Below are 48,760 nucleotides of genomic sequence, written 5' to 3' on the forward strand. Positions count from 1 at the left end.
CGATCCAGACATAGAGTGCGGTCAGGAGGGTGTTTAGGTCGGTCCTCACAACCCCGAGCCTGAACACCCTCCGCCCGTCTCTACAGCGGCCTTCGGCCCTCCGGGGCGTTAGGACTTATTCGTCTAGGGCCGTCGGACGGCGTAGCGCAGCAGGACGACACCGTTGCCGAAGCGTCGGTTCTCCACCAGCTCCAGGTCGGTCGGGCTGTCGGCGGTCTCGAACAGCCGTCGACCGCGGCCGATGACGACCGGGTTGACGTAGAGCCGGTACTCGTCGACCAGGTCCAGTCGGCGGAAGGTCTCGACCAGGTCGACCCCGCCGAGCGTCATGTCCCCGCCCGGCTGCTGCTTCAGGGCGCGGATCTCGTCGGGGTCCACCTCCGCCCGCAGCGAGGCGTTGGGGCCGACCTCCTGCAGCGTGCGCGAGAAGACGATCTTCGGCACCGCGCGCCAGATGCCGGCGAACTCCCGCATGGTCGGCGGGTAGTCCGGGTTCTGGTCAGCGGTCGGCCAGACCGCTTCCATGAGCTCGTAGCTGACCCGGCCCTCCACGAAGGCGCTCATGGTCGCGAGCTGCTCGTTGAAGTGCGCGTGCAGCTCCTCGTCGACGAGGTGCCAGCTCAGGTCGTGGTCCGGCCCCTCGAAGTAGCCGTCCAGCGACAGCATCATGTGCACGACGATCTTCCGCATGCGTCCTCCTGGTCCACGACTCGGTCCGGGAGCTCGGACCGGCGGACGCGGACGATCTCATCGGTCCCGACTTCGCTCGGCACGGCCGGTCGGGGATGCGCCTGCCGTCAGGCGGCGGGAACCGGATCGCCTGCGTCCCGATGACCTCCCCGCGTCCGAGCAGCGGTGGGCCTGGGTCAGGCACGCGGCCTGGGTGGTAACGAGCGCACGGCGAGTTCGGCGAGGTCCGGCGGGTTGGCGAGGGAGTCGTTGGCCAGCACGACGACCAGCGCGTCGCGCGAGGGCACGTACCACAGCACCGAGCGGAACCCGGGCAGGAAGCCTCCGTGGCCATAGGAGACGGTCCGGTAGTCCGGGCGCGCGATCTCGATGCCGAGCCCGTAGTTGGACATCCTCGGGTGGAAAGGCTGGTCGGCGACCATGAGCTCCAGCGTGGAGCGGGACACCAGATCACCGCGGAACAGCGCCTCGCCGAAGGTCACCAGGTCGGCGGCGGTGGACACGATGGCCCCCGCGGGGCCCTCCGAGGTCTCCAGGGCCATCCACGGACGGTCCGTCTCGATGTTCTCCTGATCTCCGTCGTTGTCGGCGTCGAAGTAGCCCGCGATCACCGACTCGGAGGCCGGCTCGGCACCCGCGATGTAGGTGTCGCGCAGGCCGAGGGGATCCAGGATGCGCGCACGCACCTGCGCGGCCCACGTGGAACCGGTCACCGCATTGATCACCGATCCGAGCAGGAGGTAGTTCGTGTTCGAGTACGCATACGCCGTGCCCGGCCGGAAGTCCCGGCGCAGGTCGTCGATGAGGGCGAGGAGGTCGTCGGTGTCCCACCGCCGCTCCCGGTCGTCCAGCAACCGCTGGCCGAAGCCGTCGACCGTCGAGTAGTCCGGGATGCCACTGGTGTGCGTCAGCAGGTGCCGCACGGTGACGCCGTCGATCGACAGGTCCGAGCTGTAACCCGACACGGGATCGTCGAGCCGCAGCCGCTCCTCCTCCACGAGTTGCAGTACCACCACGGCCACGAAGGTCTTCGTGATGCTGGCGATGCGGAACCGCGCGTCAACCGTCGCCGGAACGGACCCGTCCCGCTCGGTCGTGCCGCTGACGCCGATCCACGGAGCCGCCCCGGACTGCTGGACCGCCATGACGACGGCCGGCACGTCCGCGTGGTCGCGCCACCGGTCCAGCAGGCCCTGCAACGGCCCTTCCGACGCCGCCGGAGCGGGAGCGCACGCGGCCACGGCGCAGGCCATCGCGGCGGACAACAGCGCTCGCCTCGTCCTCATGTGACGTCCCTCCGCAGGAAGACGACCGCGCCGCCGATCAGCAGCGCCGCCACGAAGCCGCAGAGCACGCCGGCACCCAGCCACATCGGCAGACGGGGCCACACGCTCCCGGCGTTCTGCAGCGCGGCCGTCGCTCCCTCCACCGTCCAGGCACGGGCGTGGCGCGGCAGGGAGGAGAACGCGAGCCCCTCCAGCCCGGCCACCCAGGCCAGCGGCAGCAGTACGGCGAGCGATGGCACGGTGCCCAGCAGGGCGCCGACGCCCGTCCCGAGCAGCGCGTACAGCGGATACGTCAGGAACAGGCCCAGACCGTGGAGCACGATGTCGGTGTTCAGCGGACCCGCGGTCAGGGCGCCGCTGATCAACCCGGTGACCACGACGACACCGAGGCTCGCCAGTCCCAGCAGCACACCGACGACGGCGGCCGTCATCGCCTTGGCCAGCACGACCTGCCCGCGGTGGGGCACCATCAGCAGCGTCGTCGCCACCGTCCGGTAGCGGTACTCGGTGGTCACCACGAGGACGCCCAGCACGAGGGCCACCAGGGACCCGCGCAGCATGGCGTCCAGCTGGGCCAGCGTGGCACCCGCCGTCCCGATGGACGGTGCACCGCTGCGACCGGCCTCGAGCGTCGCCTGCAGACAGAAGATCAGCGTCAGCGCGACGGAGAGCCCGGCCACCAGCCACGGTGTCCTCGTGGTGACGAGCTTCAGCAGCTCGGTGCGCAGCAGAGCAGGCATCGCCCCTCCAGCGGTCAGGTGACGTCCGACCGGACCAGCCGACGAGTGCCCGGCACGGCGAACGCCAGGCAGTACGCGACCAGCAGCAGGAACGCTGCCCAGATCGGCAGCCCGCCGGAGAGATGAGCGCCGGTCAGGGCACTCGTCGCGCCTCCCGGCGTCCATGGCATGACCGCGGCCAGCCCGAAGGAGGGCAGCAGGGTCTCCACCCCCACGATCCAGACCGCGGGCACCAACAGGGCGGCGATCTGGTTGCGCACCAACGTTCCCACCGCGACTCCCAGCCAGCCCCACAGCGCGGCACCGACCACACCACCGACCACCAGTTGGACGACGCCACCGTCGCCGAACCGCACCGCGCCGGACAGCAGCCCGCGGACTCCTGCGTAGGCGAAGAGGACGACACAGACGGCCGCCGCCGTCAGGGAGGCAGCGATCGCTTTCGCCATCACCAGCCGGCCCCGGTCCGGGCTGACGATCAGTGTCGAGGTGAGCGTCCGGTGCCGCAGCTCCCCCGTCATCATCACGACGCCCAGCAGGAGCAGCAGGATGGTCCCGGTCCCGCTCGCGCCGAGCACCTGCTGCGTCAGCTCGAGGCTGCCCCGTCTCGACGCCCCCGCTCGATCGATACCGGCGATCACCAGCTCCACCCGCAGGACGGCCAGCAGGAACGCCCCCGCGACGAAGCCCCAGGTGGCGCGGGTGAACAGCAGTTTGAGCAGCTCGGTGCGGACCAGCGCGGTCATGACGCCTTCCCTTCCGGCTCGGTGAGCTCGAGGAAGACCTCTTCGAGGTTCTGGTGTTCCGCGCGCATCTCGTAGACGACGAGCCCCGCGCTCGCCACGGCTTCCCCGACCTGCCGCGTGCTGACCCCGGTGGCCACCACCTCGTCGGGTGGTCGCAACGTCGCCGCGATGCCGAGCGAGGTCAACGCGGCGAGGAGGGCGGCGGCCTGCGGCGTCCTCACCCGGATCGCGGGCCCCCGCGTGCCCGTCACCTCCTCGACGCCGCCCTCGGTGATCAGCCGGCCGTTCTTGATGATCACGACGTGGTCCGCGGAGAGCGCCAGTTCGGCCAGCAGGTGGCTGGAGACGAGAACGGTTCCACCGCGGTCCGCCCGTGCCCGCAGCAGCGCGCGCAGCCAGTGCACTCCGGCGGGGTCGAGGCCGTTCGCCGGCTCGTCGAGCACGAGCACGGGCGGATCACCGAGGAGAGCCCCGGCGAGCATGAGTCGCTGACGCATGCCCAGCGAGAACCCGCCGATCCGGCGGTGCGCCGCGGCGGTCAGGTCCACCTCCTCGAGCACCTCGTCCACGCGCGCGAAGGGGATCCCGTTGGGATGAGCCAGGATGCGCAGGTGGTTCCTCGCGGTCCGTCCGGGATGGAAGCCATCGGGTTCCAGCGCGGCGCCGATGATGAACGCGGGCCGGTCCAGCTCCTGGTACGCCTTGCCGCCGACGGTCGCGCTGCCCGAGGTCGGCCGCACGAGCCCGAGGACCGCCCGCAGCGTGGTCGTCTTCCCCGCGCCGTTGGGTCCGATGAACCCGGTGATCGTCCCCTCGCGCACCTCGACGCTCAGGTCGTCAACGGCGGTGACCTCGCCGAAGCGCTTGGTGAGGTGGTGCACGGCGATGCCTGCCATGGTGTCCTCCGTCGGAGAAGCAGTGCGCTCCGACGCTAGGGCGGCCCCGCCTGCACCCTCATCGGCCCCTGGTCGAGAACCGGGTCATCCCGCCGGCTGACCGGATGCCTCCCCCGGTCGGACGAGGCCGCTCTCGTATGCCATGACGACGAGCTGCGGGCGGTCCCGCGCCTGCAGCCTCGCCAGCAGCCGCGAGACGTGCGTCTTCGTGGTGGCCTCGCTGACGTGCAGCCGCGCGGAGATCTCTGCGTTGGACAGCCCGTGGCCGACGAGAGACAGCACTTCCCGCTCCCGCTCCGTGAGGCCGTCCAGCCTTCTGGCGGCCCCGGCCGACACCGCTGCGTGCCCGCGGACGTAGGTCTGCACGAGCCGCCGGGTGGCGGCCGGGTCGATGAGCGCGTCGCCGGCCGCGACGACCCGCACCGCGTCGAAGATCCGCTCCGGCGGTGCGTCCTTGAGCAGGAACCCGTGTGCGCCGGCCTGGATCGCCGAGTAGACGTACTCGTCGAGGTCGAACGTGGTGAGGACGAGCACGGCGACGTCCCGGGTTCGGGGGTCCGCCGCCACCCGGCGGGTCGCCTCGATGCCGTCCATCCCGGGCATGCGGATGTCCATCAGGACCACGTCGGGGTGACTCGTGCGCGCCTGCTCGACAGCGGACGTCCCATCAGTGGCCTCCCCGACCACCTCTATGTCGGGGGCGTGCTCGAACATCGCGCGCAGGCCCGCCCGGACCAGGGGCTGGTCGTCGACGACGAGAGCACGGATCACCCGCGCACCCCCGTGTACGGGATTCGTGCCTCCACCCGCCAGCCCCCTCCGGCGAAGGAGCGCTGAGGAGCGTCCCCCCGTACAGCTCCGCCCGCTCCCGCATGCCGATCGTGCCGTGCCCCCCGGGGGCGATGGCCCGCCGGACGGCGGTGATGGGCCGGTCGTTCTCGACGCAGATGCTGACCATCCCGTCCTGTGCGGCGACGGACAGCCTGGCGGTCGTCGGTCCGGCGTGTCGCAGGACGTTGGTCAGGGCCTCCTGGATCACCCGGTAGGCGGAGAGGGAGACGCCGGGCGGCACATCGTCGAGGGCGCCATCCACGTGGACGTCGACGGTCACACCAGCCTCCACGACGCGGGACACCAGCTCGTGCAGCCGGCGGAGGCTCGGCGCGGGATCCAGGGCCCCGGCAGGCTGGCCCTCGGCAGCCGCGTCGTCCTGGTCGCGCAGGAACGTCACGAGGCGACGCATCTCAGCCAGTGCGTTGCGGCTGAGACCTTCGATGCCGGCGAGCAAGCCGCGCTCGGCGTCCGGATCCGTGCCGACCGCGAGGCGAGCGACGCCCGCGTGCATGGCGATCACACTCATGTTGTGCGCGATGACGTCGTGCAGCTCGCGGGCCATCCGCACCCGCTCGGCGGCGACCGCATGACGAGCCAGCTCCAGCCGGGCCTGCTCCAGTTCGGCCGCCCGCTGTGCGTTCTCCCTCGCCAGCGACTGCAGCGTGAAGATCACGGCACCGAGGGACCACGCGCTCGTGATGAGCGCCACGTAGAGGACGACCGAGAGCCAGCCGGGGAACATGGGGCTGAGACGCAGCAGGACGACGGCAGCGACCAGCACCGCGCCGAGATGCACGGCCGCCGCTCTCCGACCGAGTCGGACGGCACTGCCGTAGACGACGAAGAGCACCGCGGGCCCGAGCAGCCAGGCCGGCAGTCCGAGCGGCCACACGAACACCGTGGCCGTGAGCAGGAGCAAGAACAGCGACAGCCGGGGGCTGACCCGTCGCAGGGCCGTGGAGGCACCGTGGACCACGGCGACCAGCCGGGCGGCGGCCAGCAACCCCGGTTCATCGACGAGCTCGACGGCCTCGGTCGACAGCAGGAAACCGGCATACGTCGACACCACGCCCAGCGCGCAGTCCAACGTGACCGACCGGGCGGAGGGTGGCTCTCCGGACCGCCGAGCCGCCTGGCCTGCCACCGCTCCACGGTAGGAGGAACGCATGGGTCAGGGAACCTGCGGCAACCGCCCGCGCCCGACCACGTCGACGGCGATGACCTCGGTGACGAGCGGCGTGGCGTCGTCCGATCGATCCGCGTCGTGACCCTGGAGTCCTCGCGGTGCTCGGCGTGGAGCCCTGGAAGCTGGTGCGCAAGAGGCTGTCCGGATGAGGAGGCGTGACGTTCTGGCCTGACCCTTGATCCCCGGTTGGGCGGTGGGCGACGGACGAGTCGGCCTGTACGCCGGGTTCTGTCCACGGGTGCCTCGCGGCATCCCGATGGGCGGCCATCCATCTAGGCCTGCCGTTGCCGGCAGGCTCCAGCGGTCCACCCGCAGGCATCGGGCGGGCAGCCCTCGAACGCCTGCGCAGGACGGCGGTGCGACCGCCGTCCCTCTCGACCTTGCTCCGGGTGGGGTTTACCGAGCCGCACCGGTCACCCGGTGCGCTGGTGGTCTCTTACACCACCGTTTCACCCTCACCAGCGGCGAGCCGCTGGCGGTCTCATTTCTGTGGCACTGTCCCGCGGGTCACCCCGGGTCGCCGTTAGCGACCACCCTGCCCTGTGGAGCCCGGACGTTCCTCGGCGACGGGGTCTCCCCCGCCGACGCGACCGCCCGGCCGACTCGTCCGTCGTGGTGACCAGTCTAGTCGGCCCGGCCATGGGATCCCGGTCCGCGGGCCAGGGTGGCGTACAGGAGCTCGGCGATCTCCGCGTGGCCGGCCTCGTTCGGGTGCAGGCAGTCCCGGTCACCGACGTACTGGCCGGGGCCGAGTTCCCCGTACAGCTCCGTCACCTGGGCGCCCGTGGCGGCGGCGACCCGGCGGATGACGTCGTTGAGGCCCTCCGACAGCGTCAGGACGCCGGGGAGGCTGCCGCTCTCCAGGCCGACGTCGGCGATCTCCGCGGCCGCGGGGTTGACCTGGCTGAGGACGCAGGAGCCGATCGGGTTGTAGTAGGTGGTCACCACCACCTCGGCGTCCCGCCCGGCGGCAGTGACCAGGGCTCCGAGGATGGTGGCCAGCCGCTCCTCGACGCCGGCGAGCGCGGTCTCCAGGGCGGCCTGGCACCCGGCCGGTGTCTCGGTCGCGATGCAGGCCTCCACCGCAGGCCCGAAGACGTCGTTGCCGCTGACCGTCACGGTGACGACCTCGACGTCGTCGAACGGGTCCCGGTTGCCGTTGCGCTCCTCGATCAGCTCCAGGGCCGGCGTCAGCTGCGCGTCGATGAGGGTGGCCGTCGTCGCCCCCGGTACCGCCAGGTTGACCAGCTGGAAGTCGGCGGAGGCATACGGCGTCGCCTTGTCCGCGGCCGGGTCGTACCCGCCCTCGAGCAGCTCGACGAGCCGCTCGGGATAGCCCGACTGCATGGGGACGGCGCCGATCCCGGCCGGCACGGAGTCGCCGAGGGCCAGGTGGACGGGATCCCGGAAGCGGTCCGGCCCGACGGGTGCGGACGCTGCCGGGGCGGCCGCCCCGAGCGTCAGCAGTGCTCCGACGGCTGCGACGACCAGGCTCCTGCGCACGACGCCCCCCGTTGCCAGGCCGCCGGGCGTCCCTCCCGGCCGCCGCTGTGAGTGTGGTGCGCGTCACTGTGCGCGTTGGAGGCCGGTCGTGTCCAGACCCCGCCTCCCCACCGCACTGCGCACGGTTCTGCGTGCCAGCGGACGTCAGCCCCAGTAGAGGCGGAAACCGACGCGCCGGCGACCGTCCTCGGTCAGCGTCGACATGTCGACGATCTGACGTGCCTGCACGTCGACGGGGTCGGCCGAGATCAGCTCCAGGTACCGGCGGTGCTCGCACAGGGAGGCGACCGCCTTCTCCACCTGGTCGGTGACGTCGACCTCGTGCGGCGGGTCCGCCAGCTCCCCCACCGCGATGTACTGCACACCGCGCCAGGGCTCCTCGGTCAGGTCCGGGAAGATCCACTCGTTCCCCGCGTCGGCGACCGCGTCCAGCGTGCTCTGGCCCAGCGCCCGGTGGTCGGCCGAGTTCACGTACGCCGGCGAGATCCCCGGCGGCGTCCACGTCGCGCCGAAGTAGCCGGTGACGACGAGCTCCGGCCGGTGCCGCCGGATCGCCCCCGCGAGGTCGCGCCGCAGCTCCGGCCCGGCCACCAGCACGCCGTCCCGGTGGTCGAGGAACTCCACCTCGGTGACGCCGACGACGGCGGCCGAGCGCCGCTCCTCGTCCTCGCGCACCGGTCCGGCCTCCGCCGGCGGCATCCCCGCCATCCCGGCCTCGCCGCGGGTGGCCAGCAGGTAGTGGACCTCCTTGCCGGCCGCCGTCCACGCGGCGACCGCCGCGGCGAGGCCGTACTCGATGTCGTCGGGGTGCGCGGCCACGACCAGCGCACGCTGCCAGTCGTCGGGCATCGGGAGCGGTGGCATGGCGGGCAGTCTGCTCCGAGGGGCCGACGTCCGGCCAGGATGGACGGCGTGATCGACGAGACCGACCGGGCCCACCTGCGGCGCTGCATCGCGCTCGCCCGCGCCGCCCTCGACGCCGGGGACGAGCCCTTCGGGTCGGTGCTCGTCGACGCCGAGGGGCGGGTGCGCTTCGAGGACGCCAACCACGTGGCCGGCGGCGACCGGACGCAGCACCCGGAGTTCGCCATCGCCCGCTGGGCCGCCGAGCACCTGACGCCCGGCCAGCGCGCGGCCGCGACCGTCTACACCTCCGGGGAGCACTGCCCCATGTGCGCGGCCGCCCACGGCTGGGTGGGGCTCGGCCGGATCGTCTACGCCAGCTCGTCGGCCCAGCTCGCGTCGTGGCTGGCCGAGCTCGGCGTCCCGCCCGCACCGGTCAGGGCACTCCCGGTGAACGAGGTCGCCCCCGGCGTGCCGGTCGAGGGCCCGGTGCCCGGCCTGGACGAGGAGGTCCGCGGGCTGCACCGGCGTCTGCACGGCCGCGACGGCTGACCACGGGAAACGTCACCGGCCGGAGGCACACTCCTCCTCCCCCGCGGACGACGAGGAGGAGCCCGTGCGCACGACCATCCAGCTGTCCTTCGACGCCGAGGACCCGCAGCGGCTCATCGGCTTCTGGTGCGAGGTGCTCGGCTACGAGCCCGAACCGCTCGGCAACGCCGCCCGCGCCGAACTGGAGGCCATGGGGCTGGACCCGGCCACCGCTGAGCGCTGGTTCGCCGCGGCCGTGGACCCGGACGGCCGCGGTCCCCGGCTGCTCGCCCAGCGGGTGCCCGAGCCCAAGTCGGCCAAGAACCGCCTGCACCTGGACCTGCACGTGGACTCCACCGCCGCGCTCGAGGACGAGGTCCGCCGGCTGGTCGGGCTGGGCGCCTCGCGGCAGGCCGAGCACGAGGAGCACGGCACCCGCTGGACAGTCCTCATCGACCCGGAGGGCAACGAGTTCTGCGTCGGCGCGTCCGGCCAGCGGTGACGCCGGCTCACCGCCCCCGGGCGACGCGCAGCGCGATGCGGATCAGCGGCGCCTGCAGCGGCAACCGGACGGCGGCGACCGTCATCGGCAGCGGCCGCCGCGGCACCACCCGGAGGGTGTGCAGGTGGGCCGGCACGAAGGCGGCCAGCAGCGCCGCGGCGGCCCACCCGCCGGCCCGCCGCGTCGCCGGCACCGCCATCAGCCCCGCCGTCGCGATCTCGGCCACTCCGCTGGCGTGCACCCAGGCACGGGCGTCGCCCAGCTCCGGGGGCACCAGCCACTCGTACGTCCGCGGGCGGACCAGGTGCAGCACCCCCGACCCGCCGAGCGCCGCCGCCAGGACCGTGGCCGTCCGCGTGAGCTCCACGCCGGTCACCGTAGGCTCGCCGTTCGTGTCCGCCCTCGACCTGGCCATCGCGGCGGGCGTCGCCCTCGTCGCCGGCGCGATCAACTCCGTCGCCGGCGGCGGCTCGCTGATCCTCTTCCCGACCCTCGTCGCGCTGGGGCTCGGGACGGTGGCCGCCAACGTCACCAACTCGATCGCCCAGTGGCCGGGCTACATCGGCGGCGTGCTCGGCTTCCGGCCGGAGTACGCCGGCCAGCGCGGCCGCCTGCTCCGCTTCGGCCTCGTCGCGCTGCTCGGCGGCGTCGCGGGCAGCGTCCTGCTGCTCACCACACCCAGCGAGGCCTTCGACGTCGTCGTCCCCGTGCTGGTGCTGATGGCGAGCCTCCTGCTGGCCGTCCAGCCGCTGCTCACCCGGCGACTCAAGCAGGCCGAGGACGGCGGCCCGCGGCGCGACCCGGCCTGGCTCTACGTCGCGCTGTTCCTTGCCACCGTCTACGGGGGTTACTTCGGCGGCGCGCTGGGCGTGATCCTGGTCGGCGTCCTCGGGGTGGGCCTGCACCGGCTGAAGCTGGCCAATGCGCTGAAGTCGGCGATCTCCGCGGTCACGGCGACCGTCACGGTCGTCGTCTTCGGCCTGTTCGGCCCGGTCGACTGGCTGGTCGTCGCCGTCGCCGCCCCGGCCACCCTGCTCGGCGGCTTCCTCGGCGCCCGCATCGCGACGCGCATCCCGACCACGCCGCTGCGGGTGTTCATCGTCGCGTTCGGCATCGCGGTGTCGGTCTACCTGTTCACGCGGGTCTGACTGGCGCGCTGTGGGCTGCGTTACACGTGTGACGGAGGGGTCCACCCTCGTGTGGACACGCCCCGGATCTCCCCGCCCAGCGCAGCGCGCTGCCTAGTTTCGAGCCATGCGCGAGAACCGACTCTCCCCGGTCCGGAACGCGAACGACACCGCCCGGGTCCAGCAACTGCACCTCATCGCCGCGGCCCGCGTGGCGGCCGTCCGGCCGGCGTCCGAGCAGCAGGTCGCCGACATCGTCCGCGTCACCGTGGACGAGGAGGTCGACACCCGCACCTTCCGGGCCATCGTCAGCGACATCTCCGCCGACCAGCTCCGCTGAAGAAGGACCCCGTCCTCCCCACCCTTCGCACGCTCAGGGCGGGGCCCGGGACGGGGCCGACCGGCGTCACTCCCCGCCGCGGCCGGGCTCCCCGATCGCGATCATGGCCTCCACGGCCCGCCGGGCCCGGGCCGCGGTCTCGGCGTCGACGTCCACCGCGCCCTCGCCGGTGCGCAGCGTCCGCAGCAGCTTGGCCGGCGTGATCATCTTCATGTAGCGGCAGGCGGCGCGGTCGTTCATCGGGATGAACTGCGTCCCGGCGTTGAGGCCCCGCAGCTGGTGCAGGATGCCGACCTCGGTGGCCACCAGCACCTGGGGCGCCCGGGTGGTCGCGGCCTGCTCGACCATGCCGCCGGTGGAGAGCACCCGCGTGCGGTCGGCCGGCAGGTCGCCGTGGCTGACCAGGTCCAGCACCGAGGTGGTGCAGCCGCACTCGGGGTGCACGAGGATCTCGGCGTCCGGGTGGGCGGCCACCTGCGCGCGGACGTCGGACGGGCTGATGCCGGCGTGCACGTGGCACTCCCCCGCCCACACGTGGATGTCGTCCCGCCCGGTGACCCGCTTGACGTGCGCGCCGAGGAACTGGTCGGGGCAGAAGAGGATCTCGCGGTCGGCCGGGATCGAGCGCACGACGTCGGCGGCGTTGGACGACGTGCAGCAGATGTCGGTCTCGGCCTTCACCGCCGCGGTGGTGTTCACGTAGCTGACGACGACGGCGCCCGGGTGCTCGGCCTTCCACTCGCGCAGCTGCTCGGCGGTGATCGAGTCGGCCAGCGAGCAGCCGGCGTCGTGGTCGGGCAGCAGCACGGTCTTGTCCGGCGAGAGGATCTTCGCCGTCTCGGCCATGAAGTGGACGCCGCAGAAGACGATCTCGCGGGCGTCGGTCTGCGCCGCGACCCGCGACAGGTACAGCGAGTCGCCGGTGAAGTGGGCGACGTCCTGGATCTCGGGCACCTGGTAGTTGTGCGCCAGGATCACCGCTCCGCGCTCGGCCGCCAGCCGGCGCACCTCCGCCGCCCAGGTCTCGTACTCGGCGGGCGAGAGGGTGCGCTCGTCCCCGGCGACGGAGGGGGTGGCTGGCGCGATGGTGGCGGTCACGGAGCTCCTCGGCTGGGTGGGTGCGGCCACATGATCCCCCGCGCGGGGCGGGAACTGTGGCGCGGGGCACCCCGGTCAACACCTGCCCGGCCGCACCCCTTCCCGCCGCGCTACCGGAGGTGACTCGTGTCGTTGACCAGGCGGACGGCGGAGCGCCCGTCGGAGCTCCACGCGATCGTGCAGTACGACGCGGCCTCGAGGAACACCCGGTGGACGACGTCGTCGGGCACGTCGAGGCCGGCGGCGAGCAGCAGCTTGATCGGCGTCACGTGGGAGACCACGAGCACCGTCTTCCCGGCGTGCCCGCGCAGGATGCGAGCCCGCGCGCGGGCCACCCGGTCGCTGACGGCCGCGACGGACTCCCCGCCGGGTGGAGCGACCGTGATGTCCTCGGCGAACCGGCGGGCGGCCAGCGGGTGGCGCTGCTTGGCCTCCTCGGCGGTGAGCCCCTCGAAGTCGCCGAAGTCCAGCTCCACCAGGTCGTCGTCGTACTGCACCCGCAGCCCGAGGGCGGCGCCCAGCAGCTCGGCGGTCTCCCGGGTGCGGCGCAGCGGGGAGGCCACGACGACCTCGATCCCCAGCTCCTCGGCCCGCTTGGCCGCCGCCTCGGCCTCCGCCCGGCCGGTGGCCGACAGCGGCAGGTCGTTGCGGCCGCTGTACCGGCGTTCCGGGGTGTGCTCGGTGCGACCGTGCCGCAGCAGGTGCATCACCGTGGTGACGGCGGGTGCGCGCCGGGCCACGGGCTGGACGTCGTCCTCCGCGGTCGTGGGCTCGGCGGCGAGGTCCCGGCGCACCGGCCGGCCGTCCATCGCGCTGTTGGCCAGCGCGTCGGCGGCGCTGTTCTGCGCCCGCGGCACCCAGGTGTAGCGGACGCTGCCCAGCTGCCGGGCGATCTGCTGGGCCTGCAGGGCGAGCTTCTGCATGTCGGGGTGCTTGACCTTCCAGCGACCCGACATCTGCTCGACGACGAGCTTGGAGTCCATCCGCACCTCGACGTCCGCGGTCGGGTCGAGGTCGAGCGCCGCCTGCAGCCCGGCGACCAGGCCGCCGTACTCGGCGACGTTGTTGGTGGCCCGCCCGACGGACTCCGCACGCTCGGCGAGCACCCGGCCGGTGCCGGCGTCACGGACCAGGGCGCCGTAGCCGGCCGGGCCGGGGTTGCCCCGCGAGCCGCCGTCGGCCTCGACGACGAACCGGCGCGTCATGCTGCCTCCCGCCAGATCTGCACAGTGGCGACCTTCGCGGCGCTGATGACCGCGACTGTGCAGATCCCGCGGCCGGGGAACAGCGCGCTCACAGGCCGCTCTCCGGCGTGCGCACGAGGATCCGGCCGCAGTTGTCGCACCGCACGACCTCGTGGGGGTCGGCGTTCCGGACCGTGGCCAGCTCCTTCCCGAACAGCTCGATGCGGCAGCCCTGGCACTGGCGGGCCTTGAGCACGGCCGCGCCGGTGCCGCCGGTCTGGGTGCGGATGCGCTCGTAGAGGGCCAGCAGGTCGGCCGGGATGCGGGCGGCGACCTCGGCGCGGGCGGCCTCGTGCTGCGCCGTCCCGTCGGCGATGTCGGCCAGGGCGTCGTCGCGCAGCTGCCGGGCGCGCTCCAGCTCGGCCTGCACCGTCTCGTGGCTCTGCCGGGCCCCGGCCAGCGTGGCCTCGGCGGTCTCGAGCTGCTCCATGAGCTCGAGCTCCTGGTCCTCCAGGTCCGACTGCCGCCGGGCCAGGGACTGCATCTCGTGCTGCAGGTCGGTCATCTGCTTGGCCGAGACGCTGCCGGAGTCCAGCAGCCCCTGGTCCCGCCTGGCCCGGGCGCGCACCGTCTCGACGTCGCCCTCGAACCGCTTGACCTCCCGCTGCAGGTCGCGCACCTCGGTCTCGGCGCGCACCACGGCGGCGGCCAGCTCCCGTTCCTTCTCGGTCGCGGTCTCGACCACGGCGTTCTCGGGGAGGGTGCGTCGGCGGTGGGCCAGCTGGGCCAGCGCGACGTCCTCGGCGGCCAGGGCCAGCAGCTGCTGCTGGTCGAAGTGGTCGGCCTTCACCCGCTCAACCTACCTGCGGGCCGGGCTCTCCCCTGCCGCTCCCGGCGGCCCCGGCCCCGGCGCGTGCCGTCCACGGGTCGGTGCGCCGACGGGAGACCGCGACCTCCACCCGGCCGCCCAGGTCGCGGGCGAGGACGTCGGCCGCGACCGGCAGCCAGGGCCACTCGGAGGCGAAGTGCGCCACGTCGCACACCGCCGGGCCGGGGACCTCCTGCGACTCCGACACGGGGTGGTGCCGCAGGTCGCTGGTGAGCAGGACGTCGGCGCCGGCGTCCGCCGCCGCCGGGAGGAGCGAGCCGCCGCTGCCGCCGCAGACCGCGACGGTCTCGATCCGCCGTCCCGGGTCGCCGGCCGCGCGGACGCCGCCGACGGTCTCGGGCAGCGCCGTCGCGACGAGTTCGGCGAACTCCGCGAGGGTCACCGGGCGTTCGAGCCGGCCGACGCGGCCGAGCCCGGCGCGGGGGTCGGTGGCGGCCGGCAGGAGGGGGGCGGTGCCGGTGAGGCCGAGGGCGGCGGCGAGGGCGTCGTTCACGCCGGAACCGGGCGCGCGGTCGGCGTTGGTGTGCGCGACGAACAGGCCGGCGCGGGCGCGGACGAGCCGGTGCACCAGCCGGCCCTTGGGGTCGTCGGCCGGGACGCCGTGGACGGCGGTGAGGAACAGCGGGTGGTGGGTGACCAGCAGTTGCGCGCCGGTCTGGACCACCTCGTCGACGACGGCGGCCACCGGGTCGACGGCGAACAGCACCCGCTCCACCGGCTCGTCCGGGTCACCGCAGACCAGCCCGACGGCGTCCCAGTCCTCGGCCAGCGCCGGGTCGTAGCGCGCCTCGAGCGCGGCGACGACCTCCCCCAGTGTCACGGTCACCGGCCGGAGACTAGGCCAGCCGACCGGCCCCTCCGGCGCGAGATCGGCGATCAGCGGCTGATGGCCACGAGATCGCCGATCTCGCGCACCGCTCAGGCGGCGACCGGCACCGGACGTCGGACGGCCACCCGGGGCCGGCGCGACGACCGCACGACCCGGGTCAGGACCGACGGCGACAGCAGGCTGGACGGCGGCGCCTCGAGGTTGGCCACCCGCAGGAACGCCGTCCCCACCGCGGGGTCGACGGCGGCCGCGCGGTGCACCCGCGCGACGTAGCCGTTGAGCAGTCGCGTGCGCCGGTCGACCGGCCCGGGGACGCCGGGGAACCGCCGGTCGCCGCCGGCCGCGATCTGCCACGGGACGTCGACGACCGGCGCGCAGGTCTGCCAGAACTCCTGGGCCAGCGACGGCCGGTCCAGCCCCGGACGGAGCAGGTCGCGCAGCGCGAGTGCCTCCAGGGAGGCCACGGTCATCCCCTGGCCGTAGACCGGGTTGAAGCTGCAGACCGCGTCACCGGTGACGAGCAGTCCCCGCGGCGACCGCGCCAGCCGCTCGTACCGCCGGCGCACCGACGCCGGGAACCGGAAGCGCCGCGGCTCCCCGAGGGGCACGGCGGAGCGGATGACCTCGTGCAGCACCGGCGAGGGCAGGCTCGCGGCGTACGCCTCGAAGCCCTCGGGGTCGAGCGGCGGCCGGTCCCCCAGGATCCCGCCGAGCCCGCAGATCCAGCGATCTCCCTCCTGGGCGAGCAGGACACCGCTCCGCGGGTTCTGCGGCGTGCCGGGCATGGCGAGCCCCATGTCGCCGTCGAGGTGGCCGGGCTCGCGGCGGTAGTGCCGCGTGGCGTAGGCGACGTCCACCTCGACCCGCTCCTCCTCCGGCGGCTCGAAACCCAGCGCGGACAGCCACTCCGGTGCCGGCGACTGGCGGCCGGACGCGTCGACGACGAGGTCGGCGTCCCACCGGCGGACGGAGCCGGCCGGACCTTCCCGGTCCACCCCCACGACACCGGTCACCCGGCCCGCCCCGTCATCCGTGAGCGACCGGACCACGACCCGCTGGCAGACGGTGATCCGCGGCTCGGCCAGGACCCGGCGGCGCACCTCCCGCTCCAGCAGCGGCCGGCTCACCAGCAGGCCGCTCAGCCCGGACCTGCCCCTGGCCATCGGCACGCCCTGGTTGATCCAGCGGAAGTCCTCCTGCACGTCCCCCGGCACGGCGCCCAGCGCGACCAGGTCCGCGGTCAGCCCCGGGAACAGCTCCTCCAGTGCCCGCCGGCCGCGTGCGAGCAGCCCGTGGGGGTGCGCGGTCTGCGGGGCGCCGCCGCGCGGGACGGCGTCCTCGGGCAGGGTGTCGCGGTCCAGCACCACGACCCGGTCGACGTGCTCGGCGAGCACGCGGGCCGCCAGCAGCCCGGCCATGCTCGCCCCGACGACGACGGCGGTGCCGTCCCGGCCGCGAGTGCGTTGCGTCATCGGTACCTCCTGGTCGCGCCGCCCGGACGGCGGCGGCTCGGGGGGACGGATCCGGGCCCCGCCCCGCCTGATACACCGGGGGCTCCGGGGAGCCGGTCCGAGGGCGTGGAAGGCTCAGGACCCGTGGCGGAGCGGGGGTTGCGTGCACCGGCCTGGCTCGAGGAGCTGGTGCGCACGACACCTCCGCCGGTGCCGTGGCGGGACGTCGTCCGCTTCGCCGTGACCGTGCCCGCGCCGCTGGCCGTGGCGGTCGCCGTCGAGGGCGGGATCGAGCCCGGCCCGGTGCTCGGCGCCGGCGTCTTCGCCACCACCGGCGCCCTCGCCGGCAGCCTCGCCCCGCAGGGCGGGCCGCTGCGCGACCGGCTGCGCCGCACCGCCGCGGCGACCGTCTTCGGCGGCCTCGGGCTGGTCGTCGGCCAGTTCGCCTCCGGGGGCGGGTGGCTGCCGGTGGTCGTGGTCGCGCTCGCGGCCGCGCTGGCGGCGTTCGTCAGCGCGGTGAACGCGGCCTTCTCGCTCGGCGCGCTGCAGCTGCTCGTCTACACCGCCCTGGCCTCCGGGCTGGCCACCCCCCTCTCCCCCGCCGCCGAGGTGGGCTTCTTCGTCGCCGGGACGGCGTGGGCCACGCTCACCACGCTGGTCCAGTACGCCACCGAGCCCAACGACCCCGACCGGACGGCGGTCGCCACCGTCTTCACCCGCATCGGCGAGCTGCTGGCAGCGGCCGGGACACCCCGGGCCGAGGAGGCCCGCCGCACGCTGACCACCGCCCTCAACGACGCCTACGACCGGGTCATCCGCTCGCGCAGCCGCACCACCGGCCGCAGCCGCGAGCTCGCCGAGCTGGCCGGCGTCCTCAACGCCGCCGCACCGCTGGTCGAGGGGACGGTCGCCGCCGCCCGCGCCGGGGTGCCCGCCGATCCGCAGGACGTGAGCGCGGTCCACGCCCTCGCCTCCGCCGTCACCGGCACGCAGCAGCTCCCCGCGGAACGCCCGCCGCACCTGGAGGGGGGCGAGCCGACCCGGCGCGCGGTGCGGCACGGGTTGCGGCTGGCGTGGAACGTCGTCGGCGACCCCGAGGAACGGGCCGGCGCCGCGGTGACCCAGCCGCGGCCGGACTGGCGCTCCCGGCTGCGCGACGTCGCCGACCGCACGCTGGGCAGCGCCGACACCCGCGCCTTCGCCGTCCGCCTGGCGCTGTGCATGACCATCGCCGAGATCGCCCGGCAGTACCTGCCCATCGAGCGGCCCTACTGGGTGCTGCTGACGGTCGCGATCGTGCTCAAGCCCGACTTCGGCTCGGTGTTCACCCGCGCCGTCCAGCGCGGCGCCGGCACGCTGGTCGGCGTCCTCCTCGGCTCGCTGCTGCTGCTGGCGCTGCCGCGCAACGCGTGGGTGCTCGTCGCGATGGCCGCCGCCGCGGCGCTGCTCCCGTGGGGCCGGGCGGCCAACTTCGGTCTGTTCTCGGTCTTCCAGACGCCGGTGATCATCCTGCTGCTGGACGTGGCGCTGCCCGGCGGTCCGGGGCTGGTCGGCGCGCGGCTGCTCGACACCCTCATCGGCTGCGCGATCGTGCTGGTCTTCGGCTACCTGCTGTGGCCGCAGACCTGGCGGGCACCGCTCGACGAGGCGCTGCGCGACGCCGCCCACGCGCTCGACGAGTTCGTCGAGGCCGCCTTCACCGGCAGCCCCGCCGAGCGCCGCCGCGCCCGCCGCCGCAGCTACCGGGCGCTCACCGAGCTGCACACCCAGCTGCAGCGCCGGCTGGCCGAGCCGCCGCCGGTGAGCACCCGCGCCGCCGCCTTCTGGCCGGTCATCGTGCAACTGGAGCGGACGTCGGACGCCGTCACCGAGGCCGTGATCGCCACCCGCCACGGCGAGCCCGCGCCCGATCTCGCCCAGGTGGCGGTCCTGCGCCGGGCCATCCGCGAGCTAGAGGAGGACATCCGCGCGCACCGGCCGCCGGATGACGCCGAGATCCACGCCGAGGGCGTGCTCGCGCCGGTCGCCCGCGAGGTGGACGCCGCCCGCCGGCTGGTCCGCGACGCCGCCCCCGGCCGCCGTCCGGGCACCGCCGTCGCCGACGAGTAGGCCGGCCGCGCCCGGGCGAGGATGGCCGGGTGACCTCCCGCGAGCTGACCGTCCGCACCGACGACGGCGTCGACCTGCACGTCGAGCTGGACGGGCGAGCCGACGCCCCCCTGACCGTCGTCCTCAGCCACGGCTTCACCGCCCGGCTGGGCGAGTGGGACCTGCAGCGGCAGGCGCTGCGGTCCCGCGCCCGGCTGGTGCTGTGGGACCAGCGCGGCCACGGCCGCTCCGGCTGGACGCCGCTGACCCGGGCGACCATCGACCGCACCGGCCGCGACCTCGGCCAGGTGCTCGACGCCGTCGTCCCGCGGGGGCCGGTGGTGCTGGCCGGCCACTCGATGGGCGGGATGAGCGTCATGGCGCTGGCCCGCCAGCGCCCCGAGCTGTTCGGCCCCCGCGTCGTCGGCGCCTTCCTGCTGGCCACCTCCGCCGGCGGGCTGGTGAGCGACGGGCTGGTCGGGTTCGGCGTCCGGGTGCTGCGGGCGCTCGGCCTGCTGCCGGTCTACCTCTGGCTCCTGCAGCTGTGGGCGCCGCTGCTGGAACGGTTCCGCCGCCGCGGCACCCGGATCGGCCGCTGGTACACCCGCCGCTACCTGTTCGGCCGGGACGACGCCGACCCGGAGCAGGTCCGGATGGTGCAGGACCTGCTGGAGGAGACACCGCTGCCGGTCACGATGGCCTTCTACGCGACCCTGCTCGACCACGACGAGTACGCCGCGCTGCCGGTGCTGGGCCGCGTGCCGGTCACCGTCGTCGCCGCCACCCACGACCGGCTCACGCCGCTGCCCCACGGACGCCGGCTGGCGGAGGAGATCGGCCCGTCGGCCGAGCTCGTCGTCGTCGACGGCGCCGGACACAGCGTGAACCTGACCCGCACCGCGCTCGTCGACGCGGCCTTCCTGCGGCTGCTCGACCGTGTGGAGGAGGCCGCCCGGGCCGCCTGAACCTCCGGTGGACGGAACCGGAGTCACGTGGTCGGGTAGGGGCCACCCGGAAGGGGCGACGGCGTTCCGCGGGCCCCCCAGGAGCTGGGACGATGGCCCGCCGCCGTCCGGCGGGGTGGAGGGAGCTGACCGTGGACCGCATGAGTCCGACCGATGCCGGGTTCTACTACGCGGAGAGCGAGAACACGCCGCTGCACGTGGGCTCGGTCGCGGTGTTCGAGGGGCCTGCACCCTCCTACGGCGACGTCGTGCGGCTGCTGCTCAGCAAGCTCCCGCTGGTGCCCCGCTACCGGCAGCGGGTGCGCACCGTGCCGATGAACCTGGGCCGCCCGCTGTGGGTCGACGACCCGCACTTCCAGATCCTGTACCACGTCCGGCACACCGCGGTCCCGAGCCCGGGCGGCGAGGAACAGCTGCGCAACCTGTCCGGCCGCGTCCTCGGCCAGCGTCTGGACCTGGCCAAGCCCCTGTGGGAGCTGTGGCTGGTCGAGGGCCTGGAGAACGGCCGCTGGGCGCTCATCTCCAAGGTCCACCACTGCATGGTCGACGGCGTCGCCGGCAGCGAGCTCATGCAGCTGGTGTTCGACCTCACGCCCGACGCCACCCACAGCGAGCCGCAGGACTGGACGCCGCAGCGCAGCCCGTCGTCCCTCGAGGTGGTCGCCGGCGCGTTCCAGGACGCCCTCACCCACCCGCTGCGCGAGCTCACCCGGCTGCCGGGCGCGGGCGGGGTCCGCGGTGCCGGCCGCACCGCGGTGAAGGCCGGCCGCTCGCTGGCCGCCACCATGCCGAGGACGGCCCGCCAGCTGGCCACCCCGACCGCCCGCTCGCTCAACGGGCCGATCGGCCCGCACCGGCGCTGGGCCTGGGCCGACGCCGAGTTCCAGGACCTCAAGCGGGTCCGGACGGCGTTCGGCGGCACCGTCAACGACGTCGTCCTCGCCGCCATCACCCGCGGCTTCCGCGACCTGCTGGAGCGGCGCGGGTCCCTGCGCGAGGGGCTGGTCGTGCGCTCGATGGTGCCGGTCTCGGTCCGGCGGCCCGACGAGCGCGGAAAGCTGGACAACCAGATCTCCGCGGTCTTCGTCGACCTGCCCGTCGGCGAGCCCGACCCGGTGGCGCGCCTGACCTCGGTGCGCCGTCAGATGGACGAGCACAAGAGGCGCATGCAGACCGTCGACGCCCGCTCGATCATCGCGATGGGCGACTTCATGGCGCCGACGATGCTCGCCCTCGGCGTGCGGGCCGCACTGGCCGCCGGCCAGATGTGGTGCCAGGCGGTCACCACCAACGTGCCCGGGCCGCGGGTGCCGCTGTACGTGCTCGGCCGCCGGATGTCCTCGGCGCACGCCTACGTGCCGATCGCCGGCGGCACCCGGATCTCCATCGGGATCTTCTCCTACCTGAGCTCGATGACCTTCGGGATCAACGCCGACTTCGACGCCTTCCCCGACGTCGACGTCCTCTCCCGTGGCATCTGCACGGGCGTGAGCGAGCTGCTCGAGGCGGCCTCGGCGGCCACCCCCGCCAGCGCCGCGACCTGAGGCGGTCGGCCGCTGCGATCGACCGGTCCGCTGCCGCGGTCGGCCGGTTCGCCGCCGCGGTCGGCCGGTTCGCCGCCGCGGTCGGCCGGTTCGCCGCCGCGGTCGGCCGGTTCGCTGCCGCGACGGCCGGGTAGCCGGTCGGCGTGGCAGCCCCCGAGACCGACCTCACCGTCGCCGTCACCGGCCCCACGGGGACCTTCGGCGCCGGCCTCGTCCCGCTCCTGCAGGACGACGACCGCGTCACGCGGATCGTCGGCATCGCGCGGCGGCCGTTCGACCCGGCCGAGCGGGGCTGGACGAAGATGGAGTACCGGCGCGGCGACGTCCGGGACCCCGCAGCGCTGCGGGAGGCCTTCGCCGGCGCCGACGTCGTCGTCCACCTGGCCTTCCTCATCACCGGCAACGCCCCGCGGGAGACCACGCGGGCCATCAACGTCGAGGGGACGCTCAACGTCTTCCGCGCCGCCGCGGCCGCCGGTGCCCGCCGCTTCGTGTACGCCTCGTCGGTCGCCGCCTACGGCTGGCACCCGGACAACCCCGAGCGGATCCCCGAGGACTGGCCGGTGCGCCCGGCCGCCCGGCTGTTCTACGCGCAGGAGAAGGCCGAGCTCGAGCAGCTGCTGGAGGCCGAGTCGGCGACCAGGCCCGACCTCGCGCTGTACCTCCTGCGCCCCTCCGCGGTGCTGGGCCCCAACGCGGTCGGCGCCAAGGACGTCCTGCCCGGCCCGCTCGCGCCGATCGGCCGCTGGCTGTTCGGCCGGCCGCGGCGGCTCCCGGTGACCGTCCCGGTGGTCACCCCCGAGCTGCAGCTGCAGTTCGTGCACGAGGAGGACGTCGGCCGGGCGCTGCAGCTGTGTGTCGTCGCCGCCGGCCCGCCCGGCGCCTACAACATCGCCGGGGACGGCGTGCTGACCGCCGCCGACGTCGCCCGCGAGTTCGGCGCGCTGCCCGTCCCCGTGCCCGCGGGTCCCGCCCAGCTGGCCGCCCGCGCGGTGGCCCGGCTGCCGTTCCTGCCGCCGGCGGCCGAGTGGGTGGAGGCGGCCAGCCGCCCGGCGATCATGGACACCGCCAAGGCCAAGGCCGAGCTCGGCTGGCGGCCGCGGTACACCGGGCGGGAGGCGCTGCGGGCCACCCTGGCCTGAGAAAGGACCCCCTCCTCCCCACCCCTCGCGAGCTCGGGGCGGTGCCCTGGAGGGGGGCCTCAGGGCACCCGCACCACCGAGGGGAGCCAGCCCAGGACGTGCTCGGCGAGCAGCTCCGGGCACTGCACCTGCGGCACGTGCCCCACCCCGGGCAGCTCGACGTAGCGCCAGTCGGGGTGCCGCCGGGCGACGTCGCGCGCCACCGAGACCGGCACCAGGCGGTCACGGTCCCCGTGCACCAGCAGGACCGGCACCCGCACGCCGGTCATCGCCCGGCGCACCAGCCGCGGGTCGGCCAGCAGCAGGAGCATCGACCGCACCGCCGTCAGGAAGGCGCGGTCCATGCCGGTGACGTCCCGCCGCTCGTCCAGCAGCGTCACCGAGCGGTCGATGAACTGCGGCGGGACGGCGTCGGGGTCGACGCCGCAGAGTTCGAGCATCTCGCGCACCCTGGCCCGCGCCCCGAGCCTGCGCCGCCGGCCGGCCAGGTAGCGCTCGCCCGCGACGGGCAGTGCGTAGAGCCCGAACGCCGCCGCGACCCGGGGATCGGGACGGCCCCGGGGGCCGGGCAGCGCCGGGTCGACCAGCACCAGGCCGCTCACCTTCGCCGGCGAGCGGTCCGCCTCCAGGACCGAGACCAGCCCGCCCATCGAGTTGCCGACCAGCACGACCGGGCCGCCGGTCACCTCCCGGATGAAGCGATCGAGGACGACGACGTTGTCCCGCACGTTCGCCGTCCGCTCCCCAGGCTCGCTGCGGCCGAAACCGGGCAGGTCGAGGGCGTGCACCCGCGCGTGCGGGGTGAGCAGCGGCGCGAACAGGTCCCAGTTGAGGTGCGAGCCGCCCAGTCCGTGCACCAGGACGACGGTCGGCCCGTCCTCCCGGCCGCCGAAGTCGACGTGGTGCACCGGGCCGTCGATGTCCACGGTGCGGCTGCGCCCGGGGGTGCTCCCGGCGTGGGTGTCGGCGTCCATGCCCGTACGGTGACACGCCCGTCCGATCACCCTCCTCCCGGGTCGAGCGGTGACGTCTGTGTCACAGGTCACGGTCACACTGCCGATGTGTCTCCTGGGTGGCGGCCGGTGTGTCACCGCCGGCACCCGGTGGGTACTGGGGCGTACCAGCCGCCCACGACGGCCGGCTGACGAGGAGGACGACGTGACCCGAGGCGATGGACCGGCGCTGCCGCTGTACTGGACCGAGCCCGGTCGGGCGGTGGCCGACTTCGGGCTGTACCTGGCGGCACGACCGCTGATGCCACGGCTGCCGCAGGGCGACGGGCACCCGGTGCTGGTGCTGCCGGGCTTCCTGGCCGACGACGCCTCGACGCAGGTGCTGCGCGCGACGCTGCGCCGGCTGGGCTACCGGGTCCACGGCTGGCGGCTGGGCCGCAACATCGGCCCCACCGGCGCCTGCGTGGCCGGGATGCGCGACCGGATCGACGACCTCAGCGACCGCTACGGCCGGCCGCTGTCCCTGGTCGGCTGGAGCCTCGGCGGCATCTTCGCCCGCGACCTGGCCCGCCGGACCCCGGACTCGGTCCGCCAGGTGATCACCCTGGGCAGCCCGTTCCGGCTCACCCGGCACAGCCAGAGCCGGGCGTCGCGGGCCTTCGACCGGTACTCCCACCTGCACGTCGAGCACCGGTCGCTGCCGCTGGAGCCCGACTGCACGCCGCTGCCGGTGCCCACCACGTCGATCTACTCGCACTACGACGGCATCGTGCACTGGCGGACCTGCCTGGAGACCCCCGGCGAGCACGCGGAGAACATCGCCGTCATGGCCAGCCACCTGGGGCTGGGCCACCACCCGGCCGCCATCTGGGCGATCGCCGACCGGCTGGCGCAGCCCGAGGGCACCTGGGCGCCGTTCCGGCCGCCGGTCTTCCTGCGCCCGGCCTTCCCGCGCCCCGACGTCCCCACGCCGCTGACCGAGGCAGCCGCGGCGGCCTGAGGGACGACGGCGTCCGGCGGCCGGACGGCCGCCGGGCTGCCGGTCAGGGGCTGAAGTCCGCCAGCACCCGCTCGAAGGGCTCGGGCTGGATGGCGACGCCGCCGGCGATTGGGCGGTCCATCTCGACGGCGACGAAGAGCAGCACGCCGACGAGCGCGGACAGGCTGCCCAGCATCAGGGAGTGCAGCACGGCGCGCTGGAGTCCGAACAGCAGCGCGAAGCCGATGGTCACGATCCCGCCGACGATCAGCGCCATCCACAGGACTCCGGGGATCGTCCGGTCGGCGTAGTCAAGGCGCTGGCTGCGCAGGCTCACCAGCTGGCTGAGCCGATCGACCTCGGCCCCCACGAACTGTTCCTGCACGGGCGTCGTGGCCTCGACCGAGGCGAGCGCGTCCGCCATCTCGTCGAAGATCGCGCCCACCCGGGGGTCGCCCGGTGCGCCCTCGGTCATCGCCGGCCACTCGAGCTCGATGACCTCGTCCGCGTACTGCCGGACCAGGACGTGCAGCTCGTCCTGCGTCCCGACCGGGAAGGCCGCACTCTCCCGGTGGAGACCGCGCAGGGTGCTCGCCTCCTGACCGACGATCCGCTCCGCAGAGGCGTAGTTCTCCCACGCGACGATCACGACGAACGCGAGGAGGACGGCGTAGATGACGCCGACCACCGCGATGATGAAACCGACCACCTCGTTGTGGTCACCCTCGGCCAGACTGGGCCAGCGGCGCCGGATCCCCCACTGCAGGAGCAACACCAGCCCGGGCATGACCACCACGAGCAGGAATGCCACGAGCCAGGTCGGCAGACCGAGGACGGCGTCGGCCACGCGGGCCCTCCCGGAGCAGCGGAGAACTGGGCCCTCGTGCGGATCCGGCGGCGCACGCCCCCGCTGGGCATTATGACGGACGACGCGAGTGTCGCGGGGCCCGGCACGGTCCGTCCAGGCCCCGCGAGGTGGGTGGGCGCGGCCGGGATCGAACCGGCGACCGCTCGCTTGTAAGGCGAGAGCTCTCCCGCTGAGCTACGCGCCCCGCGCGCCCAGGGTATGTGCCCCGGGCGCCCGGCCGGCCGCTAGGCGGCGAGCTTGGCCACGGCGTCCTTCCACCCCGACTGCTCGCGGGGGTCGCCGGGGCCGTTGACCTCGGCGAACGCGATGCGGCCCTCGGCGTCGACGAGGAAGGTGCCGCGCACCGCCATGCCCGCCTTGTCGTTGAACACTTCGTAGGCCTGCGCGACGGCCCCGTGCGGCCAGAAGTCCGACAGGAGCGGGAAGTCGAAGCCCTCCTGGGCCTTCCACGCCTTGAGGCTGAAGACCGGGTCGGTGCTGATGGCCAGCACCCGCACGCCCGCGTCGGTGTATGTCGTCAGCTCGTCGCGGAGCTGGCACAGCTCGCCGGTGCAGATCCCGGAGAAGGCGAAGGGGTAGAAGACCAGCAGGACGGGGGTCCCGCGCAGGTCGGCCAGCGACACCACCTGCTTGTCCTGGTCGGGCAGGCTGAACTCGGGCGCGGTGTCACCGACGGAGAGGCTCATGCGCCCGATCGTGCCCCACGTCGTGACGGGCTGGAACGGCCACCCCTCAGGGGCCCGCGCCGAGCCTGCGAGGCGTGGGGGGGAGGGGTGGTCCTCCGATCAACGGCGGCTGCGCGCCGCCTTGGGGGTCACCAGGCGGATGCCCGACCAGTCCTTGGCCGCCGACACGCTGCTGGTCTGCGACAGGCCCGCGGTGGGCGCCACCTCGGTGACGTCACCGGGCTCGACGTGGCCCGGACGGCCCGACTTGGGCACCAGCAGCCACACGACGCCGTCGTCGGCCAGCGACGTGATGGCGTCGGTGAGCGCGTCGAAGAGGTCGCCGTCGTCCTCCCGCCACCACAGGAGCACGACGTCGGCCACCTCATCGGTGTCCTCGTCGACCATCTCGCTGCCGGACACCTCGACGATGGAGTCCCGCAGGTCCTCGTCGGCGTCCTCGTCCCAGCCGAGCTCCTGCACGACCATGCCCGGCTTGATGCCCAGCCGGGCCGCCATGCTGGCGCTGCCCGAGTCGACGCTCATCCCTGCTGTTCCTCCATGGGTTCCGTTGCTGACCGGGGGACACGGACGCGCCCGCGCCGGTGGGGTGTCGTGGGAGTGGGTCGCGCCGCCGGGTGCGCGGCGTGCGGCGGACGGCCGCGGAGCAGGACACGACCAGCGGGAGACCTCCCCCGCAGCCTGGCCATGTCACCCCTTCCCGTCCGCACCGGTCCTCCCCGCCTCGGGTCGCCCGAGGCCGCGGCCGGCGTAGGCGGAAGCGTAGGGCATGCCTGGTCAGGTGCAAGCGGTCGAAATGCGGACCGGGACCGGCCGCCGTCCCGCCAGGTGGGCGTCCGGCGTGACGCGCACCCCACCCGAGGTGGACGATGGCCCCATGAGCGCTCCGCAGCAGCCGGGCGGCGACCCCGCCCGCGACGCCGGCAACGAGACCGGACGAGCCCGCGCGGTCATCACCGACGGGCTCCCCAGCCAACTGGTCGACACCGACCCCGACGAGACCTCCGAGTGGCTCGAGTCGCTCGACGCCGTCGTCGACCACGCCGGTCGCGGCCGCGCCCGCTACCTCATGCTCCGCATGCTGGAGCGCAGCCGTCAGCAGCAGGTGGGCGTGCCGGGCCTGCGCAGCACCGACTACATCAACACCATCCCGCCGGAGCGGGAGCCGTGGTTCCCGGGCGACGAGGACGTCGAGCGCCGGATCCGGGCCTACATCCGGTGGAACGCCGCGATCATGGTCCACCGGGCGCAGCGGCCGGGGATCGCCGTCGGCGGCCACATCTCCTCCTACGCCTCCTCGGCGTCCCTGTACGAGGTCGGCTTCAACCACTTCTTCCGCGGCAAGGACCACCCCGGAGGCGGCGACCAGATCTGGTTCCAGGGCCACGCCTCCCCCGGCATCTACGCCCGCGCCTTCCTCGAGGGCCGGCTCGGCGAGCACCAGCTGGACGGCTTCCGCCAGGAGGTCAGCCACCCCGGCGGAGGGCTGTCGAGCTACCCGCACCCCCGGCTGATGCCGGAGTTCTGGGAGTTCCCCACCGTCTCGATGGGCCTCGGCCCGATGAACGCCGTCTACCAGGCGCGGTTCAACCGCTACCTGCACGCGCGCGGCATCAAGGACACCTCCGACCAGCACGTGTGGGCCTTCCTGGGCGACGGCGAGATGGACGAGCCCGAGTCGCTGGGCGTGATCGGCCTCGCCGCCCGCGAGGAGCTGGACAACCTCACCTTCGTCATCAACTGCAACCTGCAGCGGCTCGACGGCCCGGTTCGCGGCAACGGCAAGGTCATCCAGGAGCTGGAGTCCTTCTTCCGCGGCGCCGGGTGGAACGTCATCAAGGTGATCTGGGGCCGGGAGTGGGACCCGCTGCTGGCCGCCGACCGCGACGGCGCGCTGGTCAACCTCATGAACCAGACGCCGGACGGCGACTACCAGACCTACAAGGCCGAGGACGGCGCCTTCGTCCGCGAGCACTTCTTCGGCCGCGACCCGCGCACCCGCAAGCTCGTGGAGAACATGAGCGACAAGGAGATCTGGAACCTCTCCCGCGGCGGGCACGACTACCGCAAGGTCTACGCGGCGTTCAAGGCGGCGGTGGAGCACAAGGGGCAGCCCACGGTCATCCTCGCCAAGACCATCAAGGGCTGGACCCTCGGCAGCCACTTCGAGGGCCGCAACTCCACCCACCAGATGAAGAAGCTGACCGCGGAGGACCTCGCCGCGTTCCGGGACCGGCTCTACCTGCCGATCCCCGACGAGCAGCTCGACAAGACCCTGCCGCCCTACTACAAGCCCGACCCGAACTCCGACGAGATGCAGTACATGCTCGAGCGGCGCCGGCAGCTCGGCGGTGCGGTGCCCCGGCGCCGGTCGGAGTTCAAGGCGCTCAAGGCGCCCGAGGACAAGGCCCTCGACGTCCTGCGGCGCGGCTCCGGCAAGCAGGAGGTCGCCACCACGATGGCGTTCGTCCGCCTGCTCAAGGAGCTGCTCAAGGACAAGGAGCTCGGCCCGCGCTTCGTGCCGATCATCCCTGACGAGGCCCGCACGTTCGGGATGGACTCCCTCTTCCCGTCGCAGAAGATCTACAACCCGGCCGGCCAGCGCTACACCTCGGTCGACCGCGAGCTGATGCTGGCCTACAAGGAGTCCGAGCAGGGCCAGATCCTGCACGAGGGCATCAACGAGGCGGGCTCCACGGCGTCGTTCACCGCCGCCGGCACCTCGTACGCCACGCACGGCGAGCCGATGGTCCCGATCTACATCTTCTACTCGATGTTCGGGTTCCAGCGGACCGGCGACTCGTTCTGGGCCGCCGCCGACCAGATGACCCGCGGCTTCGTCCTCGGCGCCACCGCCGGCCGGACGACGCTCAACGGCGAGGGCCTCCAGCACGAGGACGGCCACTCGCTGCTGCTCGCGCACACCAACCCGGCCGTCGTGAGCTACGACCCCGCGTTCTCCTACGAGGTCGGGCACATCACCAAGGACGCGCTGCAGCGCATGTACGGCGACGACCCGGGCGCCCCGCTGGGCGGCTCCCGCTCCCCCGACGTCATGTACTACCTGACCGTCTACAACGAGCCGTACAGCCAGCCGGCCGAGCCGGAGGGCCTCGACGTGCAGGGCCTGCTGGCCGGCATGTACCTGTACGCGCCGGGCCAGGGGGACGGCGCCAAGGCCCAGGTGCTGGCCTCCGGCGTCGCGGTGCCGTGGGCGCTGCGCGCGCAGGAGCTGCTGGCCCAGGACTGGGGCGTGTCGGCTGACGTGTGGTCGGTGACGTCGTGGAACGAGCTGCGGCGGCAGGCCGACGCGGTCGACGAGCACAACCTGCTGTACCCGGAGGACCAGCCGCAGGTCCCGTACGTGACCCAGCGGCTGCAGGACGCCCCCGGGCCGGTCGTGGCGGTGTCGGACTGGATGCGCGCGGTGCCCGACCTCATCGCGCCGTACGTCCCCGGTGGGATGGCGACGCTGGGCACCGACGGGTTCGGCCTCTCCGACACCCGCCCGGCGCTGCGGCGGCACTTCCACGTCGACGCCGAGTCCATCGTCGTCCGGGTGCTCGCCTCGCTGGCGCAGCGCGGCGAGGTCGACCGGGACGTCGTCCGGCAGGCGGTGGAGAAGTACCAGGTCCGCGACGTGCAGGCCGCGCCGGCGGACGAGCGGTCGGACCCCAGCCCGGCGACCTGACGAGGACCCCCCTGCCCCCCGCCACTCGCGAGCTCGCGGCGGGACCCGGCACGGGGGCCACCGTCCTGCCCGCCGGCGGCGGCCGCCGTGAGGTGGCCGTCCTCGGCGGCGGCGTGGTGGGACTGACCTGCGCACTCGAACTCACCCGCGCCGGGCACCGGGTCCGGGTGCACACCGCCGAACCGCCCGCGGCGACCACCTCCGCGGTGGCCGCCGCGCTGTGGTTCCCCTATCGGGGCGCGCCCGCGGACGCCGTCCTGCGCTGGGGCACCACCTCGCTCGCGGTCGTCACCCGGCTGGCCGGCGATCCCGCGACGGGGGTGGCGCTCCGGCCCGGGACCGTCGTGCACCGCACGCCCGATCCCGACCTGTGGTGGAGCCCGGGGATCCCCGGGGTCCGTCCGGCGACCGCGGACGAGCTGCCGGCCGGCGCACCCGCCGGCACCCGCTGCACGCTGCCGGTCGTCGACACGGTCGAAGGACCCCTTCCTCCCCACGCCTCGCAAGCTCGGCGCGGGCCCCTGGAGGGGGCCGGGCCTGCGGTCGGGTGACGTCCCCGGGGACGTCGTCGTGGTGGCCGCGGGGCTGGCCTCCGGGCTCTCCTCGACGACGACACCGGCATCCCCGTGCAGGGACAGGTGGTGCGGCTGGCCGACCCGGGCCTGACCGGCTGGGTGCTGGACGAGGACGGTCCCGAGGGCCTCACCCACGTCGTCCCCCGCGGGCGGGACGTCGTCTGCGGCGGCACCGCGGTGGAGGGGGCCACCGGCACCGAGCCCGACCCCGGTGTCGAGGCCGCGGTGCTGGCCCGCGCCTGCGCCCTCGTCCCGGAGCTGCGCGGCCAACCGGTGCTGTCCCGGGCGGTCGGGCTGCGGCCGGGCCGGCCCACCGTCCGGCTGGAACGGGTCGCCGTGGCCGGGCGGCCGGTGGTGGCCTGCTACGGGCACGGCGGCGCGGGCGTGACGCTCTCCTGGGGCTGCGCGGCCGACGTCGCCGCGCTGGTGTGAGCTCTCACCGGTCGCAGCGGCGGGTGACCCACCCGCCGAACCACCCCGAGAACCGCTGTCAGGTGGCGAGGGCCCCCAGCGCCATCGCGGCGTAGAGCGCGGCCCCGGCCGGCAGCACGTCCTCGTCGAAGACCACCAGGTTGGAGTGGTTGCCCGCAGCGGTCGCCGGGTCGGCGCCCGGCGGGCAGGCGCCCAGGAACGCCATCGCGCCGGACACCCGCTGCAGCACGTAGGCGAAGTCCTCGGCACCCATGAGCGGCTCCCGGGCGGTCACGCTGTTCTCCCGGCCGAGCAGCTCCCCCGCCACCTCCAGGACCCGGGCCGCCACCCCGGGGTCATTGGCGGTGACCGGATAACCCTCCGCGTGCACGACGTCGACCTCCATCTCGTGCGCGGCGGCCACGTGCGTGGCCACCCGCCGCATCGAGGCGACGACGTCGGCCCGCCGCTCCGCCGACAGGGTGCGGATCGTGCCCTGCAGGTAGGCGGTGTCCGGGATGACGTTGTCCGTGGAGCCCGCCGTCAGCTGCGCGACCGTCAGGACCGCCGGGTCGAACACCGGCACGCGGCGGGTGACCATCGCCTGCAGGGCCAGCACGATCTCCGCGGCCACCGGCACCGGGTCGGCCGCGGCGTGCGGCATCGAGGCGTGCCCCCCGCGGCCGCGCACGGTGACCTCCCAGTGGTCGGCGGCGGCCATCATGGGGCCGGGCCGCACGCTGACCACCCCGCTGGGCTGGTTGGCGAAGACGTGCAGCGCGAACGCACCGACCACCGGCGCCTCCGGGACGGCGTCCAGCAGGCCCTCGTCGAGCATGTACCGGGCCCCGTGGAAGCCCTCCTCGCCCGGCTGCAGCATGAACACGACCTGACCGGCGATCGCGTCGCGGCGCTCGGCCAGCAGCCTCGCCGCGCCCAGCAGCATCGCGGTGTGCAGGTCGTGGCCGCAGGCGTGCATCGCGCCGGGCACCTCCGAGGCGAACGGCAGGCCGGTGTCCTCGTGCACCGGCAGCGCGTCCATGTCGGCGCGCAGCAGGTACGTGGGGCCGGGGCGGGCGCCGCGGAGCACCCCCACCACCGAGGTGGTGCTCGACCCGACGGTCACCTCCACCGGCAGGCCGGCGAGCTCCTCGAGCACCGTGGCCTGGGTGCGCGGCAGGTGCAGCCCGATCTCCGGGGTGCGGTGCAGCCGGCGGCGCAGCTCCACGGTGCGGTCGGCGTCGGCACGGGCGGCGGCCAGCAGGTCGGCGGCAGGGATCGGCATGCGGCCACTCTCCCCCAGGACGCCGGGGGGGTTCAGACCGAGGCACAGGCCGGCCGGACCCCGACGATCACGGACCTGCCGCGGCGACACGCCGGGCGGGGTCGGCGTGCCGCCCCCCGGAGTCCGTGATCGTCGCGCTGCAGCGGCTCAGGTCGAGGCCCAGACCGGACGGGTGACGTCGAGCTGCCACACCACCGCGGTCACCGGGCCCTGCACCGGGCCGCCGTCCTGCCGCTCGACGCGGGTGCCGCCGGGCCGGGCCAGCACGAGCAGCCCGGGCGGCACGGTCGCCGAGGTCCCGTCCGCCACCGCCTCGATCCACAGCCGCGCGTCGGGGCGGTCGAGGACCACCCAGCCGTCCGCGTTGCGGTGCACCTGGTGCGCAGCGGGTTCCCCGGGGTGGGCACTGCGCAGGTACGTCTGCAGCACGTGCGCGCCGTCGTCCCCCGCGACCTCGTCGTGCTCGAGGCCCGTCCCGGCGCGCAGGACGGCGACGTCGCCGCCGGCCAGCACCGCGCCGCCGCCCCACGCGTGCCGCAGCGAGCCGGCCAGCACCACCGCGACGACGTCGACCGCCCGGTGCGGGTGCCGCCCGTAGCCGGCGCCGGGCGCCAGGCGGTCGTCGGCCAGCCGCAGCAGCGGGCCGAGCGAGCCGTCGTCCGGCTCGAGCAGGACGACGGACTCCAGGCTCACGAGACCTCCCGGGACGGCAGCGCGCCGCGGCCGCCGGGCAGCGCGTCGAAGGCGGCCGCCACCAGCATCGTCCACGCGACGCCCAGGGCCCAGCCGCCGACGACGTCGGAGAGGAAGTGCACGCCCAGCCACATCCGGGTCAGCCCGACGAGGACGACCAGCCCCACCCCCGCCGCGAGGGCCAGCCGCCGGTGCCGCGCGGTCAGCCGCGGCCAGGCGAGCACGAGCGCGATGGTGACGAGCGTGGCGATGCCCGAGGAGTGCCCGCTGGGGTAGCTCAGGCCGTCGTACGCGGCGCCGCCGTTCTCGAACGCCGGACGCACCCGGCCGAACGCCTCCTTGAGCAGGACGGTGACCGGGGCGACCAGCACGTTGGCCGCGACCACCCAGCCCGCCGTCCGCCACGCCCTGCGGGTGCCCAGCCAGAACAGCACGGGCAGCGAGACGACCACGCGGAACCAGGTGACGCCCGGGGTGGTCAGCACCTCCAGCAGCACGTCCGTGGCGACGGAGCGGTCGTCACCGGCGTAGAGCGCGCGGCTGACCGCCCCGTCGAGCCGGACCTGCGGCGCCCAGCCGACCAGCACCCCGACGCCCAGGGCGAGCAGCAGCGAGATCGCCGCGACGGCCGCCGCCAGCGCCCGCCGGGTGGTCGTCCGTCCGGGGTTGCGCTGCAGCACGTCCACTCCCCCACTCTCCCCGACGGGGCCGTGCGTGCCAGGCTGGCCGGTGTGTCGGACCGGGTCAGCAGGCGCTCGCCCTCCGCCGCCACGCTGCGGCGGCTGGAGCGCGCGTCCGGGTCGCTGTCGACCCGGGCGGTGGCCCGGATGGACGACGAGCTGCCCTGGTTCCGCACCATGCCCGCCGACCAGCGTTCCTGGGTGATGCTCGTGGCCCAGGCGGGCCTGGCCTCCTTCGTCGAGTGGTGCCGCAGCCCCGACCGCCCGCCGCGGCTCACCGGCGAGGTCTTCGGCGCCGCCCCGCGGGAACTGGCCCGCGTCGTGCCGCTCAAGCACACCGTCGACCTGGTCCGGGTGACGGTGGAGGTGATGGACGACTTCGTCGAGACCGTCGCCGAACCCGGGGACGCCGACGTGCTGCGGCTGGCGGTGCTGCAGTACAGCCGCGAGGTCGCCTTCGCCACCGCGCAGGTCTACGCCACCTTCGCCGAGAGCCGCGGCGCCTGGGACGCCCGGCTGGAGGCCCTGCTCGTCGACGCCCTGGTCCGGGGGGAGCGCCCCGAGGAGCTCTCCGGCCGCGCCTCGGCGCTGGGCTGGGCGTCCATGAGCCCGGTGACCGTGTTGGTCGGCACCGCCCCGCCGGACGGCGACGTGCACGGCGCCACCCGCCGCGCGGCGCGGCAGGTGCGCAGCGAGGTCCTCGTCGGGGTGCACGCCGACCAGCTGGTCGTCGTCCTCGGCGGCTCCCCGGACCTGGCGTCGGCCGCCGAGCGGATCGCCGACGAGTTCGGCCCCGGCCCGGTCGTGATGGGCCCGGTGGTCGACAGCCTCGGCCGGGCCGGCGACTCCGCGTCCGCCGCGCTGGCCGGGCTGCGCGCCGCCCGCGCCTGGCCGGGCGCCCCCCGGCCGGTGGCGGCCGACGCGCTGCTGCCCGAACGCGCTCTGGACGGCGACCCGACCGCCCGCGCGACGCTGCAGGAGCGGATCGCGCTTCCGCTGCAGGCCGCCGGCGGCGAGGTGCTGGAGACGGTGCGCGCGGTGCTGGCCAGCGGGGGCAACCTGGAGGCCAGCGCCCGCGCCCTGTTCGTGCACCCCAACACCGTCCGGTACCGGTTGCGGCGGGCCACGGAGATCACCGGGGTGTCGACCACCGACCCGCGCGGCGGCTGGACGGTGCAGGTCGCCCTGGCCCTCGCCGCGCTGGACCAGGACCGCTCCCTCTGGCACTGAAGCAGGACCGCCTCGCGGGGGCGGCACCGGCGCACAGTGCGGTTTCCACCACAAGAACGGGGGTAACACCCCGCACGAACCCGGTCCGATTGTGGGAACCCTCCAAAGAGCAGCGGTGTGCTTTCGTCCCGTTCGCCACGGCGTCACTTCCCGTTGTCTGACACGGTGAGGAGGTGCTGGCCGTCCTCGCCCCCGGACAGGGTGCTCAGAGACCCGGGATGCTGACCGACTGGCTCGAGCTCCCCGGGGCCGAGTCCTTCTTCCGCTGGGCCGGTGCGATCGCCGACGCCGACCTGCTCACCCTCGGCACCACGGGCGACGCCGAGGCCATCAAGGACACCGCGGTGACCCAGCCGCTGGTGGTCGCGATGAGCCTGTTCGTCGCCCGCGAGCTCGGCGGCCTGCCCGGCCCGGTGGCGCACACGCCCCAGGCCGGCCGGGACGTCGTCATCACCGGGCACAGCGTCGGCGAGCTCACCGCGGCCGCCCTCGCCGGGGTGCTCAGCGTCGAGGCCGCGATCGCGCTGACCGCCGTCCGCGGCCGCGCCATGGCCGCCGCGTGCGCGCAGACGCCGACCGGCATGTCCGCCGTCCTCGGCGGCGACCCCGACGACATCGCCGCCGTCCTGGCGAAGCACGGGCTGGTCCCCGCCAACATGAACGGCAGCGGGCAGGTCGTCGCCGCCGGCCCGCTCGAGGGCCTGGCCGGGCTCAAGGCCGACCCGCCGGCCAAGGCCCGGGTGATGCCGCTGTCGGTGGCCGGGGCCTTCCACACCGCCTACATGGCGCCCGCCCGCGCCGAGCTCGAGGGCCTCATCGGCGGCCTGCGCCCCGCCGAGCCGAGCCGGCTGCTGCTCTCCAACGCCGACGGTGCGGCGGTGACCAGCGGCCGCGAGGTGCTGTCCCGGCTGGTCAGCCAGGTGACCAGCCCCGTGCGCTTCGACGCGTGCCTGGCCACCCTGCGCGAGCTCGGCGTCACGGCGGTCATCGAGCTGCCCCCCGCCGGCGCACTCGCCGGCCTGGCCAAGCGCGAGTGGAAGAGCAGCGACATCGAGGTCCTGGCGGTCAGCAGCCCCGCCGACCTCGACCGCGCCCGCGCGCTCATCGAGACCGAGCGCGGTCGCCCCGAACCCACCGACCACCTGCCCGACTGGCGGGTCGTCGTCTCCCCCGTGCGCGGGACGGTCAGCCCCGCCGAGATCGCCGAGGGCACCCGCCTGCCGGCCGGGACGCCGCTGGGCCGCATCCGCAGCCGCCGCCAGGAGGCCGACGTCTCCGCCGGGTACGACGGCGTCCTCGCGGAGTGGCTGGTCCAGGACGGCGACCTCGTCGACGCCGGCGACCCGATCGCACGGCTCTACCCGGAGGAACAGTCATGACCGGACTCCAGCTGACGGCCGGGGCCCCCGGCGCCCGCATCCTCGGCTTCGGCAGCTACCGGCCGCGGCGCCGGGTCACCAACGACGAGCTCGCCCAGACCATGGACACCAACGACGAGTGGATCCAGGCGCGGGTGGGCATCGCCGAGCGCCGCTGGGCCGAACCGGACGAGACGCTGCTGGAGATGAGCGTGGCGGCCGGCGGCAAGGCGCTCGCGGCCAGCGGCCTGGACGCCTCCGAGGTCGACCTCGTGCTGCTCGCCTCGGCCAGCCTGCCGCGGCCGATCCCGGGCCTGGCGCCCGAGGTCGCCCACCGGCTCGGCGCGCAGCGGCCCGGCGCGTTCGACCTCAACGCCGGGTGCGCGGGCTGGTGCTACGCGCTCAGCGCCGCGGCCGACGCCATCCGCAGCGGCTCGGCGCGCAACGCCCTGGTCATCGGCGGGGAGCGGCTGACCGACTACACCGACCTGACCGACCGCACGACCGCCGTGATCTTCGCCGACGGCGCCGGTGCCGCCGTCCTCGGGCCGTCGGACAGCCCCGGCGTCGGGCCGGTCGTCTGGGGCAGCGACGGCGACCAGTCCAGCGCCATCGCCATCCCCGAGGGCGAGAAGGCGATGAGCATGGCCGGGCAGGCCGTGTACCGGTGGGCCACCACCCGGCTCACCGCCACCCTGCTGACGGCGATGGAGCGCGCCGGCGTGCGCCCCGAGGACATCGACGTCTTCGCGCCGCACCAGGCCAACCTGCGCATCGTCGAGCTCATGGCCAAGCGGCTCGGCCTGCCCGAGCGCACGGTCATCGCCCGCGACATCGTGCGGTCGGGCAACACCTCCTCGGCCTCCGTGCCGCTCGCGCTGTCGGCGCTGCTGGAGTCCGGTGAGGCCAAGAGCGGTGACCTCGCGCTGATCCTGGGGTACGGCGCCGGCCTCACCTTCGCCGGCCAGGTCGTCGTCCTGCCCTGACCGGCCCCACAGATCCCCGGGCCACAGGGGCCCGACGGCGGGAGACCCCGCCTCCACCCGAGAGAGAGGACCGCGCGTGAGCGAGGACATCCAGACCGGTCTGGCCGAGATCCTGGAGGAGGTCGCGGGCGTGGCGCCCGCCGACGCCACCCCGGAGAAGTCGTTCACCGAGGACCTCGACGTCGACTCCCTGTCGATGGTCGAGATCGCCACCGCGGTCGAGGACAAGTTCGGCGTCGCCATCCCCGACGACGAGCTGGCCAACATCAAGACCGTCGGCGACGCCATGAGCTACATCCAGAAGAACAAGGCCTGAGCAAGGACCCCGCTGCCCCCACCGCTCGCAGGCTCGCGGCGGGGCCCTGCAGCGGGGCCACGCCTGACCCCTGACCGCACGTCCCAGGAGGAACCCGTCATGAGCACGTCCGTCGGCGACGTCGTCGTCACCGGCCTCGGTGCCACCACGCCGCTCGGGAGCGACGTCGCCAGCACGTGGGACGCGCTGCTGGCCGGGCGGTCGGGGGTCAGCCGGATCACCGACGACTGGGTCAAGGAGTTCCCCGCCCAGCTCGTCGCCCGGCTGGCCGCCGACCCGGCCGGTCAGCTCGACCGCGTCCGCGCCCGCCGGCTGGACCGCAGCCAGCAGGTGGCCGTGGTCGCCGCCGAGGAGGCCTGGCGCGACTCCGGGGCGGCCGACGCCGGCGTCGCCCCCGAGCGGGTCGCCGTCGTGTTCGGCACCGGCATCGGCGGGGCGCTGACCCTGCTCGGCCAGGACGACGTCCTGGAGGAGAAGGGGCCCAAGCGGGTCTCCCCGTTCACCATCCCGATGCTCATGCCCAACGGCCCGGCCGCCGCGGTCGGGCTGGCGGTCGGCGCCAAGGGCGGCGTGCACGCCCCGGTGAGCGCCTGCGCCTCCGGAGCGGAGGCGATCCGCTGGGGGCTGGACCTGATCCGGTTCGACCGGGCCGACGTCGTGCTGGTCGGCGGCGCGGAGGCCTGCGTGCACCCGCTGCCGATGGCCGGCTTCGCCGCGATGCGCGCGATGAGCACCCGCAACGACGAGCCCGAGCGCGCCTCCCGTCCGTTCGACAAGGCCCGCGACGGCTTCGTGCTCGGCGAGGGCGCCGCCGCCCTCGTGCTCGAGCGCGCGGACGCGGCGCGCGCCCGCGGCGCCCGCATCCACGCCCGGCTGGCCGGGGCCGGCGGCACCGCCGACGGCTACGACCTGGTCGCCCCGCACCCCGAGGGCGAGGGCGCCGGGCGGGCGATCGCCGCCGCCATCCGCGACGCCGGGCTCACGGCCGCCGACATCGGCCACGTCAACGCGCACGCCACGTCCACACCGGTGGGCGACACCGCGGAGGCGGCGGCCATCCGGAGCACGGTCGGCGAGCACACCCTCGTGACGGCGACCAAGAGCCAGACCGGCCACCTGCTCGGCGCCGCCGGCGCCCTGGAGTCGGTCTTCACCATCCTCGCGCTGCGCGAGCAGCTCGTGCCGGCCACCGCCAACCTCGACGACCCGGACGACGACGCAGCCGTCCAGGCCCTCGACATCGTCCGGCAGGAGCCGCGGAAGGCGTCCCTCAGCGCCGCGGTCAACGACTCCTTCGGCTTCGGCGGCCACAACATGGCCCTGGTGTTCACCACCGCCTAGGCGCTCCGCCTCACCGCCCGGGTAGGTCCCTGCGCCTGCCCGGGCCCTTCCCGCACGCCCGCGTCCGGCCCGGAGGGGTCCCATGACCACGCTGCACGCCGCTCCCGAGACCACCACCGACCCGCGCGACCCCGAGGACCGCCTGGCGCGCTTCTTCGACACGGGCTCGATGTCGCTGCTGGTGCCCCGCGACACCTCGGGGGTCATGGCGGCCCGGGGCAGGGTGTCCGGCAGCCGCGCGATCGCCTTCTGCACCGACGCCACCGTCATGGGCGGCGCCATGGGCCTCGACGGCTGCCGGCACATCGTCGACGCGATCGACACCGCCCTGCGCGAGCGGTTGCCGGTCGTCGGCATCTGGCACTCCGGCGGCGCGCGGCTGGCCGAGGGCGTCACCGCGCTGCACGCGGTGGGCGAGGTCTTCGAGGCGATGGTCCGCGCCTCCGGGCGCGTCCCGCAGATCTCGGTCGTCCTCGGCCCGGCCGCCGGCGGTGCCGCGTACGGCCCGGCGCTGACCGATCTGGTGATCATGGGCCCGGCCGGCCGGGTGTTCGTCACCGGCCCGGACGTCGTCCGCTCGGTCACCGGCGAGGACGTCGACATGGAGAGCCTCGGCGGGCCGGACACCCACGGCCGGCGCAGCGGGGTCGTCCACGTGGTGACCGACTCCGAGCAGTCGGCGCTGGGGACCGCCCGGCAGGCCGTCGACCTGCTCGCCGGCCAGGGCAGGTTCGCCCCCGCCGGCGACGAGCCCGACCTCGACCTGCGGGCGCTGCTGCCCGAGCAGACCAACCGCGCCTACGACGTGAAGCCGCTGGTGTCCGCCGTCCTCGACGGGCCGCCGCTGGAGCTGCACCCGCGCTGGGCGCCGAACATCGTCACCGCCCTGGGCCGGCTGGCCGGCCGGACCGTCGGCGTGGTCGCCAACAACCCGCTGCGGCTGGGCGGCTGCCTCGACTCCGCCTCCGCGGAGAAGGCGGCCCGCTTCGTGCGGATGTGCGACGCGTTCGGGGTCCCGCTGGTGGTGCTCGTCGACGTCCCCGGCTACCTGCCCGGCGTCGGTCAGGAGTGGGACGGCGTGGTGCGCCGCGGCGCCAAGCTGCTGCACGCCTTCGCCGAGGCGGTGGTGCCCCGGGTGACACTGGTGACCCGCAAGTCCTACGGCGGGGCCTACATCGCGATGAACGCCCGGTCGCTCGGCGCCACGACGGTCTTCGCCTGGCCGGGCGCCGAGGTCGCGGTCATGGGCGCCAAGGCCGCCGTGGGCATCCTGCACCGCAAGAAGCTGGCCGCCGCCCCCCCCGGGGAGCGCGAGGCGCTGCACGCCCGGCTGGCCGCCGAGCACGAGCGGATCGCCGGCGGGGTGAACCGGGCCCTGGAGATCGGGGTGGTCGACGAGGTGGTCGACCCGTCGCAGACCCGGCGGCGGCTGGTCGCGGCCCTCGCGGCGGCGCCGTCCGGGCGCGGGGCGCACGGCAACATCCCGCTGTAGCGCAGGAGCACGACGAGCGGGCCCGGCACCTCGGTGGAGGTGCCGGGCCCGCTCGTGTGGGGAGATGGCTGGTCGCCCGGACGCCGCTTCCCCGACGACGTCCGGACGACCGGTCTGAGCCTACGACGGGAGCGGCGGAGCCGCCCTCCGGTCGTGGTCGGATCGTGATCTGGCGTTCGACCCGGCCGTCCTTCAGACGACCTGGTGCAGCCAGGTGACCGGGCTGCCGTCGCCGGCGTGCCGGTAGACCTCGAGGTCGGCGTCCCAGGCGGCGCCGAGCAGCTCGTCGACCCCGTGCCGGAACGCCTCGATCGACGTGGCGCTGGCCGCGAGGGAGCGCAGCTGCTGCTCGCTCACCACGATGTCGCCGTTGGCGCTCGTGGGTGCGCGGAAGACACCGTGGCCGGGCACGTAGGACATGCGCTCACCGTCGTTGCCGTAGCTGGCCTCTTCGGTGACCTCGAAGCGCAGCATCGGCCACGCCCGCAGCGCAGCGACGAGCTTGGCGCCCGTCCCGGGAGCACCGGTCCAGGCGACCTCGGCACGGTAGGAACCGTGCGCCGCGGGCTGGTCGGCCCACGACAGGGAGACCGGCGCGCCGATGACGCGCTCGAGCGCCCACTCGACGTGCTGGCACAGCGCCTTCGGGCACGCATGCACGAAGACGACACCCTGGGTAGACCGTCGCACGGGGCACCTCCATCGACTCGATCGGTCTCGTCTTCCCCAACGGACGATCGATTCGGTGACAGGCTGTGTTCAGCGATCTCGGACCAGGGGTCCTGAGGACAGTGTGCACGATGGTCACCCCATCGCGCCAGTGCGGGCGTGGCAGTTGGGTCCGATGTGACGAGACTGATCCGCGGCCAGCGCCTACGCGCTGGTCAGCGGGGGTACTCCGCGGTAAGGGTCACAGTGGCCGCATCCACCGCCACCCCACATCCCGTCCACAGGATCTCCCCCGCGGGTCCACAGAGGGTGACCGCGCGAACGGAGCTGTACCGCAACCCGCTCACCGAGCGTAGTCACCGAGCCGGGCGCGGCGACTCTGTCCACAGCCTGCCGGGTCAGCCGGCGAGCGCGGTCACCCGGTTGCCGCCGGCCCCCTTGGCCCGGTACATCGCCTGGTCGGCGCGCCCGAGCACCTCCGACCCCTCGTCGCCGGGCCGGACGGCGGTGACGCCGACGCTCGCGGTCACGCCGGACCCGGCGCCGACGCGGGCCACGGCGTCCCGCAGCCGGGCGGCGAGCGGCTCGCCGTCGTCGGGGGTCGTCCGGGCCAGGACGGCGAACTCGTCGCCGCCCAGCCGGGCCACCGTGTCGGTCTCCCGGACCACGGTGCCCAGCGCCGCCGTGACCGCCCGCAGGACGGCATCCCCGGCGGCGTGGCCGCTGCGGTCGTTGACGCCCTTGAACCCGTCCAGGTCGACCAGGCAGACCACCCAGCCCTCGACGGCGGCCGACGCCGCGCGGTCCAGCCGGTCGAGGAAGGCCCGGCGGTTGAGGCAGCCGGTCAGCGGATCGGTGGCGGCGAGCACCTCGGAGGTGCGCAGCAGCAGCAGCTGCCGGTCGTAGGACTCCCAGTGGTTGGCCGACGCCATCGCGCAGAGCACGGTGTAGGTGCCCATGACGACGCCGATGAAGGACGCCGACGAGTCCAGGCCGGCGCCGGCGACGCACACGAGGTAGGCGCCGGTCATCACGGCGCCCATCGTGACCACGCCCCACGGCGGGTAGGCGACGCCCAGGAAACCCAGGGTGATGAACAGCAGGGCGAAGAGGGGGCTGTCGGCCCCGCCGTCCGCCCGGGCGCCGACGGTCACCAGCCCGGTGACCGCGAGGCTCCAGCCGTAGAAGAGCAGGCTGCCGCGGGGGCCACGGACCATCTGCGCCACCGGGACCACGAGCAGGAGCGGTGCCGCCAGGACCGCGGCGCCGGCCACGGCCAGCAGGACGACCGTGCGCCCCGCGGCGCCCGGTGTCAGGAGGGCGTACCCGATCACGGCCAGGGCGGCGACCTCGGTGAGCCCGACGCCCAGCCGCACGTGGCGCACCCAGTAGGCGGCCCGGTCGTCGTCGTCGGCCAGCTGGCGGTACAGGGCGGCGCGCAGCGCGGTCCAGGGGCCGCGCGGCCCGCGGGAGCGGGTGCGGCGGCGGTCCCGGGCCGGCCTGTCGTCCATGGACCGGGCATCGACGCGGAGCGGCTCCACCTTGACGGTCCTCACCCGTGCGGGGGTCGCGGACGGGGGTGCGGCGAGGTCCACACCACGCCTGCCGCGGTGCGCGCCGGGTAGGAGGCGGGCATGGCGCGAACCGGGGACACCCCACAGCACCGGGGCATGGCCGACGCCGGACGGGAGACGGTCGGGCCGATGGTGCTCGGCGCGTGGGACGCCTTCCTCGAGCAGGCCGACGCCGTGGACCTCGACCGGCCGACCCGGCTGCCGGGCTGGCGGGTGCACGAGGTGTGCGTGCACCTGGGCCTCTGGGACGACCACGCCGCGCTGCCCGACCTGATCGCCTCGGCGCGGGCCGGCGGGGCGGGGGCGCCGCCGGAGGTCGACGCGACCAACGCGCGGGTGACCGCGGCACACCGCGACGCGCCCCGGGCGGAGGTGCTGGCCGCGCTGCGCCGCAACCGGGACGCCACCGCGCACTACCTGGCGGAGGAGCCGGTCGAGCTGGACACCGCGCCCGCGGTCGCCGTCGTCGGCCGGCTGCCGCTGCTCAGCGTCGTCCTCGGCCAGGCGTACGAGCTGGCGGTGCACGGGCTGGACCTGGTGCCGTGCGGGGCGCCGCCTCCTCCCCCGTCGGTGCTGCAGGCGGGGCTGGCCGCGCTGGCCGACGTGACCGGCGCGCTGGCCGCCCGCGAGGGGGTCAGCGGCGGCGCGACGCTCGCGACCCCGGACGGCGGCTGGGCCTTCGCCGCCGACGGCCGGGGATGGACCGTGCACCCGACCCCGGCGGGGGACGTCCACGGCACCGCGGTGGAGGCGCCCGTGGACCTGCTGCTGGAGGCGGCCTCGGGGCGGGTCAACCCGGTGGCCGCGCTGGCCCGGCGGCGGCTGCGGGTGCACGAGCTGGGCGGCCTGCTGGCCCTGGCGCCGATCGTGCACTCGGCGCCCGGCATCCCCGGCGGGCCGATCCTCCAGCTGGCCGCGCAGACGCTCGGCGGCGTGGGCGGGCTGCTGGGCCGGCTGCGCGGACGTCGCTAGACGCGACGCGGCCGCCGGGGGACCACTCCAGGCCCCGTCCAGAGGCTCACCGCGAGCTTGCGAGTGGTGAGGAGGACGGGGTCCTTCTTCAGCAGGCGCCGCCCAGCGAGATGCCGTGCGACTGGAGCCACGGCATCGGGTTGACCCGGCTGGCGTACAGCCCGCCCTGGTGCACCTCGAAGTGCAGGTGCGGCCCGGTGGACTGGCCCTTGTTGCCGACGTCGGCGATGTGGTCCCCGGCCTGGACGACCTGGCCGGCGCTCACGAAGAACTGGTTCACGTGCCCGTAGAGGGTGATCTGGCCGTCGCCGTGCTGGACGTACACGGCCTGGCCGAAGCCGCTGGCCGGGCCGGCCTGCAGGACGACGCCGTCCTCGGGCACGTAGATCGGGGTGCCGATGGGGGCGGCGATGTCGATGCCCTGGTGCATGGTCCCCCAGCGCGGGCCGTAGCAGGAGGTCACCCGCCCGGCCGTCGGCATGCCGGAGGTGCCGGACGCGCTCGCCAGCGCCTGCTGCTGCTGCGCCTGCTGGGCCTGCCACGCGGCAGCCGCGTCAGCGGCACCCTGGGCCGCGAGCAGCCGCTCACCGGCCAGGCGGAGCTCCTCGTCGAGGCGGGCCTTCTCCGCCGCGCGGGCGTCGTAGTCGACCTGTGCCCGGGCGAGGTGCTCGTTGGCGGCCCGCTCGGCCTCGTCGGCCTTGCGGGCGAGCTCGCCGAGCTGCGCGACGGCGGCCTTGGCGGCACGGTCGGCCTCCTCGACCCGCGCCTGGACGGTGAGGAACTCCTGCAGCCGGTCGGCGCGGTGGTCTCCCAGCTGCTCCATGGTCGCGGCCTGCTGCAGCAGCTCGGTCGGGCTCTGCGCGTCGAGCAGCAGCTCGAGGTCGCCGTAGCGGTCCTCGGCGCCCATGTAGGCCTCGCGACCGAGGTCGGCCATGTCCTCCTCGGCCGTGGCGACGTCGGCCTGGGCGGCGGCGAGCTCTGCGGCGGTCCGCTCGGCCTCGGCCTGGCCCTGGGCGAGCTGGGCGCGAGCGACCAGGGCGGCGTCGGCGGCGGCCTCGGCCTCCACGGTCATGCGCTGGAGCTGCTCCTCAGCGGCCTTCACCTGCTCCTCGATGGCAGCGACCTGCTCCTCGAGCGAGGCCTGCTCGGCTTCGGGGGCGGCGCCGGCCACCATCGGCGTGCCGGCCAGGAGCCCGGCCACCGCGGCGGCGACGACGACGGCCCGGCGGGGTGCCCGGAGGCGGCTGCGCGGAGAGGTGGCGCAGGGCAGCACGGTGTTCTGGCGGTGCAGGGTCGCCAAGGCGACTGTTCTCCCATCCTCGCGACCGCCTACCGAGTTAGCTGACGGGTTCGGGCCGGACGGCGCCCTACCTGCCTGCGCAACGCGTGCGCATACAGGACTCACCCCAGGTGTTCGGTGGGTCCCCGGTCCGCCTCGGCCCCGGACGGGGCGTCGACGGTTCGGCGGTGGCCGCGCCGAGGCCCTCGGTTCCCGAGGAGCTGAGCCCGGCTGGGCCGTCGGGAAAGCTACACGGCCTCCGGCCCCGGGTCACGATCGGGTAACGCAGCCGGAGCGTCCCCTTGCCACCGAAACCCGGTCTCCACTACGTCGAGTCAGCGATCCGCTGCGCAGCGGTGGCGGGTGGGACGGCGGGGACGCGCGATGCGACCAGCGCGGACGCCGGATGCACCCGGATTCCCCCGCCGATCGGCCCGCATGCGCAGAACCGGCTGTGATGTCGCTCACGGAGTCACCCGATCGGGCGCTGTGGACGCCCTCCGGCCGTCGTCCACACCGGCCGGGCGACGCGCGCCCGGCCGGTGTAACGGCCCCTCCGGTGCCGATCGGCGCGGTCCGGGTGGGACGCCTAGGGTCGCGCCAGGACGCCCGACGGCAGTGCGCGGGCCGGACGGCGGGAGGACGCGGGTGTCTGGCCGGAGGAAGCTCGCCGCGGCCGTCGGGGTCGCCGCGGTGGCCGGCGCAGCGGTGGCGCTGTCCCAGTACGTGCCCCCCAACGAGCGCGACCAGGGCGCCCTGGCCGCCGGGGACCTGTCCGGCGCCCTCGTGGGCGCCGGGGCGAGCAGCCAGCAGGCGGCGATGCAGGGGTGGACCGCCGGCTACTCGGCCGTACAGCCGGACGTGACCGTGGACTACGACCCGGTCGGCTCCGGCGGTGGTCGCGAGCAGTTCGTCGCCGGCGGCATCGACTTCGCCGGCTCGGACGCGCCACTCGACGAGGAGGAGCTCGTCGCGGCCCGCGAGCGCTGCGGCGGCGAGGTCCTCGAGCTGCCGAACTACATCTCGCCGATCGCCGTCGTGCACAACCTGCCCGAGGTGGAGGAGCTGGACCTCTCCCCCGCCACGCTCGCCGGCATCTTCGCCCGGCGGATCACCAGCTGGGACGACCCGGCGATCGCCGCCGACAACCCCGGTGTCGCGCTGCCCGCCACGTCGATCACCCCGGTCAACCGGTCCGACGAGTCGGGGACGACGGAGAACTTCACCGAGTACCTGGCTGCCGCGGCCCCCGAGGCCTGGCCGTACGAGCCGGACGGCGAGTGGCCGGTGGAGGGCGGCGAGTCAGCGCAGGGCAATTCCGGCGTGGTGGCCGCCGTGGCCGGGGGCGCGGGGACCGTCGGGTACGCCGACCTCTCCCAGGCCGGCGACCTGGGTGTGGCCCGCATCGGCGTGGGTGGGGAGTTCGTCGCGCCGACGCCGGAAGCCGCGGCCGCGGTCGTCGAGGGGTCCGAGCCGCTGCCGGGCCGGGGTCCGTACGACTTCGCCCTGGAGCTGGACCGGACGACGGCCGAGTCCGGCCAGTACCCGATCGTGCTGGTCAGCTACCACCTGGGCTGCACCGCGTACGAGGACCAGCTGACTGCCGAGCTGGTCGCGGACTTCATGACGTACGTGACGAGCGAGGAGGGCCAGGCCGCGGCCGCCGAGGTGGCCGGCTCCGCGCCGATCTCCGACGCGCTGCGGGGGCAGGCCCGGACGGCGATCGACGCCATCGGCACCGCGCCCTGAAGTCGGCCCGCGCGTCTGGCAGGCTGGACACCGCGGGGCGGTAGCTCAGCCGGTCAGAGCATGGGACTCATAATCCCTGGGTCGTGGGTTCGAGCCCCACCCGCCCCACCTCCGCGATGTGCTCGAGGCCGCAATCCATTCAGCTGGACCAGGGACCCCGACACCGTCATCGCGAGGGCCACCCCTCCGCGGAACCGCAAACGCGGAGCATGTCACTGGCGGAGCACCAGGCACCCGCAATGAGCACCAGCGCTATCCGGACATGACACCATCGGAGAAGATGAGATCGTCATCGACCTTCACGGAGAAGCCTCGAATCACCGAGAAATCCGGCATGTATCGAACAGCCAGTTCCATCCACACGGGGGTTCCGTCGTCCTCGAGCCGCAGCATGACCACCTCAACGCGGAAGAGTAAGCCCTTGTGCAAGATCTTGGTCTTCAGCTCTGATCTGGCCCACTTTCTACCATCAACTGAAACGGAATACCCCCCATCTGCCGGGTTCGGAAATCAACTAGGTGCTGCTTGCCCCGAACGAAGATCATTACGGATCGAGTCGACCAGTTGCGGCGCTCCAAGATGACCCTGGCTGGCTGAGCCCCGGTTGATCCTGCTCTGGACAGCTCTGATCCCGGATGCAGGGACTCATGAGAGCTCCGGAAATACTGGGGATCCGCTGCCCACCGTGCCGCTGACTGCCGACGAGGCCGTCCGCTGACCGCCTTGTCCTGTGGGATGGTGTTGGCGGAATCCGGGGAGGATGGAGACCGGAGGGGGGCGGACGCGTCAGGCTGGGCGGCTGAGTGCTCGGAGGAGGCCAGCTGGGTGAGCAGCTCGTCGATGTGTTGGACGTTGCGGTAGGTGACGTCGGGTCTGCGGCGTAGCGCTCGGAGGAGCTCACGGGCGTCTTCCTTGACGCTTTCGTCCTCCTCGGTCTCCAGGCATTCCCGCAACTGGCGGATGAAGTCTCCTTGCTCGTTGGGGGTCAGTTGGGCGCCGGCGATCGCCGAGCCGAGGCGGAACAGGTACGCGAACGGAACCCCAGGGGGCTCAGGCAGCGGGTCGGGAAGAGGTCTCCGGTCCCTAGCTAAGGCCTGGAGCGTGCCGATCAGCGCCAGCCCACTGGCCAGCGTCCGTTCCCGGTAGTCGAGGACCTGGAGGTCGGCGACCGGGGTGGTGCGCAGGTTGCCCACCGAGCCGATCAAGACTGGCAGCATCGGCAGACCCAGTGCCCTGGCGTAGGCAAGCTCGGCCTGGCACGGCTTGGAGGCCAGTGAGTTCTCCGACACGGCCAGCAAGAACACCTCGCACTCGCGGATCCGTCGCAGGATGTCCTGCCACCAGGGATCCCCACCGCGCAGCTCCCGGTCCTGCCACACCGACAGATGCGCCCGTTCCAGATCGCCGATCAACTCGCCGACCGCGGCCTCGTCCCTGCGGGAGTAGCTGACGAAAACCTGCACCGGCACACCTCCGCCGCGCCGAACGGGAACGGCACCGGCACCGGCACCGGCACCGGCACCGGCACCGGCACCGGCACCGGCACCATGAAACATGGATCAGTATTGGGCGGCTGGAGCATTGGCGGGGGCGCCTTCTCCAGCGGGCAGGTCCGGGCAGGTCCGTGCGTAGGGCAGGTCCTGGATGAACTGGTCCCACTCGGCCTGGGACAAGTTGCGGTTCACGATCTTGCACCCGTAGGTCAACCAGGAGTTGAACCGCGGGTTCCACAAGCGGACCGTGGTGTCGTCGCCAGCGGAGGCGAGCAGTTCGCCGTCAGGGCTGAAGGCGACGCTCTGGACCGTGCCGGCGTAACCAGACGTGCCGCTGGCCACTGTCGAGTGCCCACTCAGCGGCTGGCCGTGCGGTCGGCCGGAGGTGGCGTCCCACAGCCGCACGGTGCTGTCGATGCTGGACGAGGCGAGAAGGTCACCGTCGGGGCTGAAGGCCACGCCGGATACCGCACTCCCATGACCGGTGAGCGGTTGGCCGTGCGGTTCACCGGAGGACACGTTCCACAACCGGACCGTGGCATCTCCGCTGCCGGAGGCGAGCAGCTCACCGTCGGGGCTGAATGCGACGGCGTTGATGAAGTCGGTGCCACCACCGAAGGGTTCACGATGGGCCCGGCCGGAGGGCAGGTCCCACAGGTGCACGAGGTCGTCAGCCGACGCAAGCAGGTCGCTGTCCGGGCTGAAGGCCAGAGCGAGGACAGAGCGGTCGTGCTCAAGCGGGGGGCCGTGCGGACTGCCGGTGGGCATGTCCCACAACCGCACGGTCTTGTCGGAGCTGGCGGACGCGAGCAACATGCCGTCCGGGCTGAACGCGACCCTGGTGACCCAGCCCTCGTGGCCGGTGAGCGGCTCACCGTGGGGTCGCCCCGTCGCCACGTCCCACAGCCGTACGGTGCCGTCGGTGCCGGCCGAGGCAAGCGGGACTGCCCCCAGTCCGGTTGACTCGTTCCGGTAGGGGTTAGGCCGCTGCTGCGGCGTGGGTGAGTGTCTCGTACTCGACGGGCGTGAGTCGGCCGAGTCGGCGTTGCCGGCGGCGGCGGTGATA

General features: G+C 74.3%; 47 protein-coding genes, 2 tRNA genes, 1 other RNA gene, 1 pseudogene and 1 riboswitch. Of the genes and pseudogenes, 21 read left to right on the plus strand and 30 right to left on the minus strand.

Annotated features, from left to right (window positions below; genetic code table 11):
• Positions 1-123: 123 nt before the first annotated feature.
• The 10 genes from ACI78Z_RS18125 to ACI78Z_RS18170 form a co-directional block, all read right to left on the minus strand.
• Complete coding sequence (locus ACI78Z_RS18125; protein WP_457037940.1) at positions 124-690, minus strand: dihydrofolate reductase family protein; 567 nt, start codon at positions 688-690, stop codon at positions 124-126.
• Between the two features lie 176 nt (positions 691-866).
• Complete coding sequence (locus ACI78Z_RS18130) at positions 867-1,976, minus strand: serine hydrolase domain-containing protein (RefSeq protein WP_457037941.1); 1,110 nt, start codon at positions 1,974-1,976, stop codon at positions 867-869.
• On the minus strand, positions 1,973-2,716 hold the full coding sequence (locus ACI78Z_RS18135; protein WP_457037942.1) for an ABC transporter permease: 744 nt from the start codon (positions 2,714-2,716) through the stop codon (positions 1,973-1,975). The genes ACI78Z_RS18130 and ACI78Z_RS18135 overlap by 4 nt, the downstream gene beginning before the upstream one ends.
• Before the next feature lie 14 nt (positions 2,717-2,730).
• Positions 2,731-3,462 carry an ABC transporter permease gene (locus ACI78Z_RS18140; RefSeq protein ID WP_457037943.1) on the minus strand — a complete coding sequence of 244 codons (732 nt, stop codon included), beginning with the start codon at positions 3,460-3,462 and terminating at the stop codon, positions 2,731-2,733.
• Positions 3,459-4,358, minus strand: a complete 900-nt coding sequence (locus ACI78Z_RS18145; protein WP_457037944.1) for an ATP-binding cassette domain-containing protein — start codon at positions 4,356-4,358, stop codon at positions 3,459-3,461. Before ACI78Z_RS18145 ends, ACI78Z_RS18140 begins: the two co-directional genes overlap by 4 nt.
• An 84-nt stretch (positions 4,359-4,442) precedes the next feature.
• Entirely contained in the window at positions 4,443-5,129 is a 687-nt protein-coding gene (locus tag ACI78Z_RS18150) for a response regulator transcription factor (protein ID WP_457037945.1), read from the minus strand.
• Complete coding sequence (locus ACI78Z_RS18155) at positions 5,026-6,042, minus strand: sensor histidine kinase (RefSeq protein ID WP_457037946.1); 1,017 nt, start codon at positions 6,040-6,042, stop codon at positions 5,026-5,028. The genes ACI78Z_RS18150 and ACI78Z_RS18155 overlap by 104 nt, the downstream gene beginning before the upstream one ends.
• A gap of 537 nt (positions 6,043-6,579) precedes the next feature.
• Positions 6,580-6,984: RNase P RNA component class A (rnpB, locus tag ACI78Z_RS18160), an RNA gene on the minus strand.
• An 18-nt stretch (positions 6,985-7,002) separates the two neighbouring features.
• Positions 7,003-7,881, minus strand: coding sequence for an SGNH/GDSL hydrolase family protein (locus ACI78Z_RS18165; protein ID WP_457037947.1), 879 nt, complete (start codon positions 7,879-7,881; stop codon positions 7,003-7,005).
• Between the two features lie 144 nt (positions 7,882-8,025).
• Entirely contained in the window at positions 8,026-8,745 is a 720-nt protein-coding gene (locus ACI78Z_RS18170; protein WP_457037948.1) for a PIG-L deacetylase family protein, read from the minus strand.
• A 48-nt stretch (positions 8,746-8,793) separates the two neighbouring features.
• Here ACI78Z_RS18170 and ACI78Z_RS18175 point away from each other — a divergent pair, with 48 nt between their 5' ends.
• Together ACI78Z_RS18175 and ACI78Z_RS18180 are read left to right on the plus strand one after the other, a co-directional pair.
• A complete protein-coding gene (locus tag ACI78Z_RS18175; protein ID WP_457037949.1) occupies positions 8,794-9,276 on the plus strand; it encodes a nucleoside deaminase in 483 nt (160 codons plus the stop codon).
• 64 nt (positions 9,277-9,340) lie between these two features.
• Positions 9,341-9,757 (plus strand): VOC family protein, encoded by a 417-nt coding sequence (locus ACI78Z_RS18180; protein ID WP_457037950.1) that lies wholly within the window; start codon positions 9,341-9,343, stop codon positions 9,755-9,757.
• 7 nt (positions 9,758-9,764) lie between these two features.
• Here ACI78Z_RS18180 and ACI78Z_RS18185 read toward each other — a convergent pair whose 3' ends face one another.
• On the minus strand, positions 9,765-10,124 hold the full coding sequence (locus tag ACI78Z_RS18185) for a DoxX family protein (protein WP_457037951.1): 360 nt from the start codon (positions 10,122-10,124) through the stop codon (positions 9,765-9,767).
• Between the two features lie 25 nt (positions 10,125-10,149).
• On the opposite strand from ACI78Z_RS18185, the gene ACI78Z_RS18190 reads away from it, so the two are divergent.
• On the plus strand, positions 10,150-10,905 hold the full coding sequence (locus tag ACI78Z_RS18190; RefSeq protein WP_457037952.1) for a sulfite exporter TauE/SafE family protein: 756 nt from the start codon (positions 10,150-10,152) through the stop codon (positions 10,903-10,905).
• A 106-nt stretch (positions 10,906-11,011) separates the two neighbouring features.
• Complete coding sequence (locus ACI78Z_RS18195) at positions 11,012-11,224, plus strand: hypothetical protein (protein ID WP_457037953.1); 213 nt, start codon at positions 11,012-11,014, stop codon at positions 11,222-11,224.
• Positions 11,225-11,290: 66 nt separating this feature from the next.
• Here the strand turns inward: ACI78Z_RS18195 and nadA are convergent, their stop codons facing one another.
• The 5 genes from nadA to ACI78Z_RS18220 all read right to left on the minus strand — a co-directional run bounded on the left by nadA (position 11,291) and on the right by ACI78Z_RS18220 (position 16,696).
• On the minus strand, positions 11,291-12,322 hold the full coding sequence (nadA, locus tag ACI78Z_RS18200; RefSeq protein WP_457037954.1) for a quinolinate synthase NadA: 1,032 nt from the start codon (positions 12,320-12,322) through the stop codon (positions 11,291-11,293).
• A gap of 110 nt (positions 12,323-12,432) precedes the next feature.
• Positions 12,433-13,527: a bifunctional RNase H/acid phosphatase gene (locus tag ACI78Z_RS18205; protein ID WP_457037955.1), complete on the minus strand. Its 1,095-nt coding sequence runs from the start codon at positions 13,525-13,527 to the stop codon at positions 12,433-12,435.
• An 88-nt stretch (positions 13,528-13,615) separates the two neighbouring features.
• Positions 13,616-14,356 carry a zinc ribbon domain-containing protein gene (locus tag ACI78Z_RS18210; protein WP_457037956.1) on the minus strand — a complete coding sequence of 247 codons (741 nt, stop codon included), beginning with the start codon at positions 14,354-14,356 and terminating at the stop codon, positions 13,616-13,618.
• Between the two features lie 4 nt (positions 14,357-14,360).
• On the minus strand, positions 14,361-15,221 hold the full coding sequence (locus ACI78Z_RS18215) for a Nif3-like dinuclear metal center hexameric protein (RefSeq protein ID WP_457037957.1): 861 nt from the start codon (positions 15,219-15,221) through the stop codon (positions 14,361-14,363).
• A 92-nt stretch (positions 15,222-15,313) separates the two neighbouring features.
• Positions 15,314-16,696, minus strand: a complete 1,383-nt coding sequence (locus tag ACI78Z_RS18220; protein ID WP_457037958.1) for an FAD-dependent oxidoreductase — start codon at positions 16,694-16,696, stop codon at positions 15,314-15,316.
• Between the two features lie 168 nt (positions 16,697-16,864).
• On the opposite strand from ACI78Z_RS18220, the gene ACI78Z_RS18225 reads away from it, so the two are divergent.
• The 4 genes from ACI78Z_RS18225 to ACI78Z_RS18240 all read left to right on the plus strand — a co-directional run bounded on the left by ACI78Z_RS18225 (position 16,865) and on the right by ACI78Z_RS18240 (position 22,414).
• Positions 16,865-18,784, plus strand: coding sequence for an FUSC family protein (locus ACI78Z_RS18225; RefSeq protein ID WP_457037959.1), 1,920 nt, complete (start codon positions 16,865-16,867; stop codon positions 18,782-18,784).
• Between the two features lie 29 nt (positions 18,785-18,813).
• The gene (locus ACI78Z_RS18230; protein ID WP_457037960.1) at positions 18,814-19,728 is read left to right on the plus strand and encodes an alpha/beta fold hydrolase; all 915 of its coding nucleotides are present in this window, start codon (positions 18,814-18,816) and stop codon (positions 19,726-19,728) included.
• A 140-nt stretch (positions 19,729-19,868) separates the two neighbouring features.
• Positions 19,869-21,272 carry a WS/DGAT/MGAT family O-acyltransferase gene (locus ACI78Z_RS18235; protein WP_457037961.1) on the plus strand — a complete coding sequence of 468 codons (1,404 nt, stop codon included), beginning with the start codon at positions 19,869-19,871 and terminating at the stop codon, positions 21,270-21,272.
• 143 nt (positions 21,273-21,415) lie between these two features.
• Positions 21,416-22,414, plus strand: a complete 999-nt coding sequence (locus tag ACI78Z_RS18240; protein WP_457037962.1) for an NAD-dependent epimerase/dehydratase family protein — start codon at positions 21,416-21,418, stop codon at positions 22,412-22,414.
• Positions 22,415-22,473: 59 nt separating this feature from the next.
• On the opposite strand, the gene ACI78Z_RS18245 is transcribed toward ACI78Z_RS18240, so the two are convergent.
• The gene (locus ACI78Z_RS18245) at positions 22,474-23,388 is read right to left on the minus strand and encodes an alpha/beta fold hydrolase (protein WP_457037963.1); all 915 of its coding nucleotides are present in this window, start codon (positions 23,386-23,388) and stop codon (positions 22,474-22,476) included.
• A gap of 184 nt (positions 23,389-23,572) precedes the next feature.
• Between ACI78Z_RS18245 and ACI78Z_RS18250 the strand changes: the two genes are divergently transcribed.
• Positions 23,573-24,367, plus strand: coding sequence for an esterase/lipase family protein (locus ACI78Z_RS18250; RefSeq protein WP_457037964.1), 795 nt, complete (start codon positions 23,573-23,575; stop codon positions 24,365-24,367).
• Between the two features lie 43 nt (positions 24,368-24,410).
• Here the strand turns inward: ACI78Z_RS18250 and ACI78Z_RS18255 are convergent, their stop codons facing one another.
• The 4 genes from ACI78Z_RS18255 to ACI78Z_RS18270 form a co-directional block, all read right to left on the minus strand.
• Positions 24,411-25,193: a bestrophin-like domain gene (locus ACI78Z_RS18255; protein ID WP_457037965.1), complete on the minus strand. Its 783-nt coding sequence runs from the start codon at positions 25,191-25,193 to the stop codon at positions 24,411-24,413.
• Positions 25,194-25,326: 133 nt separating this feature from the next.
• Positions 25,327-25,398: transfer RNA gene (locus ACI78Z_RS18260), tRNA-Val, on the minus strand.
• Between the two features lie 40 nt (positions 25,399-25,438).
• Positions 25,439-25,900: a peroxiredoxin gene (locus ACI78Z_RS18265; RefSeq protein ID WP_457037966.1), complete on the minus strand. Its 462-nt coding sequence runs from the start codon at positions 25,898-25,900 to the stop codon at positions 25,439-25,441.
• A 99-nt stretch (positions 25,901-25,999) separates the two neighbouring features.
• Positions 26,000-26,425, minus strand: coding sequence for a DUF3052 domain-containing protein (locus ACI78Z_RS18270; protein ID WP_012949524.1), 426 nt, complete (start codon positions 26,423-26,425; stop codon positions 26,000-26,002).
• Between the two features lie 352 nt (positions 26,426-26,777).
• On the opposite strand from ACI78Z_RS18270, the gene aceE reads away from it, so the two are divergent.
• The 3 genes and pseudogenes from aceE to ACI78Z_RS18285 all read left to right on the plus strand — a co-directional run.
• Positions 26,778-29,591, plus strand: coding sequence for a pyruvate dehydrogenase (acetyl-transferring), homodimeric type (aceE, locus tag ACI78Z_RS18275; protein ID WP_457037967.1), 2,814 nt, complete (start codon positions 26,778-26,780; stop codon positions 29,589-29,591).
• Between the two features lie 92 nt (positions 29,592-29,683).
• Complete coding sequence (locus ACI78Z_RS18280) at positions 29,684-30,142, plus strand: FAD-dependent oxidoreductase (RefSeq protein WP_457037968.1); 459 nt, start codon at positions 29,684-29,686, stop codon at positions 30,140-30,142.
• 45 nt (positions 30,143-30,187) lie between these two features.
• A pseudogene (locus tag ACI78Z_RS18285) lies at positions 30,188-30,598 on the plus strand (FAD-dependent oxidoreductase); the annotation flags it as partial.
• A 58-nt stretch (positions 30,599-30,656) separates the two neighbouring features.
• On the opposite strand, the gene ACI78Z_RS18290 reads toward ACI78Z_RS18285, so the two are convergent.
• The 3 genes from ACI78Z_RS18290 to ACI78Z_RS18300 all read right to left on the minus strand — a co-directional run bounded on the left by ACI78Z_RS18290 (position 30,657) and on the right by ACI78Z_RS18300 (position 33,241).
• The gene (locus ACI78Z_RS18290; RefSeq protein WP_457037969.1) at positions 30,657-31,862 is read right to left on the minus strand and encodes a M20 metallopeptidase family protein; all 1,206 of its coding nucleotides are present in this window, start codon (positions 31,860-31,862) and stop codon (positions 30,657-30,659) included.
• 147 nt (positions 31,863-32,009) lie between these two features.
• A complete protein-coding gene (locus tag ACI78Z_RS18295; protein WP_457037970.1) occupies positions 32,010-32,555 on the minus strand; it encodes a pirin family protein in 546 nt (181 codons plus the stop codon).
• The gene (locus tag ACI78Z_RS18300; protein WP_457037971.1) at positions 32,552-33,241 is read right to left on the minus strand and encodes a phosphatase PAP2 family protein; all 690 of its coding nucleotides are present in this window, start codon (positions 33,239-33,241) and stop codon (positions 32,552-32,554) included. Before ACI78Z_RS18300 ends, ACI78Z_RS18295 begins: the two co-directional genes overlap by 4 nt.
• A gap of 45 nt (positions 33,242-33,286) precedes the next feature.
• Between ACI78Z_RS18300 and ACI78Z_RS18305 the strand changes: the two genes are divergently transcribed.
• The 6 genes from ACI78Z_RS18305 to ACI78Z_RS18330 all read left to right on the plus strand — a co-directional run bounded on the left by ACI78Z_RS18305 (position 33,287) and on the right by ACI78Z_RS18330 (position 39,958).
• Positions 33,287-34,465 (plus strand): PucR family transcriptional regulator, encoded by a 1,179-nt coding sequence (locus ACI78Z_RS18305; protein WP_457037972.1) that lies wholly within the window; start codon positions 33,287-33,289, stop codon positions 34,463-34,465.
• A gap of 173 nt (positions 34,466-34,638) precedes the next feature.
• Complete coding sequence (locus ACI78Z_RS18310) at positions 34,639-35,844, plus strand: acyltransferase domain-containing protein (RefSeq protein WP_457037973.1); 1,206 nt, start codon at positions 34,639-34,641, stop codon at positions 35,842-35,844.
• On the plus strand, positions 35,841-36,809 hold the full coding sequence (locus ACI78Z_RS18315; RefSeq protein WP_457037974.1) for a beta-ketoacyl-ACP synthase III: 969 nt from the start codon (positions 35,841-35,843) through the stop codon (positions 36,807-36,809). Before ACI78Z_RS18310 ends, ACI78Z_RS18315 begins: the two co-directional genes overlap by 4 nt.
• Before the next feature lie 76 nt (positions 36,810-36,885).
• Complete coding sequence (locus tag ACI78Z_RS18320; RefSeq protein WP_012949533.1) at positions 36,886-37,125, plus strand: acyl carrier protein; 240 nt, start codon at positions 36,886-36,888, stop codon at positions 37,123-37,125.
• Between the two features lie 99 nt (positions 37,126-37,224).
• Entirely contained in the window at positions 37,225-38,466 is a 1,242-nt protein-coding gene (locus tag ACI78Z_RS18325) for a beta-ketoacyl-[acyl-carrier-protein] synthase family protein (protein ID WP_457037975.1), read from the plus strand.
• A gap of 82 nt (positions 38,467-38,548) precedes the next feature.
• A complete protein-coding gene (locus ACI78Z_RS18330) occupies positions 38,549-39,958 on the plus strand; it encodes an acyl-CoA carboxylase subunit beta (RefSeq protein ID WP_457037976.1) in 1,410 nt (469 codons plus the stop codon).
• Positions 39,959-40,150: 192 nt separating this feature from the next.
• Here ACI78Z_RS18330 and ACI78Z_RS18335 read toward each other — a convergent pair whose 3' ends face one another.
• Positions 40,151-40,648, minus strand: coding sequence for a DUF3145 domain-containing protein (locus tag ACI78Z_RS18335; protein WP_457037977.1), 498 nt, complete (start codon positions 40,646-40,648; stop codon positions 40,151-40,153).
• Positions 40,649-41,025: 377 nt separating this feature from the next.
• On the minus strand, positions 41,026-42,138 hold the full coding sequence (locus ACI78Z_RS18340) for a diguanylate cyclase domain-containing protein (protein ID WP_457037978.1): 1,113 nt from the start codon (positions 42,136-42,138) through the stop codon (positions 41,026-41,028).
• A gap of 123 nt (positions 42,139-42,261) precedes the next feature.
• On the opposite strand from ACI78Z_RS18340, the gene ACI78Z_RS18345 reads away from it, so the two are divergent.
• Complete coding sequence (locus ACI78Z_RS18345) at positions 42,262-43,173, plus strand: maleylpyruvate isomerase N-terminal domain-containing protein (protein ID WP_457037979.1); 912 nt, start codon at positions 42,262-42,264, stop codon at positions 43,171-43,173.
• A gap of 88 nt (positions 43,174-43,261) precedes the next feature.
• On the opposite strand, the gene ACI78Z_RS18350 is transcribed toward ACI78Z_RS18345, so the two are convergent.
• Positions 43,262-44,473, minus strand: a complete 1,212-nt coding sequence (locus tag ACI78Z_RS18350; protein WP_457037980.1) for a peptidoglycan DD-metalloendopeptidase family protein — start codon at positions 44,471-44,473, stop codon at positions 43,262-43,264.
• A gap of 11 nt (positions 44,474-44,484) precedes the next feature.
• Positions 44,485-44,636: riboswitch (cyclic di-AMP (ydaO/yuaA leader) on the minus strand.
• Positions 44,637-45,100: 464 nt separating this feature from the next.
• On the opposite strand from ACI78Z_RS18350, the gene pstS reads away from it, so the two are divergent.
• The gene (pstS, locus tag ACI78Z_RS18355; protein ID WP_457037981.1) at positions 45,101-46,201 is read left to right on the plus strand and encodes a phosphate ABC transporter substrate-binding protein PstS; all 1,101 of its coding nucleotides are present in this window, start codon (positions 45,101-45,103) and stop codon (positions 46,199-46,201) included.
• Positions 46,202-46,235: 34 nt separating this feature from the next.
• Positions 46,236-46,309: transfer RNA gene (locus tag ACI78Z_RS18360), tRNA-Ile, on the plus strand.
• A 144-nt stretch (positions 46,310-46,453) separates the two neighbouring features.
• Here ACI78Z_RS18360 and ACI78Z_RS18365 read toward each other — a convergent pair.
• From ACI78Z_RS18365 to ACI78Z_RS18375, 3 genes are all read right to left on the minus strand, one after another.
• Positions 46,454-46,594: a hypothetical protein gene (locus ACI78Z_RS18365; protein WP_457037982.1), complete on the minus strand. Its 141-nt coding sequence runs from the start codon at positions 46,592-46,594 to the stop codon at positions 46,454-46,456.
• A gap of 47 nt (positions 46,595-46,641) precedes the next feature.
• The gene (locus ACI78Z_RS18370; RefSeq protein ID WP_457037983.1) at positions 46,642-47,664 is read right to left on the minus strand and encodes a toll/interleukin-1 receptor domain-containing protein; all 1,023 of its coding nucleotides are present in this window, start codon (positions 47,662-47,664) and stop codon (positions 46,642-46,644) included.
• 96 nt (positions 47,665-47,760) lie between these two features.
• Positions 47,761-48,591, minus strand: a complete 831-nt coding sequence (locus tag ACI78Z_RS18375; protein ID WP_457037984.1) for a WD40 repeat domain-containing protein — start codon at positions 48,589-48,591, stop codon at positions 47,761-47,763.
• Between the last annotated feature and the right edge of the window lie 169 nt (positions 48,592-48,760).

Source organism: Geodermatophilus sp. SYSU D01176 (assembly GCF_054050015.1).

Bases quoted from the DNA above. Each gene is read 5' to 3' on its own strand.
- ACI78Z_RS18265 (WP_457037966.1), bottom strand. From the start codon at position 25,900: ATGAGCCTCTCCGTCGGTGACACCGCGCCCGAGTTCAGCCTGCCCGAC.
- ACI78Z_RS18125 (WP_457037940.1), bottom strand. From the start codon at position 690: ATGCGGAAGATCGTCGTGCACATGATGCTGTCGCTGGACGGCTACTTC.
- ACI78Z_RS18340 (WP_457037978.1), bottom strand. From the start codon at position 42,138: ATGGACGACAGGCCGGCCCGGGACCGCCGCCGCACCCGCTCCCGCGGG.
- ACI78Z_RS18325 (WP_457037975.1), top strand. From the start codon at position 37,225: ATGAGCACGTCCGTCGGCGACGTCGTCGTCACCGGCCTCGGTGCCACC.
- ACI78Z_RS18235 (WP_457037961.1), top strand. From the start codon at position 19,869: ATGAGTCCGACCGATGCCGGGTTCTACTACGCGGAGAGCGAGAACACG.
- aceE (WP_457037967.1), top strand. From the start codon at position 26,778: ATGAGCGCTCCGCAGCAGCCGGGCGGCGACCCCGCCCGCGACGCCGGC.
- ACI78Z_RS18145 (WP_457037944.1), bottom strand. From the start codon at position 4,358: ATGGCAGGCATCGCCGTGCACCACCTCACCAAGCGCTTCGGCGAGGTC.
- ACI78Z_RS18195 (WP_457037953.1), top strand. From the start codon at position 11,012: ATGCGCGAGAACCGACTCTCCCCGGTCCGGAACGCGAACGACACCGCC.
- ACI78Z_RS18130 (WP_457037941.1), bottom strand. From the start codon at position 1,976: ATGAGGACGAGGCGAGCGCTGTTGTCCGCCGCGATGGCCTGCGCCGTG.
- ACI78Z_RS18205 (WP_457037955.1), bottom strand. From the start codon at position 13,527: ATGACGCGCCGGTTCGTCGTCGAGGCCGACGGCGGCTCGCGGGGCAAC.
- ACI78Z_RS18135 (WP_457037942.1), bottom strand. From the start codon at position 2,716: ATGCCTGCTCTGCTGCGCACCGAGCTGCTGAAGCTCGTCACCACGAGG.
- ACI78Z_RS18330 (WP_457037976.1), top strand. From the start codon at position 38,549: ATGACCACGCTGCACGCCGCTCCCGAGACCACCACCGACCCGCGCGAC.
- ACI78Z_RS18170 (WP_457037948.1), bottom strand. From the start codon at position 8,745: ATGCCACCGCTCCCGATGCCCGACGACTGGCAGCGTGCGCTGGTCGTG.
- ACI78Z_RS18315 (WP_457037974.1), top strand. From the start codon at position 35,841: ATGACCGGACTCCAGCTGACGGCCGGGGCCCCCGGCGCCCGCATCCTC.
- ACI78Z_RS18140 (WP_457037943.1), bottom strand. From the start codon at position 3,462: ATGACCGCGCTGGTCCGCACCGAGCTGCTCAAACTGCTGTTCACCCGC.
- ACI78Z_RS18345 (WP_457037979.1), top strand. From the start codon at position 42,262: ATGGCGCGAACCGGGGACACCCCACAGCACCGGGGCATGGCCGACGCC.
- ACI78Z_RS18270 (WP_012949524.1), bottom strand. From the start codon at position 26,425: ATGAGCGTCGACTCGGGCAGCGCCAGCATGGCGGCCCGGCTGGGCATC.
- ACI78Z_RS18365 (WP_457037982.1), bottom strand. From the start codon at position 46,594: ATGCTGCGGCTCGAGGACGACGGAACCCCCGTGTGGATGGAACTGGCT.
- ACI78Z_RS18220 (WP_457037958.1), bottom strand. From the start codon at position 16,696: ATGACGCAACGCACTCGCGGCCGGGACGGCACCGCCGTCGTCGTCGGG.
- ACI78Z_RS18290 (WP_457037969.1), bottom strand. From the start codon at position 31,862: ATGCCGATCCCTGCCGCCGACCTGCTGGCCGCCGCCCGTGCCGACGCC.
- ACI78Z_RS18245 (WP_457037963.1), bottom strand. From the start codon at position 23,388: ATGGACGCCGACACCCACGCCGGGAGCACCCCCGGGCGCAGCCGCACC.